This window comes from Rhodococcus sp. Leaf225 (assembly GCF_001426145.1).
GTDB lineage: Bacteria > Actinomycetota > Actinomycetes > Mycobacteriales > Mycobacteriaceae > Rhodococcoides.
In genome coordinates, this window is record NZ_LMRN01000009.1 from 1 (window position 1) to 55422 (window position 55422).

Genomic DNA, 55422 nt, shown 5'->3' on the forward strand with positions numbered 1-55422 from the left:
GGCACTGACATTCATCGACACACTGTTGAGTTCTCAAAGAACACGCACACACCACCACCACCCGCACGAAGCAGGAGGATCCGGGGCAACCGTTCCAGCCTAACCACACCGCAACACCCGAGTCAAACACCAGGCACCACGTAGATCAGGAAGTTGGACTGTACGCTCAGCCTACACGAGGTGCAGCCGAACCTTTCCTGTCCGATCGGCCATGCGACTCCGTCCCACCTCGTTCTCCCAGCCCCGTAAGGCTTTCGGTCGGTGTCCGTGTCGCTCTGACTCGAAGAAAGTTACGTGAGTGATTCGCGAGATGCAAATCGCCTGCTCACGGCGTGTCGAACAGTGCGAGAGGCCGGCACATCGCTCTCATGCACGGCCACGAATACCTCCAGAGTGCGCCCGAGCCGGCCCGATGGTCGTGTCGGCAGGCGTACCGGAACGGAGTATTTCGTGCCTATCGCAGCAGTCGACTACAACCATGTGCGACTCACTGTCAGTGACATCGCGACCTCGCGGAAGTTCTACGACGACGTCTTCGGTTTCGAGGTGGCCTTCGAGCTCCCGCCGAACCCGGACGAGGCAACGAAGGAAGCGCTGGGGTTCCTCTTCGGCGGAGTCATCTACAAGTTCGGCGGCGGGCTGCTCGGTCTGCGCCCCGTGGCTCCGGGTGACGACACGTTCGCCGAGGACCGCGCCGGCCTGGACCATCTCAGCTTCAGTGTCGCGTCGTTGCAGGATCTGCACGACGCCGCCGCACTGCTGGACACCCTGGGCATCGAGCACGAGCCGGTGAAGGATCTCGGTGACGCCGGCATGGCGATCCTCGAGTTCCGGGATCCCGACAACATCGCCCTGGAGATCGCCGGTCCCAACAGCTAGTCAGTCCGAGGCGCGCTTGCGCTCGTCTCGCGCTGCCATCCGAGCCTCGAGGTCGACGGCATCCAACTTGTCGGCTTCCTCGAGGGTCGGGGCCGTCCCCCCGAGACGGGCCGGTACCCAGTACTCGCCGGCGGGATGGTGATAGTTCTTCTGCACGTCGGCGAGCATGGTCTGCATCGTCGATCGCAGGTGGGCGGTGAGGTCACCGGCCGACATGGTCGGCGCGATCGGCTCTCCCACCGCGATGGAGATCGGGGTCTTCGTGCGTCCGAGCTTTTTCGGGAACCCCTTGGTCCACACACGCTGCGCGCCCCAGATGACCACCGGGATCACGGGGACCCCGGCCTCGATCGCCATCCGGGCCGCGCCCGACTTGAACTCCTTGATCTCGAAGCTGCGACTGATCGTGGCTTCGGGATAGACCCCCACCAGTTCGCCTCGCGACAACGCGTCGACCGCAGCCCGGTAGGACTCCGCGCCGGCGGCGCGGTCGACCGCGATGTGCTTGAGAGAGCGCATGATCGGCCCCGACTTGGGGTTGTCGAACACTTCCTTCTTCGCCATGAACCGGATGTACCGCTTGTGCTTCCGCGCAGGCAGGCCGGCGTAGGTGAAGTCCAGGTAGCCCGTGTGGTTGATGGCGATCACGGCGCCACCCCGAGCGGGGATGTTCTCCGCGCCCTCGACGTCGAACTTCAGCCCCTGCGCCGCGAAGACGGTGCGAGCGATTCCGATGACAGTGCGATAGACGGGGTCCACACGGTGCAGCGTAGCGGCTCGTCGCCGCCCCCGAGAGGGGCTCGTCCGGTAGGGCACTCCGTCAGCGGGAGTTGCCCACCGCCACGACCATCTTCCCGGTGTTCTCCCCGCGCAGCATCCCCAGGAACGCCTCCACCGTGTTCTCGATGCCGTGCACGACCGTCTCGTCGAAGGTCACGCGACCCTCGGAGAGCCACGTCCCCATGTCCTCCGCGAACTGGGGGAACCGGTGCAGGTAGTTGCCGACCGTGAATCCCTGCAGGGTGAGACCGCGGGTCACGATGTTCGACATGTTGTCCGGCCCCGGCGTCGTTCCCACAGTGTTGTAGGCGGATATCGCTCCGCACAGTGCGGTCCTGCCACCGTCGTTGAACGCGTCGAGCGCCGCTTCGAGGTGGTCGCCGCCGACGTTGTCGAAGTACACGTCGATGCCGTCCGGGGCTGCCTCACGCAGTTGGTCGCGCACAGGAGCCTGCTTGTAGTCGAAGGCCGCGTCGAACCCGTACTTGCTGGTGAGCAAGTCCACCTTCTCCGGTGATCCCGCAGAACCGACGACGCGTCCCGCGCCGAGGATCCGTGCGATCTGCCCGACCGCGCTGCCGACGGCGCCCGCTGCACCGGACACGAACAGCGTGTCGCCCTCCTGCAGGCGCGCCACGTCCTGCAGTCCGACGTAGGCGGTGAGTGCGGTCATGCCGAGGATGCCGAGGTAGGCCGAGGTGGGGACACCGTCGATCTCGCGCACCACGCGGAACTGCGACGCTTCGGCCTGCGCGACGTCGCGCCACCCGAGCTGGTGCACCACGACGCTGCCCACGGGATGCTCGTCCGAACGGCTCTCGACGACCCGGCCCACGGCGCCACCCGTCATGGTCTCGTTCAGTGCGAAGGGCGGCACGTAGGACCGCACGTCGTTCATGCGCCCTCGCATGTACGGGTCGACGGACAGGAAGTCGTTGGCGACGCGCACCTGGCCGTCGCCGAGTTCGGGCAACTCCGTCTCCACGGTGCGGAAGTTCTCCTCGGTGGGCCATCCGGTGGGACGGGAGACCAACTGGATCTGGGTGCTCTTCACGAAATACTCCTTTTGTGGATCGTTCGGTACAGTAAATACCGTACGCCTCACCGACGAAAGGTGACAGATGGGTAGGAGAGCGACGTTCGATGCGGCGCAGGTCGTCACTGATGCGCGGGATGTGTTCTGGCACAGAGGCTTCGATGGCGCTTCTCTGCCCGAACTCGAGGCGGCGACCGGGCTGTCCCGGTCCAGCATCTATCACGCGTTCACCAGCAAGCGCGGCCTGTTCGACGCAGCGGTGCAGGACTATCTCGACACGGTGGTGGCACCGCGGCTCGCCCTGTTGCGTACCGACGACGGTCTGGACGCGTACTTCGCGTCGATGGACGTCGAACTCGAGAACCTCGATGCCGAAGCACCACGTCGCGGCTGTCTTCTGGTCAACACTGCTGCGGGATCCGCCGCGCACGACGACACCCTCGCCGCCGTCGTCGACGCCTACCGTCGGCGACTCACCGATGCGGTCACCGACGCCCTGGTGAACCGGGGTGACGACGATCCCGAGAATCGGGCTCGCATTCTGGTGACGATGAGCTCGGGCGCACTTCTGCAGGCACGCGTCGACCGGGACGAGGCACGCGCAATCATCGCCTCGGCACGGAAGTTGGCGCGGTCCTGGGAATCATGAGCCGACGCGGACATCGGTACCGTCGAGGAAGTGGATATCGATCGGTGGCGTAGCCGACTCCCCGTGACCAGAGCATCGGACGGTGAGCTCGTGGGGTGGACCGTCTCCGACCTGGCTCGCGACGACGGCGAACTCGTGGACGCCGTCAACCCTGTCGGCCACGTGATCGCCGAAGACGTGCAGCTCGAGGCGGCAATCGACGTTCTCGAAGCGCGCGGGCTGAGCTCGCTGTCCGTGCCCTACTGGGCGCGTGCGCCGTTACCGCTTGTCAGCGAGCTGGATCTCCGGCGTGCGACACCGGAATGGCAGTGGCGTCGGATGGTCATGACGCAGTTGGACGACACCAAGGTCTGGATCCGCCCCGCCTACCCGTCGTATCCGGAGCGGATGGTGGAACTCGCCGTCCCGCTGCCGGCGGACGACGTCCTGGTCACCGAACCGCCGACACGGGACGAGTAGCAACCCCGCATTGCTGATTCTCGGCCTCACAGATGCACGTGAGCGCACCCGATCGATCGGAAACCTGCGACACGGCAGATCCAGTCACGATCGGGTGCGTTCACGTGCAGTACGGCTATGAGGTCGGCGGGCGCAGCACATCGGTCCCGATGAACGGGACGAGTGCCTCGGGAATGCGAACGCTGCCATCGGGCTGCTGGTGGTTCTCTAGGATCGCGGAGATCCACCGCGTCGTGGCCAGGGTCCCGTTGAGCGTCGCCGCCGTCTGCGGCTTCCCGTTCTCGTCGCGGTAACGAACACCGAGTCGACGCGCCTGGAACGTGGTGCAGTTCGAGGTGGACGTGAGTTCACGGTAGGTGTTCTGCGTGGGAAGCCATGCCTCGCAGTCGAACTTGCGCGCAGCCGACGATCCCAGGTCGCCGCCGGCGGTGTCGATGACGCGGTACGGCAACTCGACCGCGGCGAGCATCTCCTTCTCCCAGCCGAGGAGCCGCTGGTGTTCCGCGTCCGCGTCCTCGGGACGGGTGTAGACGAACATCTCCACCTTGTCGAACTGGTGGACACGGATGATGCCGCGGGTGTCCTTGCCGTAGCTGCCGGCCTCGCGGCGGAAGCACGACGACCATCCCGCATAGCGCTTCGGGCCGCCGTTCAGATCGAGGATCTCGCCCGAGTGGTAGCCGGCGAGGGGCACCTCCGACGTGCCGACGAGGTAGAGGTCGTCGTCGTCCAAGTGGTAGATCTCCGACGAGTGCGCGCCCAGGAAGCCGGTCCCGGCCATGATCTCCGGCCGCACGAGCACCGGTGGGATGACCATCGTGAACCCGTTCGACACTGCCTTCTGGGCAGCGAGCTGCAGCAGACCGAGCTGCAGCAGTGCGCCGTAACCGGTCAGGAAGTAGAACCGAGCGCCCGACACCTTGGCGCCGCGCTCCATGTCGATGATCCCGAGAGCCTCGCCGAGCTCGAGGTGGTCCTTCGGATTCTCGATGGTCGGGATCTCACCGATCGTCTCGAGGGTGACGAAGTCGTCCTCGCCGCCGGCCGGCGCGCCCTCCTGCACGATGTTGGAGATCGCACGGTGTGCGGTGTCGAGAGCCGCGTCGGCGGCATTCTGCTCGGCCTCCGCCTCCTTCACCCGTGCGGCGAGCGCGGACGCCGTCGCGAGAAGTTGCGGGCGCTCGTCGGGAGTGGCCTTACCGATCTTCTTACCGAACGCCTTGTGTTCAGCACGGAGGTTGTCGGCAGCCGACACGGCGGCCCGGCGCGCGGTGTCCGCCTCGAGCAACGCATCCACCAGGGACGGATCCTCGCCACGGGTGCGCTGCGACTGACGGACGGCGTCGGGGTCCTCGCGGACAACTCTGAGGTCGATCACGGGACGTCAGCCTACTGGGGCGATGTGGTCACCCTCGTCCGAGGACGTCCAGGTAGTCCTCTCGGCCGAACATGCGCGCGGCGTCGACCGCGGTCGGATGCCCCGCATCGGCGTCGGCTCCGGCGTCGACCAGTGCCCGGACGACCTCGTCCTCCCCCTTGAACACGGCACCGGCGAGCGGGGTCTGCCCCTTGTCGTTCGCGCGGTTCACGTCGGCTCCGCGGTGCGCGAGGGCCACGACGCTCTCGGCGTGACCGTGATAGGCCGCCAGCATCACCAGGGTGTCCCCGGATCCGTTCGTCAGATCCACGGGCACGCCCGCGTCGACGTACGCGGTGAGTGCGGCGGTGTCGCCGCTGCGTGCCATGTCGAACACGCGCGTCGCGAGGTCCTCGATCCCGGCCTCGAGCCCGGTGTCCTCGGTATCAGCACCACTCATACCGTCCGAACCTACCGGCAGGCATGATGGAGCCGATGTCTCCGAAGCCCGAAGATCCCACCCCGAGCCCGTCCGGCGAGGACGGCCCGGTGGTCGACGACGCCCCGACGTCCGAGATCGCGACACCCGACGCGTCCACATCCGACACGTCCGCGCCCGACGCGGTGGTACCCGAGGCATCGACGGCCGACGAGACCGACACCGCGACGGACGAGAAGAGTGGTCCCCGCACCGTCCAGGCCTCGAACGCCCGTCGGCTGCTCGCCCTGGTCGCGATCGGCGCCATCGGAGCCGCCGCCGTCACCATCGGTGTGTCCGGTGGGTTCGACCGGAGCGAGAAGCTCGCCACACCGTCCACGGCAGGAACCGTCGGAACCGCGTCGACGACGTCCTTCGGCTCGTCCGACGCGGGCGACTGCCTGCAGTGGACCCCCACCGACGACCCCGACACCGACCGCCAGGACCTCGCCGAGGTGAGTTGCGCGGAGCCGCACCGCTTCGAGGTCGCCGAGACGGTGGACCTCGGGGTGTACCCGGTCGCCGAGTTCGCGACGGGATCGCCGTATCCCGACGCGGCCCGCTTCGCCTCCCTGCGCGACGAACACTGTGAGACCGCGGTGCAGGACTACACCGGGGGCCGCTTCGACCCCACGGGCAAGTACTCGGTCGGCCTCATGTTCCCCAGCCAGGCCGGGTGGGCCGCGGGCGAGCGCGCGATCCGGTGCGGCATCCAACAGACCGGCGCGACCAGCGCGCTGCAGGTGATGACCGGCAGCGTCGCCGACCAGGACCAGTCGATGGTCTGGGAGACCGGTAGTTGCGTCGGCGTCGAGTCGGGCGTGCCGACAGACCCGATCGACTGCACCGCTCCGCACGCCTTCGAGGTGGTGTCGGTGGTGGATCTCGCCGCGCAGTTTCCCGGCGGACTACCGTCCGTCGAGGACCAGGACCGCTATCTCGAACCCACGTGCACCCAGGCGTCGGACGCCTACCTGGGCGGTCCGGACGTTCTCCGGGAGAAGACGTTGACGCTGTTCTGGGACAACGTCGACGCCTCGAGCTGGTTGGCGGGCAGCAAGAAGGTGAGCTGCTCCATCGGCAAGGAGGTCGAGTCGGGCGGGTTCGCGTCCATCGTCGGCTCGGCGAAGGGCGACATCACCATCGACGGCGCCGCGCCGGTTCCGCCGCCTCCCGTTCCGGACGGCCGCAGCCTGCCGATCCCGCTCCCCGGAGCGTCTCCCCTGCCCGGTGCGTGACGTGTCGGTCAGCATGTCCGAAGCGGAGTTCGAGAACGCGGTCGGCGATGCGCTGGACACTCTCCCGGACGAGCTGGCCGCATACATGAACAACGTCGTCGTGCTGGTCGAGGACGAGCACCCGACCGAGGATCTCCTGGGTCTGTACGAGGGCGTCGCTCTGACCGAACGGTTCGAGTACAGCGGGCACCTGCCGGACGTCATCACGATCTACCGACTGCCGATCCTCGACATCGCCCGTGACGAGGACGACGCGCGCCGCGAGATCGCGGTGACCGTCGCTCACGAGATCGGGCACCACTTCGGCATCGACGACGATCGCCTGCACGAACTCGGCTTCGGCTGAGCTCCGTTCTCCACCCGCGGAACCGATTCCCGCCGTCGCGCGTCCAAGTCTCGAGATCCGACCGGACGCTCGAACGGAGACCCCATGCCCGGCCACGTACTCGTCGATCCCGAGGCGCTGCTCGCGGCCGCGTCGGAACTCGATGCCGCGGCGATGCGCCTGGCATCGTCTCTCGCCTCCGCGTCCGTCGCGCTCCGTCCTCCTCCCGCGGGCAGCGACGAGGTGTCCGCGCTGGCTGCACGCTACTTCTGGTCGACCGCGCAGTCTCTCGACACCTCGACGTCCGCGGCGGTGACCGAGCTCCGCGAGACGGCGGCTGCCCTGCGAGTCCAGGCGGCGGCCTACCGCGAGGTCGACGCGTCGTTCTCCACGGCCCTGACCGCGGGCACCGCGTGACGGCCGGGCCCACCGGGGTGTTCTGGCTCCCGCGTACCGCGGCGGTGAACTCGGCCGCACTGCTCGCGGGTGCCGGCCCCGCTCCGCTGGCCGCCGCCGGCACGGCGTGGGCCGCGGTGGCCACGGCACTCGCCGCGGCCACCGCGACGGTCAGCGGTGTCGCGTCCGCACTGGCAGCCACGTGGGACGGGGATGCCGCCGACGCCGCCGGAGCGGGGATGACGGCGTTCGCGACGTGGGGCACGGGAGCGGCGCAGCACGCCGCGGCCGTGTCCGCTCGGGCCGCCGCCCAGTCCGCGACGGTGGTGACCGCGCTCGCCGTCATGCCGACACTGCCGGAGATCGCCGCGGTGAAGGCCGGACGCACCACCGCGTACGCCACCGGCGGCGCCCTCACCGGCGCGGCGCAGGCTGCCGATGCCGCCGACGCCGCGCTCGATCTCCGCGCCGCCCTGGTCATGGAGGCGTACGAAGCGGCGACGGCGCCGCTCGCGCTCGTCGACGGTCTGCAGATGCCCCCGCAGATCACCACGGCGGTCACCGCGGCCACCTCCACGGTCATCTCTGCTGTCCCCGGTCACGGGCCGGTGCCGGGCGAGGCCGGGACACCGCCGTCGGACGACAGCGGATCCGACCGGCAGAAGCATGGATTCTCGGACGGGGCGGCGCACCAGGGTCACCGGTCGCCCCTCACCACGGACAGCATCGGACACGATCCCGCCGTCACGAGGGCGGCGTCGCTGATCCAGCAGATGCCCGCGCAGGCCGGGTCGACGCTGTCCTCCGTTCTGTCGTCGGCACCGCAGGCCGGTGCGGCACCGACGATCACCCACGCTGTGCCGCAGCAGGTTCCGATGGTCGCCACCGGGTGGGGTGGCGGCGGCGGGCGAGGTGGCAGCGGGCAGGGTGGCTCCGTGCACGCCGCCGGTGGCTCGTTCGCACGGACGCCGTCACCGTTCCTCGGTGCGGGCGTCGGATCGGACACGGCGGTGTCAGCGGGACAGGACGCGTCCGCGTCCGGCGCCGCGCACGCCCGGTCGCCGTTCGGCGCGGGACTTCCCATGGGTCACAGCAGGCTCGGCTCCGACGAGGTCGTGCACGCCCGCAGGACACCTGCCGTCGTCGAGGAGGAGGCGGGAGTTCCGGTCGTGCCCGCCGTCATCGGGGCGCGGCGATGAGCGCGGCGCCGGTGCTGGGCGGGGACGTCCCGCTCGAGGGTTCGCTCACGCTCGACACGGACGAACTGACGTACCTCCTGGGGGCGATCGGGAGACATTCTCTCCCTGCCGTTCTCGGATGGCACCCGGCCGGCGCGACCGTCGCCGATCGCGCGACCGTGCTCGCGAGTGCCGCCCGACGCCTCGCCGATCGACTCCTGGTCGCGGCCGACGGCCGCCCGCACCGTGCCCTGGCCGCGATGCTCCGCGCGGCGGCGGCGCCTCGCTGGAGTGTCGACGTCCGCATCGTCGGCCACTCCACCGGAATCGAGAACCGGCGAGGATGTCTGTGCGGCAACGACATCGACGATCCGGTGTGGATGACCGCGAGCGAGGGATCGGTGACGATCACGCGGGTCGACACGGACGTGGCCGCCCTGATCGCGGCCTGGCTCGGCGACGCCGCAGGAGCGCCGATCGATCCGCTGACCGAGTACACCGACGTCCTCACGGCCGGTATCGAGGACGTCGTCCCGCACTGCACCCGCCACACCGAGATCGTCGGACTCCGACACGATCACGGTGTCACCACCACGGTCGACCCGTCGATCGCGGTGTACGACAGCGACTCCGGCCGTGTCGTCGCGACCACGGTCCAGGATCCGGCCGGACGATCGAGCACATCCGTGCGATCCGCGACACCGGTACGCACCGTCGGAGCACTCCGCTCGCTGATCACCTCGCTGGAACGGCGCTCGATACTCGACGACCACCTGGTCCGTGTGTCCGCTCAGCCCATCGGATCGTCGGGAGTGCGGCTGCCCTTCGTCTCGAACGGGGGCGTGTAGTCGCCCCAGCGCACGCAGTCCCAGGCCGAGACACCTTCGGCGGGAACCAGTTCGACGGTCCCCGTGTTGTCGAGATGGTTGTCGGCGGCGAAGTCGCGATCGATCCCGGACAGCACCGCGGCGACGAGCCGAATCGCAGCACCGTGACTCACCACGTGGACGGTGGCGGAATCGTCGCCGAGGTGGGTGGCGCGGAGCTCGTCCAGTACCGGCACGTAGCGGGCGAGCACGTCGGCGCCGGACTCGCCCCCGGGCAGGCGGGCATCGAGGTCACCGTCCAGCCAGGTGCGGTACACCGCGGTGAAGCGGGCGTGGTCCTCCTCGGCGCTGCGGTCCTCGAGGTCGCCGACGAACGTCTCCTGCAGACCGTCGCGCACCGTCAGCGGCGTACCGGTCGCGTCGGCCAGGTACTGCGCGGTCTGACGTGCGCGGACGGCGATGGACGACACCACGGCGGCCGGGGTCCGCGTCACCGTCCGGGCGTACTCCCGCGCCTGTCGGTGTCCGAGCTCGGTCAGCTCCGCGCCGGGCGGCAGAGTGTCGAGACGACGAGCGACGTTCGAGTGGGTCTGACCGTGCCGCACCAGGACGAGTCGGCCGCTCACCGATCTCCCCGTCGCAACGCGTCCAACCAGTCCCGGCCGCGGTCGTCGGTGGGGCGAGGACCGCCGGCGGCGACGTGCGCGCTGGGCCAGGAGCCGAGGAACCGCACGTCGGTGCGCGAGTGCAGGACCCGCAGGGCGTCCGCCACCGCGACGTCGTCGATGTGGCCGACGCAGTCGATGTAGAAGCGGTAGGTGCCCAGATGGGTACGGAGAGGGCGAGACTCGATGAACGTCAGATCGATGTCGCGCGTGCTGAACTCGGCCAGCGCGGACACCAACGTGCCGGGCCTGTTGGCGGGAGTGAGCACCACGGCAGTGCGATCCGCCCCCGTGGGCGCAGGCGGCGGGCACGGGCGCGTGACGTACACGAAGCGGGTCCGTGCGTTCTCCACGTCGGCCACGCCGTCGGCCAGTACGTCGAGTCCGTGCCGTCGGCCCGCCAGACCGGTGGACACCGCGGCGTCGGCGAGTCCGGCCGCGACGTCCTCGGCCGCACCGGCATTGGACGACGCGAACTCCACCTGAGCATCGGGCATGGTGGCGGCGATCCACTGCTGGACCTGGGCGGCGGCGTGGGGGTAGGCCCGGATCGTGCGGACGTCCGCCATGGCGGTGCCCGGACGAGCGACGATGGTGAAGGCCACGTCGAGTTCGGTCTCCGCGAGGATCTGCAGCCGGTCCCCGATCGCGAGCGCGTCGAGGGTGGGCGGGACCGAGCCCTGCACCGAATTCTCGATGGGCACCACGGCGCCGTCGGCCGCACCGGAGCGCACCAGTTCGAGGGTGGCGGGCGGGCTCGACGCACTGACGCGCTCGACGGGAGCGCCGAACGCCCCGTCCGCCTCGAGCTTCCCCAGGGCCATCTCGGTGAACGTTCCCGAGGGTCCGAAGTAGGCGATGCGCACCCCGGTCACGCTACGCGTCCCCCGCCGCGTCGCCGGTGATCTCGTCGATACGACGGCGAAGTTCGTGTGCGATGTTCCCGGCGTTCGGCACCAGGACACCGAGAAGGACCTCTCGGGTCGCGGCCGCGGCGTCGGGATGAAGGGCCACCAGCGCGGCCAGATCCGGGGAGCGGAGCGCGCTGCGGACGTCGTCGCCGCGCAGTGCGGCCACCGTTCCGGCGAGCACGGCGAGCACCGAGGACGTGTCGGTCGCGACGGCGAAGAACCCGTGTTCTGCGTGCGCGACGACCGCGAGGAAGTCGGCGACCCTATCCTCGGACCACCCCGCGTCCAGGCCGGGATGCCGACCGGCCCGATCGACGAGCGCCGTCGTCTCCACGACGTCGCCGTCCGGACAGAGCACGACGACGGACGAGCCCGGCGCGATCGCCACCGCGTCGCCCAGCTGCTCGGCGGTCGCCTCGACCACGTAGGCGCGCACCGAGGGCGGCTCGTCGGGCGGAGCCACGTCCAGTCGTACGAGGAACCGTTCGAGGGCGGCCGAGTCGTCCACCGCACTCAGCGGGACACAGGCCGTTCCGACGAGTGGGTGCGCTTCGAGGGCCTCCGCCGTCGCCACGTCGTCGACGGTCGCGACGAGCAGGTCGGCGAACAGGGCCTCGGGATCTCGCCGGGGGCGCACGCCCAAGGTCAGCATCGTGGGCACGCTCCGAGTCTAGTTCGACGTCTTGCGCACCGACGCGAGGGCTGGTTAGCTAACCCTTACCTAATTACTTCCACCCGAGGGGGCCGTCATGAACGGTGTCGTCACCACCACCGCGCCGTCCACCGCCGAGCGGGTGCGCAGCGTGTGTCTGCGTGCCGAGCACACCGTCCTGGCGGTGGAGGGCAGCGCACCCGTCGCCACGACCATGCACTTCCTGCGCTCGCCAGGCGAGATCGTCATGGTGGTGCCCGCGGACAGCACCGTGGGGGCCGTGTCCTTCCAGGCCGGCTCCGCGGGGATCCCCGCCGTGCTCGAACTGACCGACCACACTCCCCTGGACCTGCGCGAACCCGTGCGCTCGCTGGTCTGGCTCAGCGGTGAGCTGCGCCGCGTCCCGGACACCGCCGAGCGCGCGGTCGCCGCGGCGGTCGCCTCCCAGTACCCGCACGCCGGACTGCTCGACATCGGACACAGCGGCATCCTGCTGCGTCTGCTGCTCGAGTCCGTCGTCGTGGCCGATGCAACGGGGGCGGAGCCGGTGCCGGTGCGCGACCTCATGAACGCCGATCCCGATCCGTTCTGGGAGGTCGAGGGAGGCTGGCTGCAGCACCTCGACAGCGATCACTCGGACATGGTCGAGCAGATCGCGCGGCGACTCCCACCGTCGTTGCGCATCGGTCGCGCCCGGCCGCTGAGCATCGACCGCTACGGCGTCGGGATCCGGGTGGAGGGGCAGGGTCAGGACCACGATGTGCGGGTGCCGTTCGCGAACCCCGTGTCCGACGTGACCGAGCTCGGTCGCGCGCTGCGCGTGCTCGCCGGATGCCCGTTCATGAACGGCCTGCGGGCGCGCGACCACCACTGACCACGACCCTCGAGACGGGTCACGGGCACAATCGACCGGGTGCATCCGGAGAAGACACCCACCACCGAGTCGCCACGGTCGATCCGGATCGAGATCGTCGTCGTCCTGCTGTTCACGTTCGGGCTCAGCGGACTGTCGAGCATTCTCTCTCTCGTCGAGAGCGCGCTCGAGCAGGGCGCCCTGTCGGACCAGACCGTGGCGATCAACGTGCCGCAGTCGACTCTCGGACCGATCGACTTCCTCCGTCAACTGATCGGCGTCGTTCGGCTCTGCGCATGGGGGGCACTCGGTCTGTACCTGTTGTGGCGCAGCGGAATCGGGCCACGCGCCATCGGCTTCGCACGTCCCCGCCTGCGCCCGCACGTGCTGCACGGCGTGGGGCTCGCCGCGATCATCGGCATCCCGGGCCTGCTGTTCTACCTCGTCGCCGTCGCACTGGATCTCAACGTCACGGTGCTGCCGAGCACCTTGAACGACGTGTGGTGGCGCCCGATCACGCTGACGCTCTCCGCGGTGGCCAACTCGGTCGCCGAGGAGGTCCTGGTGGTGGCGTGGCTGATCTCGCGGCTGCGCGCCCTCGGGTGGACCGACAACCGATCGCTGCTCGCGTCGGCCGTGTTGCGCGGGAGCTACCACCTCTACCAGGGCTTCGGGGCCGGCGTCGGCAACCTCGTCATGGGTCTGATCTTCGGCCGGTACTTCCAGCGCACCGGTCGACTGTGGCCCCTCGTGATCGCCCACGCCCTCATCGACATCGTGGCGTTCGTGGGGTTCGCCGCCCTGCGGGATCACGTTTCGTGGCTGCCGGGCTGACAGGTCGGCCGGTTAGAGTCGCCGGATGAGCCAGCAACCTCCGTACGACCCGCGGCGGCGACCGCCACCCCCTCGCCGTCCGGGTCCGGAGGAACCGCCGGTGGTGCGGCGACGGGCGGGCAGCCCTCCGGGGTGGGCCGACCAGACCCGTGTGCAGCGGGGTCCTCAGCAGCCACCACCCCGGCAGGATCCGCGGGCGTGGTCGGCGGTTCCCCCGGCGCGGGACGCGCCACGGCGTGACGATCGGTACCGGGACGACCGGCGACCGTACGACGACGGGCGTGGGCCGGCCGATCGAGGCCGCGCCCCTGCTCCCGCCCCGGTTCCGCCGCGCCAGGTGCCGCCCGAGCCGACGCGTCGACGCAGGCGGCCACGATGGGGTCGCCGCATAGGCATCGCCCTGGTGGTGTTGCTCCTGCTCGTCGTCGGGGGCGCCGTCTGGGCGGACACGTCGCTGTCCCGAGTCGACGCGCTCGGGAACTACGAGGGTCGCCCGGCAGACACCCCGGGGACCAACTGGCTGCTCGTCGGATCGGACAGTCGTACCGGACTCACTCCCGAGCAGGAGGCCGAACTCGCGACCGGTGGGGACATCGGTGCCGGCCGGACCGACACGATCCTGCTGATCCACGTGCCGGCGAGCGGCCCGACCACGATGGTCAGCCTCCCGCGCGACTGGTACGTGCCGATTCCCGGCAACGGCACCGACAAACTCAACGCCTCGTTCTCCCTCGGCGGCGCGCCGCTGCTGGTGCAGACCGTGGAGGGTGTGACGGGCCTGCGCATCGATCACTACGCCGAGGTGGGCTTCGGCGGGTTCGCCGACATGGTCGACGCGATCGGCGGGGTGGACATCTGCGTGCCCTACGACATCGTCGACCCCCTGGCAGGAATCGACCTGCGTGCGGGCTGCCAGGAGCTCTCGGGTCCGCAGGCGCTCGGCTTCGTCCGCAGCCGCGCGACGGCGCTCGCCGACATCGATCGGATGAACAACCAACGACTCTTCCTGTCGTCGTTGCTCTCGAAGGCGACCAGCCCGACCACCTTCCTGAACCCGTTCCGGGCGGTGCCGCTGGTACGGGGGGTCGTGACGTCGCTGCAGGTCGACGACGGCGACCACATCTGGAATCTGGCCTCCCTCGGCTGGGCGCTGCGCGGGGAGATGGTCACCACCACCATTCCCGTCTCCGGGTTCGAGGACGTCGACGGCTCGGGCAACGTCCTGCTGTCCGACCGCGAGCGGGCGTCCCGGTTCTTCGAGCTCCTGGCCACCGATCAGCAGCTGCCCCCCGACCTCGTCGGCGGCGGATGACGCGTCCCGACGGACACGCTCGACCCAGTACCGTGTGTCGTCATGAGCCTCGACGACGTGTCCGCTGCCTCCGACGCCCGGGATTCCGGGGTGTTCCACGACAGGGAGTCCAGCGCGTTCCACCTTCTCCTCCGTGAACAGGTGCGACACGAGTTCACCGCCTCGCAGCAGTACATCGCGATCGCGGTCCACTTCGACGGGGCGGATCTGCCGCAGCTCGCCGCACGGTTCTACGCCCAGGCCGACGAGGAACGCGGCCACGCCATGATGATGATCCAGTACCTGCTGGACAACGACCTCGAGGTCCGGGTGCCCGGGGTCGACGACGTCGTGAACGCGTTCGGGTCGGTGCGCGAGCCGGTCGAGCTGGCGCTGCGGCAGGAGAAGAAGGTCACCGAGCAGATCACGACGCTGGCACGCACCGCCCGCGACACCGGCGACTACCTGGGCGAGCAGTTCATGCAGTGGTTCCTCGCCGAGCAGATCGAAGAGGTGGCGTCGATGACGACGCTGCTCACCATCGTCGACCGTGCCGGCGAGAACCTCTTCCACATCGAGGACTTCATCGCCCGCGAGATGACGAGCGAGTCCCGCGGCGGCGGCAACACGCCGAGGGCCGCCGGGGGACTCGCCTGATCGTCAGCGCAGGGTGACCTGGCGGCTGCGCAGGCCGTCACGGGCGCGCCGCTGCTCGGAGGTGAGCTCGCTGGTGTCGGCCAGCGTCTCGTCGAGCCTGCGGCCGAGAGCCGCTGTGCCCGTTGCCCATTCGTCGGGATGAACCTCGGGATCGAGGTCGAAGACGGGCACGAGCAGGCCGTGGGTACGGAACGAGCCGGCGAAGCGCGATCCCTCCCCCACATGCAGTTCACCCACCGACTGCAAGCGAGCCAGCGCGATCATCAACTGATCCTCGTCCTCGGGGCGGACCCAGCGGATGTGCGCCTTGTCGCCGGCGTCGACCCACCAGGCCGCGGACACACCGTCGGCCGTGATGCGGGCGGACGGGAGGATCGCACCGTTGGCGCGCTCGATGGTGGCGTCGACCTCCGGGTCCGCTCCCGCGCCCTCCGGGATCCACCACGAGAAGTCCTTGTGGACGGTGATGTCCAGGGGCGACGTCGCGTCCACGAGTTCCTTGAGTGCGGGCGTCTCGGCGGACGGGTTCGACGCCGCCGTCGAGGTTCCGGGCGTCGCCGAGGAGGCCCACACGACGGAGGCGGCGAGGTCGGCCGACAGATCCTCCGAGAAGGTCTGGACCTGCATCGCGACGAACGCGTTCTTCTGCTCGTCGTCACGCACGAGTGCGGCGACGGCACCGGGGAGCACGGTCGCGAGGGTGAAGGGACGGTCGCTTCCCGTCACCGGGAGGGATGCCGACGCGGAGGCGACGAACTCGCGCATCGCCACGATGTCGCACTCGAAGGCGAGGCCCTCGAACGGCCGCACCGGCGCGGACGACAGCGCCTCACGCTCGACTCTGCGCTGCTCCAGCAGCTCCGCGCGTCGACTGTCGGGCTTCGGTCCGCTGTTTCTCTTGCTCTTCTTACCCACGAGCGTCGAACCTACCGGGTGATGCTGTCGTCCAACCACGCGAGCGCCCGACCCGGATGATCGGTGGCGAGCCAGCGCACCCCGAGGTCGTGGCACAGATGCACGTCCTCCTCGGTGTTCACGGTCCAGCAGTACGTCGCTCGACCGGCCGCCGCGGCGTGATCGACCAGGTTCGGATGATCACGCAACGTCTTGATCGAGGGCCCGACCGCCGTGGCGCCCACCGTGGTCGCGGCGCCGCCGCCGATGTAGCGCGACGCGGTGCCGAGCAGCACGGTCGGCAGCATCGGAGCCGATCGCCGCACCCGCCACACCGCCGAGGGCGCGAACGACATCACGACGGCGCGGGACAGGGACGCCGACCCGGGTCGGCCGATGCCGAAGCGGTGCAGTTCCGCCAGCACGGCGTTCTCGATCAGGCCTCCGTAGCGCACCGGGTGCTTGGTCTCGATGAAGATCTTGGCGGGCTTCGCCTTCCACGCCAAGACCATGTCGATGAGGTCGCTCAGCAGCAGCACGTTCGCCGGATCGTCGGCTGTCCCGTAGTCGTGGCCGGACAGTGCCTCGTAGGTGAGGGCACTGACGATCCCGGTTCCCGACGACGTCCGGTCGATCCGTCGGTCGTGGACGCACACCACCCGGCCGTCGCGCGTGAGCCGCACGTCGCACTCGACGCCGTCGGCCCCCTCGCGCAGCGCCTGTTCGTACGCCACCAGTGTGTGTTCCGGCCGCGTTCCCGACGAGCCTCGATGCGCGACGACGAGGGGTGTGGCCTCGTGTGCGGAGTAGATCATCGGACGTCGGCGAGCTGGTCGGGTGCGGTGTCCTCCGGGGCCGGGGTCGTGTCGGACACGGGGGTGGTCGGCAGGACCGTCCATCGCGTGAGGGTGCGGGTGTCGCCGCGCACGGTGCGGCCGTCGGCTCGGCGGATCACGGTGAGCGTGAGGGCGGCCACCCCCGCGGCGACCAGGTCGGTGATCGCGGTGAGGACCACACCGTTCGCCTGCGCCTGGATGCCGTCGACGGTGCGCCACGCGACAGTTGCCGCGATCAGCAGCCAGTTGCCGACCCAGGCCGCCCACCACCACGGAACCAGGCGCTCGAGCCGGAGCCGGTGCTCGCTCGTGCGGGCCAGCTCCGTGAGGAAGACCCCGGGCAACAGCAGGGTGACGACCGGCAGCAGCGATCCGAGGTACAGGGTTCGCGTGCGCCGCGGATCGGTGAGTCCGTGACGGGCGTAGGCGCTCCGGCGCAACCGGACCACGCGGGCGACCGTCGCCACCGCGGCGACGAGACCGACTCCGAGGGACAGGAACGACAGGCACCACACGGCGGCGTCCGACAGTGCGAGGACCGCGGCGGGCATCAGTCGGTCGCGACTGACGAGCAGCACGACGTACCGGGCCAGCTCGGCGACAGCCGCCGCGACGAACAGGGCGCCGGTCGCCGTGAGCAGGGAGGTCGAGCGCCGGGCCAGCCGATCCGTGGCGCTCTCCGGCGCACTCGGGTGCGGGCGCGGCGCGATCGGCAGACCCCAGGTGGGCATGACGTCGTAACGGGGGGTGGGGGTCGGCACCCGGCGGACACGGCGCCGCGGCGCGGATCCGGGCGCGGTGGCCACCCAGCGGAAGTTACGACGGACGGCCATCGGCGACTGCCCGACCGGGGCAGTCGACTGCCCGACCGGCACCGGGGAGAGCAGGACCCCGTGGCAGACGGGACACCACTGCCGCGGCGACGGCCCCACGTCGATGCGCCGTGTGCAGCGCGCACAGATCTGGAACCAGGCCACCGGCCGAGGAGCGGTCACAGCGTCAGTACACGGTGGCCGGGCGACCGGCGTCGTCGACGACCGGGAGGCCGGCCTGCTGCCACGCCACCATGCCGCCGTCCACGTTCACCGCGTCGACTCCCGCGTGCTGCAGGTACTCGACGACGCGGGCCGAACGCCCACCCTGGCGGCACACCACGTAGAGGGTGCCGTCCACGCTGATGTCGGCCATCCGCGACGGGACGTCGCCCATCGGGACGTGCAGCGCGCCGGGAGCGTGCCCGGCGGTCCACTCGTCGTCCTCACGGACGTCGAGCAGGGAGGCGCTGGGACCGGGCTCCGGGACGTCGGAGACGGACACGGACGGTACGGATCCGAAGCTCACGCACTCGATCCTGTCACGCCCCTCGCCCCGGTGCCACCGTCGATCACCAGTCGTTCTCGAACCGCCCGCTCTCGAACCGTCGTGCGCCGCGGGCCACCACCCACGTGGTCCCCACCTTCGCCGCGGGCAGGGTGCCCGCCGCGATCTGCGCGAGCACGGCCTGTCGGGAGATCGCCCGCTCCGCCGCCACCTCGGACACCGACGACCACCCGTCGGTGGGCGGCAGTCCGGACACCGACTCGTGGTCTCGTGCCGAGCGGACGGACAGCGACACGAGGTCGCGACCACCGGCGAGATCTCGCAGCAGAGCCGAGGCGAGGGTGACGGCCTGCGGCAGGCCGTCTGCCGAGAGTGTGACCACCAGGCGCGCGCGGCCGAGATGGCTCCGGGTGAGGCGTCCGCGAAACGGCGCGACCGCCGAGGCCAGGGAGTCGATCTCCGCTGCGTGCAGGTCGTCGAGCGCGGCGGACAGTTCGGCCTCGGCGGTGAAGTCCATGGGGAGCAGTATTGTCGATCGGCATCTCCGACTTCCTACGGAGGTTGCTGATCGACAATCACCATCCCCATCATCCACAGAAACATCCACAGAAACGGGACTCGATCCCGTTTTCTCCGCGTGTGTCGCACCCACGGTCGCTCCCCGACTCCGGCACGCCCTTCTACTGTCGAACCATGGACCTCAGAATCTTCACCGAACCGCAGCAGGGCGCGACCTACGACGACCTGGTCCGCGTGGCGCGCGCCGCCGAGGACTTCGGGTACGACGCCTTCTTCCGCTCCGACCACTACCTGGCGATGAGCACGGACGGTCTCCCCGGACCCACGGACGCCTGGATCACCCTGGCCGGCATCGCCCGGGAGACCTCCACGATCCGCCTCGGCACCCTCGTCACCTCGGCCACCTTCCGGTACCCGGGTCCCCTGGCGATCTCGGTCGCGCAGGTCGACGCGATGAGCGCCGGCCGCGTCGAACTGGGGCTCGGAGCAGGCTGGTACGCAGAGGAGCACGCGGCGTACGCGATCCCGTTCCCGTCGGTGGGCACGCGCTTCGATCGCTTCGAGGAGACCCTCGCGATCGTCACCGGTCTGTGGGGCACTCCCGCGGGTGAGACGTTCTCGTACCAGGGCGACCACTTCACCGTGACCGACTCACCCGCTCTGCCGAAGCCGGTGCAGAGTCCGCCGCCCATCATCATCGGCGGCATGGGGAAGAAGCGGACGCCGGAACTCTCCGCGCGTCACGCGACGGAGTTCAATCTCGCGTTCGCGGACACCGACGCGACGGCGACACAGTTCGACCGGGTGCGCGCAGCGTGCTCCGACATCGGCCGTGATCCGTCGTCGATGACGTTCTCCAACGCGCTGGTGCTGTGCTGCGGCACCACCGAGGACGAGATCGCCCGCCGCGCCGCCGCGATCGGACGGGACGTGGAGGAGCTCCGGGCGAACGGCGCGGCAGGGACGCCTGCCGAGATCGTCGACAAGCTCGGAACGTACGCCGGGCTCGGATCGACCCGGTTCTACCTGCAGATGCTGGACCTGTCCGATCTCGACCACATCGAACTGGTCGCCGCCGAGGTGATGCGTCAGCTGGCCTGAGGGCCGGAGGTCGGGTCACTCGAGGTCGGCTCGTTCGCGGTCGGGGCAGGCGTCCGCGGATGCCCCGACCAGTGGCGGGCGATCCACCGTGCCGCCGGCGTCTCGACGTAGCGATACACCAGATCCGAGAGCACACCGGTGATCAGCGCGAAGACGAGCACCGCGACGGTCGCACCGAGATGCGGCTCGACGAGCGAGTAGATGCGGTAGAGCACCAGAGTGTGGACCAGGTAGATCGTGTAGCTCCGCGTCGCGAGCCAGTGGATCACGCGCGAGCGGCCGAACGCGGTGTCGGTGGGAGCCACCAGCACCACCGCGACGACGAGCACCAGCACCGTCCACAGGTGACCCTGCTGACCGACGTGGAAGGCGTCCACCGTCGTCGCGTACCGGATGACGGCGAACTGGGCGAGACCCGCGAGAAGAAGGGCCCGCCACGACGCGAGCCGGGCGAACGCGAGATACACGATCTGGCCCAGGAAGACGGTGGGCAACGTCGCCGCGACCTTGTCGACCATGGGGATCGTGTACTCGTACGGCACCAGATCGGTGTAGAGCAGGATCAGCCAGCACACGGCCGCACCGACGATCGGAACCAGCACGGGGCGGGACGCGAGCACCCGGCGCATGCTCACCGCGTACACGTAGAAGACCCCCTGGACCACGAGCGTCCAGGTGACCCCGAGGACCACGACCTCCGGGCGCACGAAGAAGCCGCCGAGCACGAAGCTCATGGCGGCCTCGGCGTTGCTGATGCCCACGGTCTGCGAGAACATCCCGTTCACCCCGAGGCGGACCAGCACGATCGCGGCGAGGACCGACAGCCAGAACACCGGGAGCAACCGCGCTGCCCGCCCCACGAGGAAGGCGCGCGGCGAGTTGCGGACGACGGACGCGGTCGCGACCAGTCCGGTGAGGATCATGAAGAACGCGACGCCCACGAACGAGAGATGGTGGTTCAGACCGCCGTGCTCGACGAACACGAGGGTGACGACGTCGATGAGCCACCACGGTGTTCCGAGATCATCGACCAGGAAGTACGAGATGTGCGAGTACACGACGGTCAGGACCGCCAGCGCACGCAGGATGTCGACTCCGCCGAACCGGATCCGCGGCGGATCGGCCGCCGTACGGACGGAGACCACCCCACCGTCCGAGTCGGGCGTCGAGGAGGTCATCACCCTCGATCTTAAGGTTCCGTTCACCTGTCGGTCGAGTTCGCCCACGTCATCGCTGCGCGCGGGCAAGGGGACCACGGTCCGCATCGGCGTGTCTGCGCTGCACTCCGACTGCGTCGAACTCTTGCGCGAGGTGTACGAATGACGTTGGCTGGGTAACGCCAGCAGTCAGCTACAACAGATGCAAGAGAAGGGAAACACGTGTCCGAGTACACACTGCCCGACCTCGACTACGACTATGCAGCTCTCGAGCCCCACATCTCCGGGGAGATCAACGAGCTGCATCACTCCAAGCACCACGCCACCTACGTCGCCGGCGTGAACACCGCACTGGAGAAGCTGGCCGACGCCCGTGACAAGGACGATCACGGCTCGATCTTCCTGCAGGAGAAGAACCTCGCGTTCCACCTCGGTGGCCACGTGAACCACTCCATCTGGTGGAAGAACCTCTCCCCCAACGGTGGAGACAAGCCCGAGGGCGAGCTCGCGGCCGCACTGGACGACCACTTCGGCTCGTTCGACAAGTTCCGCGCGCAGTTCACCGCCGCGGCCAACGGTCTGCAGGGCTCCGGCTGGGCAGTGCTCGGCTACGACACGCTGGGCAAGAAGCTCCTCACGTTCCAGCTGTACGACCAGCAGGCGAACGTGCCGCTCGGCATCATTCCCCTGCTGCAGGTCGACATGTGGGAGCACGCCTTCTACCTGCAGTACAAGAACGTCAAGGCCGACTACGTGAAGGCGTTCTGGAACGTCGTCAACTGGGCCGACGTGCAGCAGCGCTTCGCCGCAGCCACGTCGCAGACCTCGGGTCTCATCTTCCCGTAGTCCCGCCGCACAGTCGCACCGCGAATGCCGCGTCCCACGAGGGCGCGGCATTCGTCGTCTCACCGGCCACATCTGGCACTCGTGACCACTTGTGTGCCAGCGCGATAATGGTGTTCTCTTCCTCTACCCGACGTTGTGTGCCGATGGTCCGCGCACGTTCCGCGCAGGCCGTCCCGCTCGATGCCGGCCAGTGCGAGGAGAACGTCATGACCAGTCCCGATCGTCGCATCATCGGTGTGGCCCCGTTCCACGCCTCGGGAACCCTGCGCGGCTTCGTCATCTCCGGCCGGTGGCCCGACACGACAAAGGAATGGGCGCAGCTTCTCGCCTTCACGGTGCGGGTCGCGTCGACCCCCGGCCTGCTGGACACCAGCACCGTCTTCTGTGTCCGCGAGGAACTGCCCGACGACCCGCACGAGGGGACCGTGGGCATCGTGGTGTCCGAGGGCCCCGTCATCGGGGACCACGCGGTGACCCCCGAGCGCTTCGCGCTGCATCAGCCGGCCGCGCTGATGATGCTGCATCCGCCGTCGGAGACGATGCCGACGCTGCCGGAGTGCGCCGGGGCCGCGTCGGGGTGCGTGCTGTTGCCGGGTCTGCCGCACCTCGGGCTGGACCATCGCGCCGCCTGGGTCGAGGCCGAGGCGGACGGCACCGTGACGTCGATGATCAGCCGTGTGGGCCTCGATCCCATCAGCCATCCCGATACGGCCGTCCTCGCGATGTTGCTCGCTGCATGACACGACAAATTTCGGGTAGCCGAACAGGTTTGTCGAAGTTGCAGAAGCCTGACCAGGTCTTTAGCGTGGAGATCAGCGAAGGGGAGTAGCCCCCGATCATCCAGTCGACATACTGGCGCGCACCGGTTCGCCGGAGCGCTCCCGGCTCGGTGAACCGAGCTGCCACCCACGTGGCAGCAGGTGGGCGAGACCTTTCGTCGACCGGCCGGCCTCCGGCCTTCCCGCACCGGTCCCGATGACCGCACGGTGCGCTGCACCGAGCGTCGGCCAGGTTCTCCCCTCGTGTCGGCCGACGCGCCCTGTCCTGGAGGTTCGACGTGCTCGCCGCCCTGCTGCTCAGCTTCGGAGTCATCTTCGTCGCCGAACTCGGTGACAAATCCCAGCTGATGGCCATGACGTTCGCCCTGAAGTACCGCTGGTGGGTCGTCATCGGCGGCATCACGGTCGCCACGACGCTCGTCCACCTCGTCTCCGTCGCCGTGGGCCACTACCTCGGTGTCGCGTTGCCCACGCACCTGATCGGCATCGTCGGCGGCGTCGCGTTCCTGGTCTTCGGCCTGTGGACGCTGCGCGGCGATTCGCTCGACGACGAGGAGAAGACGAAGGCCGACCGGGTGACCAAGTCCGCCTTCATCGCCGTCGCGTCCGCCTTCTTCCTCGCCGAGCTCGGCGACAAGACGATGTTGGCCACCGTCACGCTCGCCTCCGACAATGACTGGGTCGGCGTGTGGATCGGCTCGACGCTGGGCATGGTCGCCGCCGACGCTCTGGCCATCGTCATCGGCGCGACCCTGGGCAAGCACCTGCCCGAGCGGCTCATCACCCTCGGTGCCGCGACCCTGTTCTTCGTCTTCGGCGTGTGGCTGATCCTCGAGGGGCTGCTTCCCGGCACACCCGTCGGACTGATCGCCGCGGCCGTGGTCCTCGCCCTCGGTATCGCGGCGACGAGCTGGACTCTCACTCGTCCGACGGCAGACCGGCATTCCGACGATGAAGTGCCCGCATCTCCGCGCTGACCTCCGGTACGGGCCCCCGCACCCGGATCCGCGGCGCCACGTCGCCGATGGGCAGCGCGGCGACAGGGCCCGGCTCCAGACCCCACTCCGACCGCCACGCGGTGAGCTGAGCACTCGTCACCGCGACGACGATGTCGCCGAGCCCCACCCACGCGTGCGCCGCCGAACACATCGGGCAGTGCTCCCCCGACGTGTACACCGTGGTCCGGGCGCGCTCGTCGCTCGTCAGGTTCCGCACGGACCACTCCACGATCGTGAACTCGGGATGGCGCGTCGAGTCCCCGCCGCCCACGCGATTGCGGTCCTCGAAGAGCACCCGACCGTCCGCGTCGACCAGCACCGACCCGAACGGCTCGTCACCGGCGTCGAGTGCCTCGCGCGCGAGCGCGACACAACGCCGGACATGGACCTCGTCTGCCGAACCGGGGAACGTCATGTCCCGAGTCTGCACCCACCGACTAGGGTTCGTTTCAGTGAGCGGCCGGTAACCGAGTCGGCCGTCCGACGAGAGGACACGGCAGTGGAGATCGCGGGAACAGCGGCATTGGTCACCGGCGGCGCATCGGGGCTCGGCGCGGCCACGGCGAAGCGGTTCGCCGACAACGGCGTCACCGTCTTCGGCCTCGACCTGCAGCAGTCCATCGACAAGGCCGGTGACTCCGTACCGGACGGCGTGACGCTCATCGCCGCCGACGTCACCAGCGACGAGGAGGTACGGGCCGCCCTCGCACAGATCGGCGATGCCGGCGTCCCGCTGCGCATCGTCGTGAACTGCGCCGGCGTGGGCTGGGCGGGACGCATCCTGTCCAAGAAGGGCGTGCACGATCTCGAGCTCTTCCGCACGGTCATCACCATCAACCTGCTCGGCACCTTCAACGTCATGCGTCTGGCGGCCGATCACATGCAGACGCTGCCGACCGTCGACGAGGCCGGACAGCGCGGCGTCATCATCAACACCGCGTCGGTGGCCGCGTTCGAGGGCCAGATCGGTCAGATCGCCTACTCCGCGTCCAAGGGCGGCGTGCACGGCATGACCGTCCCCGCGGCGCGCGACCTCGCCCAGGTGGGCATCCGCGTCAACACCATCGCCCCCGGCATCGTCGACACCCCGATGCTCGCCGGCGTCACCCCGGAGTACCGCGCCGGCCTCGAGGCGGGCGTCCCGTTCCCGTCCCGACTCGCTCAGCCCACCGAGTACGCGCAGCTCGCACAGATGATCGTCGAGCACGACTACCTCAACGGCGAGACCATCCGCATGGACGGCGCACTCCGGATGGCACCGCGGTAACTGCTCGAGAAAAAGTTTTTCGTCACCACCCATCCACACCGGGTACTGGGACGAATCACATCTCGAGACGCTCGTCGTCGCTGCCAACCCCCGACTGGTAGCGATGGCGAGCGTTTCACTTCGTTACAGAGGAAATCCCGCCGAGCTCGTCCGCAGTCGGAATCTCCCGCGCGGCCGCCCCGTCCATCCAGACCCGCAGCGCGCGGGTGGCCTGCACGTCGTCCTCGTTGTACTCGAGCAACCGCGTGCGTTGCGACGCGTCGACGTCTCCGTCGTATCCCACCGCGCGGCGGTACCAGGCCATCGACGCCTCGCCGCCCGCCTCGTCGTCCCGCCAGTGGAAGCCCGCGACCGGTGCGACCTTCTTGAGGCCCTTGCCCGACGGACACACGAAGTTCTGGGACACCGCGATGTAGATGTCGACCCAGTCCGGCCCGTCGATGAACTCCCGCACCTCGGCCTCGGTGGGGACACCGGGCATGCCGGCGAACCGCCGCGCGGATCCCAGCAGCCATTTGTCCTCGGCGGCGCGCGAGTAGCAGTAGGCCGCGAACGTCAGGCCCTCCGCGTGCGCGTCCGCACGCACGCCCTGCATCCAGGACCAGAACTCGCCGAACGAGCGCGCCTCGTCCATCGTGGGAACCGGTTCCCACGTCACGAAGGCGCGGTACTGCGGCTCGGCACCGTCCCGCCGGTCGAGGAGCGTTCCCCACATGTAGGCGCCGTGCTCCTGGTAGCTCTCCATGTCGACGTCCACCTCGACGTCCGCCCGCTGGACCGTCACGGTGTCGCGGCGCCGGACGAGCGGCAGGTCGGCGATCCATGCACGGGCGATGACGACCGTCTCGTCGAAGTCGCCGTGCGGCCACTCGTCGGGCACGCCGCCCGTCCAGTCCGCCAGGTCGTCGATGGTGACGATGCCCGCGGACCGCAGGGCGTCCGCTCGCGACCCCGCCGCCACCAGCGAGACGTCCCGCGTGCGCCGCAGGGTCTCCCCGCACTCGGACCACCACGGACAGGACCGACATTCCGACACCTTCGACGGCGACGTGACGACCGAGCCCGACGCGATGGCCAGTCGGTCACCGAAGCGCGTGTCGTACTCCGCCTCGACCGCCGTCAGATCGTGCACGAGCATCACCTCGGCACCGAAGCCGATGACACCGGCTCGCGCCGACACACCGGCCTGACCGATGCGGCCCAGGAGCCGATGCACGTGCACGGCCGCCAACTGGTCCCGTAACTGCGGTCGCACCTTGCGCGTGGGATCGAGAGCGGGGGCCCACGACGTGAACGGCGTGGTCACCGCGCCGCTTCCCGGATCGGTGACCTTGTGGTTGACCACCAGTACCGGGATGTACCCGCCGTCCGGATCGCGCACCAGCATGTCGCACCGGCCACGCCGACCGGCGTCCTCGTCGTCGGCGAAGGTCGCGTTCCAGATGCGCTCGACACCGGACTCGCACGCCGCGCGGGTGGCGCGGACCTGCATCGAGCGGGACATCGACGGGGAGACCACCACCCACGACTGCGGATCCGCGGCGACCAGGGTGTCCCGGATCTCGGCTCGGTACGCGGCGGCCGCCTCCCGGCGCATCTGCACCCCCGCGTCCTCCGCGGTGTCGACGAGCAGAGAGCGGTAGGCGGTGTCGAGATACACGCGGTGGCGGCACCGGGTGAGCGACGACGCGTCGATCAGCACGGAGGGGCCGGACGCCGGAGCGGGGGGCGGCACGACGTGGGACATTCTCGCAGCGTAGATCCACGGGCCGACACCTCACGCGGATGCAGCGCACCCGGAGCGGACCGATAGGCTGGCGGCAGGCATTCAGGCGCTCGTCGGTCATCCGGTCGGAGCGTTCTGGCGACGTAGTCGGACACGATAGGGGCACGTACACCATGGCTCTGCGCAAGAAGCGTTCTCGCCGTGCGACCCGGAAGGCCGAGGCCAAGGCCCTGCGCCACAAGGCGGGCCTCGAGGCGAAGTACACCGCCCGGAACGAGCGCAAGCATCTGAAAAAGCTGGCGAAGAACGACGCCAAGGCGCTGACCAGCCAACAGAAGGTGGATCAGGCGCACATCAGGACCCTGGCCGCACGGGAGAAGGCCGCGCGCGAAGGCAAGATCAACGCGGCGAAGGTGCGCAAGTACGTCGGCATCGGTCGCGTCCTGGCCCCCGTCCTCGTGCCGATCGCGTACCGCGCGGCGACCCTCCTGCGGGGTCAGCTCGACCAGTACCGGGCCGGCCGCATCGGCGTCGACGTGAAGGAGCTCGGCCAGTACACCGGACACGGCGCCAAGCTCAGCGCTCGCATCGTCGGTGCCGAGCGTTCCGTCGCCGAGGTCGCCGCGTCGCACCAGGACGCCGAGACGGGCGCCTTCGCCGATGCGATCCGGTCGCGCCTGACCGAGCTCACCACCGCGGTGCACGCCGCCGAGCAGATGCCGCCGTCGCGCCGCAAGCTGGCTCACGGCGCCATCTCCGACGAGCTCGACGGCATCGAGGCCGACATCCTCGCGCGCCTCGGCGTGCGCTGATCCCTGCCTGAGTCGACGATGGGGACCGAGCGCACGCGCGTGTGGCGTGGTGGTGCCGTGGGAGCACTCACGGCCACGCTCGCCGTCGCCGCGCACGGTGCCGGCGGTGGTGGCGTGCCCACCTCGTCCGCTCTCTCCCTGCTGCTCGCCGTCGCGATCGGTGCGGGCGTGCTCGCCGCCGGTGTCGGGACCGCCCGGACCGGCCCCCTCCCGATCCTCCTGTGGCTCGTGGGCGGACAGGTCGTTGCGCACGAAGCACTGGCCGCCGTCGCGGAACACGCCCACCCGCTCGACGCGTCGATGCTCGCGGCGCACGCCGTCGCCGTCGGTGTCGGCGCAGTCCTGGTCGCCTCGTCGGAGCGGCTGTTCGCCGCGATCACGTCGGTGCTGCGCGCACCGCGGCTCACGTTCTCGCCGCCGCGTCGCCCCCGACCCGTCACCGCCACCGCGCCGCTCGATCGGCCCGTTCCCGTACCCGTTCTGTCCGCCGTCTCCAGGAGAGGACCACCGCAGGTGCTCGTGCAGCCACTCACACCGCGGTACTCCCTCACCTGAACGGAAGACATCTGTCATGACCAGCTTCTCCACGCGTGCCCTGGGCACGAGTGTCCTCACCGCCGCCGCCCTCCTCGCCTCCGCAGGACTGGCGTCCGCCCACGTCGTCGTGTCCGCTCCGGACGCGGCACAGGGTGGATACGGCGTTCTCACCTTCCGGGTGCCGACCGAGTCGGAGGCGGCGTCCACCACCTCCGTCACCGTCCAGCTGCCCGGCCTCACCTCGGCCCGCACGCAGCCCATGCCCGGCTGGACGGCCGTCGTCGAACGCTCGGCGGACGAACTGGCCACCTCGGTCACCTGGACGGCGGATCCCGGCAACCCCGGTGTCGGGCCCGGACAGTTCGAGCAGTTCCAGCTCTCGGCCGGCCCCCTGCCGGAGGAGGAGAGCGTGTCCTTCCCGGCCCGCCAGACCTACAGTGACGGCGAGGTCGTGAACTGGGACCAGCCGACACCGGAGGACGGTACCGAGCCCGAACTGCCGGCTCCCACACTGGAACTCGCGGCGAGCAGCGGCGATCATCACAGCAGCCCCACGGTGTCGTCAGCGTCCTCGACCACCGGGGCCGCCGCGTCGTCGTCCGACACCACGGCCCGGTGGCTCGGCGGGATCGGCCTGGTTCTCGGAGCACTCGGTGCCGCACTCGGGATCGGCGCCACGGTGCGGAGTCGACGCTCGTGAGCCGGTTCCTCGCTCTGCTGCTCGCCCTCGCCGCGGCGCTGCTGCTCGGCACCTCGACGGCGTCCGCGCACTCGGTGGTGGTGTCCAGCTCCCCCGAGAACGAGAGTTCCGTCGATCAGGGTCCGGCGGAGGCGACGGTGACGTTCAACGAGGCAGTGCAGTCGCAGTTCGCCTCGCTGACCGTCGTCGGTCCCGACGGCAACCTCTGGTCCGACGGTGACCCGCGGGTGTCGGGTTCCACCGTCGCGGTGGACCTCCGAGAGCTCGGGCCGACGGGCACATACACCATCGCGTTCCGCGTCACGTCAGCCGACGGCCACCCCGTGAGCGGTACGCGGACATTCGAGCTGACGACGGCCGGCACCGGGACCCCCGGTCCCGCGGCCGACGCCGGCGCGTCCTCGACCGAGTCGGGGGGCGGTGTGCCGCTCTGGCCGTTCCTGGTCGCCGCCGCGGTGGTGTTCCTCGGCGGTCTCGCGTTCGCTCTGCGGAAGAAGAACTGAGTCGTGGCCGGAACGACGACGGCGCGGTGGTCACCGCTCGCCGTCGTTCCGGCTGCACTGCTCGGAGTGATCGCCGCCCTCGTACTGGCGCCCTCCGACCTTCCGCTCGACTCCCTCGTGCGGACCGGCGCCGACGTCGCCGGTGCCGTGGTGCTCGGGTTCGGTCTGCTGATCCTGTGGGCCCGCGATTCCCGGCACGTCGACGACCACCTCGCGTGGCGCGGCGCCCTCGTCGCGGCCGCGTGCTGGGCAGTCTCCGAGGTCACGCTGCTGGTGCTGGGGGCGGCGCGGTCCGATGCCGTCAGCGCCACCGCGGTGTCGCTCGGCACGTTCACCGACTACGTCCAGAACATCGCGAACGGCCGGATCGGCTCCGCGGTCGTGGTCGTCGCGCTCGCGATGGCCGTGCTGGCGGCCACTGCCCTCCGCACCGATCTGGAAGTCTCCGGCATCGTCGTCGTCGTACCCACCGCCGTCGCCCTCATCGCTCGCCCGATGACCGGCCACATGGCGCAGCACGCCGTCGGCGCGCTGCTCGTCGCCGTGCACGTCGTGGCGGCATCGGTGTGGCTCGGGCTGCTGGTCGCGATGGCGGTGACCCTGCGGTCACGGACCGCCTGGGCGGATCTGCTCCCGCGCTACTCGGCGGCCGCGCTGTGGTGTGTGGTCGCCGTCGCCGTCACCGGTGTCGTCAACGCCGCCGTGCGGCTCAGCTCGGTGACCGCCCTGGTCGACACCGACTACGGGCGGCTGATCCTGCTCAAGTCGGTCCTGCTGGTCGCCCTGGTGATCGGCGGGTGGTGGCGACGGCGCACGTGGGTGAGCGTCATCGGTGCCCACACCACGCACGCCACGGTCTCGACGCGGCGTGCCGTCGTCGAGACCGCGGCGATGGCCGTGGCGTTCGGCGTGGCCGCCGCACTGGCGACCACGGCCTGATCACGCGGGCAGCGGGTCCGCGCTGGGCAGCAACCGGACGAGCACGTCCGACATGGTGATGACACCGACCACCGCACCGCCGTCGCGCACCACCGCGAGATGGTTGCGGGTCTCCCGCATCTCCGCGAGCGCGACGTACACGGGCGCGGCGGCGTCGAGCTCGAAGGCCGGTCGCACGAAGTCGTCCACCGAGCGGGAGTCCTCCGCCTGCAACGTGTCCCGCACGTGGACCAGACCGATCACGTCGGCGCCGTCCCGCACGAGGATGCGCAGATGGCCCGTGCGCAGCGACGCCGCCCGCACGTCGGCGACCGTCGCCGTCGTCGCCACCGCGGTGGGCTCGGAATCGATGCGCACGAGGTCCGCCACCGTGAGCTTCTGCAGTTCCAGCGCACTCGAGATCTGATCCGAGTAGCCCTTGTCCAGCGATCCGACACTCACCGAGTGCGCGACCAGCTGCTCGAGATCGTCCGGGTTCTGGCCCGACATCACCTGATCGGCCGGCTCCACACCGGCCCGGCGCAGCAGTGCATTCGCCATCCCGTTGAGCGACACCAGGATCGGGCGGGTGAAGAACATGAAGACACGCATCGGGATCGCGAGCATCGTCGCCGACTTCTCGGGATGCGCGATGGCCCACGACTTCGGCGCCATCTCGCCGACGACCAGGTGCAGGAAGGTCACGATGATCAGGGCCAGGACGAAGCCGAGCACGTCGGATGCCCAGTAGGGCAGACCGAGTGACTCGAACAGCGGCCGGAGCCAGTAGTGCACGGCGGGCTTGGTGAACGCACCGAGTGCCAACGTGCACAACGTGATACCCAGCTGCGAGCCGGCGAGCAGCACCGTGAGCTCGGTGGAACTGCGGAGCGCGGCGCGCGCCGACCGCGAATCGGCCGCCGCGTCCTCGAGCCGGTGCCGCTTGGCGGCGAGGAGCGCGAACTCGACGGCGACGAAGAAGGCGCTGAGCGCGATCAGGCCGACGGTGACGACGAGGAACACCAGGGGGTTGCTCACAGCGCATCCTCCGTCTCACTCATGGCCGGGACGTCGTCGGAAGTGCGCTCCACGACCTCCAGCGTGACCGCCGACGGCACGTGGTTGTCGATCTCCTGAATCCTCATGACGAGGAACCGTCGGGGCGGTTCGGCGTCGGTCGCGAGGTCACCGGGGTCGATGGGCAGCTCCAGTTCGATGACGTCGCCGACCTCGGGAAGCGATCCGTGGACGCTTATGGCCAGTCCGGCGATGGTCTCGATGTCACCCTCCGGAAGTTCGCGGTCCAGAGCACGTTCCACCTCGTCGAGGTGGACGTCGCCGGCCACCGTCCACACACCGTCGTCGCCGGGCACGGGTTCCGCGCCGTCGGCGTCGTCGTGCTCGTCGGTGATCTCGCCGACGAGCTCCTCGGCCAGGTCCTCGATGGTGACGACACCGGTGAAGGAGCCGTATTCGTCGATGACGCAGGCGAGTTGGTTCTTCGACGCGCGAAGCTCCCCCATGGCGTCGGGGAGCATCTGGGTCTCGGGGAGCACCAGTGCGTCGCGGGACAGCACGGCGACCGGTGTGTCGCCGGGCAGGTCGGTGGCGAGCACGTCGCGCAGGTGCACGACGCCCTCGATCGAGTCGTCGGCATGGAGCACCGGATACCGCGAGTGCTCGACGCTCATGAGGGCGCGCACCTCGGCGATGGTGGAGTCGGAGCGCACCGTCGCCACCTTCGCGCGGGGGATCATCGCGTGACCCGTGGTCTGGGTGGGGAAGTCGAGGATGCGGTCGAGCAATGTGGACAGCTCCTCGGGCAGGTCACCGGTGCCCCGGCTCTCGGCCACGATGTGTTCGAGGTCGCGCGGGGTCGCCGAGTGCTCGACGTCGTGGACCGGCTCGATCTTCAGCGCCTTCAGCAGCGCGTTGGACGAGGCGTCGAAGATACGGATGAGCCAGCCGAACAGCTTGAGGTAGATCGTCGTCGACAGCGAGAGCCATCGCGCGACGGGTTCGGGGCGGGCGATGGCGAAGTTCTTGGGGAACAGCTCGCCGAAGAGCATCTGCACGAACGTCGACACCACCAGCGCCGTCACCGCACCGACGGCGAGTCCGACACCGCTCGGAATGCCGACGCCGCCGAGCAGAGTCCCGAGGGACTGTCCGATGAGCGGCTCGGCGAAGTTACCGACGAGCAGGCCGGTGACGGTGATGCCCAACTGAGCGCCCGAGAGCATGAAGGACGTGCGCTTCGTGACGGCCAGGGTGCGCGCGGCGACGGTGTCACCCGCTTTCGAGCGCGCTTCGAGCCTCGACCGGTCCACGGTCATGTAGGCGAATTCCTGGGCCACGAAATAGCCTGTGCCGGCGGTGATTCCGACGACGACGACGATACCGAGGAGAAGCGTCAACAACTCGCTCATGTGCCGGTCACCGCCCTGGTCGCATCGGTCGATACGAGGGGGGCCATGACCGGCCCGGGTTTGTCGCTGTCCATTCGTCCTCTAGTCGCTGCGGGTGTTTCGCCCGATTCTACGGGATGCGCGCCGCTACCGTCCCGGCACGTACTTCAGCGCCCGGATGAAGATCGGCAACGTCTTCGCCCAGAGCTTCGGAGGCAGCCGTCGTCCGCCGAGGTTGATCAGGCGCGTCGTGGAGACGGTCTGCGACTCGGTGTACTTCAGGACGCCGTCCGGTCCGTGTCGACGACCGACGCCCGAGACACCCATGCCGCCCATCGGCGCACCGGTGCTTCCCCAGGTCGGCGCGTACCCCTCGTCCACGTTCACGGTGCCGGCGTGCAGTCGCGCGGCGATGGCCTCGCCCTGCGCCTTCGTCTTCGCCCACACGCTGGCGTTCAGTCCGTACTCGGTGGCGTTGGCCCGCTCGACAGCCTCGTCGACACTGGCGACGGGGTAGATGGAGACGAGGGGACCGAACGTCTCGGCTCCCCAGCACTCCATGTCGTCGGTCACGCCGGTGAGCACGGTGGGCTCGTAGAACAGCGGGCCGATGTCGGGGCGTGCCTTGCCGCCGGCGACCACGGTCGCACCCTTCACCCTCGCATCGTCCACGTGGTTCGAGATGGCCTTGACCTGGTCCTCCGAGATGAGGCTGCCCATCTCGACCCCGAACTCGTACGTGGCGGCCAGCGTCATGCGGCGCACCCGCTCACCGAACGCGGCGGTGAACTTGTCGGCGATCGACTTCTCGACGTAGATGCGCTCGATGGAGATGCAGAGCTGACCGGAGTTGGAGAAGCAGGCACGGACGGCCGCGTCGACCACCTCGGGGATCTTGGCGCCGGCGGCGACGATCATGGCGTTCTTGCCGCCGAGCTCGGCGGAGAACCCGATGAGTCGCCGACCGGTCTGCTCGGCGAGAAGCTGGCCGGTGGCGGTGGAACCCGTGAACATCAGGTAGTCGGAGGTGTCGACGATGGCGGTGCCCACCACCGATCCGGGGCCGGGAACCACGGCGAAGAGGTCACGGGGCAGACCGGCCTGGTAGAGCAGTTCGACACATGCGAGCGCGCAGTACGGCGTCTGGCTGTCCGGCTTCAGCACGATGCCGTTGCCGGCCATCAGAGCCGGGATGGCATCGGACACCGCGAGGGTCATCGGGTAGTTCCACGGCGAGATGATGCCGACGATGCCTTTGGGCTGGTAGTTGACCTGCGTCTTGGTCAGCACGGGAAGCATGCCCTTGACGCGCTTGCTCTTCAGCAGTTCGCCGGAGACCCGCGCGTAGTGCCGCGCCGTCATCGCGATGTCGAGGACCTCCTCCTGGGCGGCGGACCGGGACTTCCCGGTCTCTGCCTGCGCCAGGTCGATGAGCGACGCCCGGTGCTTCAACACGAGGTCGCGATACTTGTGGAGGATCTTCGCTCGATCTGCGATGGACGTCGTCGCCCACCGCTTCTGGGCTGCGCGGACCTTGTCGTTCGCCGCCAGCACGTCGTCGCGGGTGCCGACGGGGATGGTCGCCATCTCGCGGCCGGTGAACACCTCGATGACGGGCTTGGTCTCCCGGCCCGGTGCGACCGAGGCGAGGGCGACGAGTCGTGTGAACGTGTCTGCGGTCGGCGCTGACATGCGTATCTCCCAGTGGCGGATGAGTGTGACGACGGTTGACGGATACACCGTCGGTATCGACACGGTACGCCAGGAGTGCGTTCGGACACAGCCCCCGACCGGACGCCTCGGCGGATCGGGCCAAGATTGTGCTTGACCCTCACGCAACGGGAGGCAGGACAGTGACCGGTGTGAACGATGCACTGACCGTGGGACAGGTCGCCGCGCTGGCAGACGTCAGCGTGCGCACCCTGCACCACTACGACGCGGTGGGGCTGGTGGTGCCCGGCGGCAGGTCTCCTGCGGGATACCGCACCTACTCCTCGCAGGACGTGGAGCGCCTGTACTCCGTGCTGACCTATCGCGAACTCGGGTTCCCGCTGACCGAGATCAAGGAGATACTCGACGATCCCGCCGCGGACGCGCTCGAGCATCTCCGACGGCAGCGCACCCTGCTCGACCGGCGCATCGCTCACCTGACAGCCATGGCGAACGCCGTGGACACCGTGATCGAGAGGAAGACGATGGGTACGAACCTGACCCCGGCCGAGCAGCGTGAGATCTGGGGCGACGACTGGGCCGGCGAGAAGTACGAGGACGAGGCCCGCGAGCGCTGGGGAACCGCCGATGCGTGGGCCCAGAGCACGGAGCGCACCGCCGCGATGTCGGCCGACGACTGGCGTGCGATCAAGGCCGACACCGAACAACTCGAGGCTGATCTCGCTGCAGCGATGCTCCGCGGCGTGGAGCCCGGTTCGGACGAGGCCGACGTCCTCGCGGAACGCCACCGAGCGTCGATCGACCGTTTCTACGACTGCGATCACGCGATGCATGTCTGCGTGGCCGGGATGTACACCGCCGACGAGCGGTTCCGCGCGCACTACGACGGGCGGGCCGCCGGGCTGGCGGAGTGGATCGTCGCCGTCGTCGGAGCGAACGCCCGCGAGAACGGGGCCTGACACACGGACGGAGCACGAGGCCGAGAGGCCACGTGCTCCGTCGTCAGTTCTGTCGGGGGCTCTAGACGAGGCCCGCGATCCTGCCCACGACACCGAGGACGATCAGCACCACGACGACGCCGACCGCGACCAGGAACACGATCGCGGGTGTCCGAGTGCGCTGGGGCGGTTCATGATTGGGACCCGCGGCCGACGTGGAGTCCGGCGGCGTGTCACCCGGCACGATGCTGCCACCGGGTTCGAGTCCTGCAGTCTCTGCGGGATCGGGGTTCTGGCCGGACATGGGGTGGTCCTCTCGGGTGGCGTCGCGCGCAGTCTCGTCACCGGTGTGACCGTCGTTGCCGTCGTGACTTGTACTCATGACGTGCGGGTTCCCCCGACCTGCACCGTCCAATCGACCTCGAGGGACCGAACCGCCGACGCACCAACCGCCGCCCCGGCGGGTGTCCCCGACAGCGTGACCCGACGTGCCGCAGGACTGCCGCTAGCCTGTGACGCCATGAGCACCTTCATCGCGACCGCCGATCTCGCCGACACCATCGGGCCGGACATCCGGAGCTGCGACACGCAGTTCCGTCAGCTCGGGGCCGTGCGGGAGTTCTGCGGACCCATCACCACCATTCGCTGCTTTCAGGACAACTTGCTGGTCAAGCAGACATTGTCGGAGCCCGGCAACGGCGGAGTCCTGGTGGTCGACGGCGACGCGAGTGTCCACACCGCCCTCGTCGGCGACATCATCGCCGGGCGCGGTGTGGACAACGGGTGGGCGGGCGTCATCGTCAACGGTGCCGTGCGCGACTCGGCCATCCTGACGACTCTCGCCATCGGGGTGAAGGCGCTGGGAACCAACCCGCGCAAGAGCACGCAGACAGGGTCGGGTGAGAAGAACGTCACAGTCGAGTTCGGCGGAGTCACCTTCATCCCCGGCGAGTTCGTCTACAGCGACGACGACGGTGTCGTCGTCGCGGCGCAACCCCTCCCGCCTCAGGGCTGACCGGCAGCTCAGGCCTGAGCGACGCGGGCGGACACCCCGCCGACGGTGACGGTGTCGCCCGCACGGAGCTGACGTCCTCGGCGCAGTTCGGTCTCACCGTTGACTTCGACGAGACCGTCCGCGATGACGGCCTTCGCCTCGGACCCCGACTCGATGAGGTCGGCCAGCTTGAGGAACTGCCCCAGCCTGATCACCTCGTCGCGGATCTCGACCGTTCGATCGCTGCTGTGATCCCGGCCGTCCTCCGGCCTTCCCGCATGATCCCGGCCGTCCTCCGGCCTTCCCGCATGATCCCGGCCGGCCTCCGGCCTTCCCGCAGTCACAGGAACGTCACCCCCTGGGCGAGCGGCAGCTCCGAGCTGTAGTTGACCGTGTTGGTGGTGCGTCGCATGTAGGACTTCCAGGCGTCACTGCCCGATTCGCGCCCGCCACCGGTCTCCTTCTCGCCGCCGAACGCGCCGCCGATCTCCGCGCCCGACGGGCCGATGTTCACGTTCGCGATGCCGCAGTCCGACCCTGCCGCCGACAGGAAGCGTTCCGCCTCGCGCAGGTCGGTCGTGAAGATCGACGACGACAGCCCCTGCGGTACGTCGTTGTGGAGGGCGATGGCCTCGTCCAGATCGCTGTAGGTCATGACGTACAGAATGGGCGCGAACGTCTCACGGCGCACCACGTCGGTCTGCGCGGGCATCCGCACGATGGCCGGCTGGACGTAGACACCGTCCTCGGCGCCCGCCACTCGCACCCGCTCACCACCCGCGACGACGGTGCCGCCGTCCTTCCGCGCGAGCTCCAACGCGTCGGCGTACCCGTCGTGCGCGGCCTCGTCGATCAGCGGTCCGACCAGCGTCGACGAGTCGAGCGGTGACCCGACGGGCAACGACGAGTACGCGGTACCCAGTCGGTCGACGAGGGTGTCGGCGACGGACTCGTGCACGATGACGCGGCGCAGGGACGTGCACCGTTGACCGGCCGTGCCGGCCGCGGAGAACACCAGGCCGCGGACGGTGAGGTCGAGATCGGCGCTCGGACAGACGATCGCGGCGTTGTTGCCGCCGAGTTCGAGGAGCACGCGGCCGAACCGTGCCGCGACGCGGGGGCCCACCTCGCGGCCCATGCGGGTCGATCCGGTGGCGGAGACCAGGGCGATGCGCGGATCGTCGACGAGGGTCTCACCGACGGCACGGTCACCGACAACGAGTTGCGCCACCGCCGGCGACACCCCGGCACGGCGTGCGGCTTCCTCGAACAGCGCCTGCACGGCCACCGCGGTGACGGGCGTCTTCTCCGACGGCTTCCACACCACCGTGTCGCCGGCGACGAGGGCGAGCACGGTGTTCCACGACCACACCGCGACCGGGAAGTTGAAGGCCGTGATCACGGCGACGACTCCGAGTGGGTGCCACTGCTCCATCATCCGGTGGCCGGGCCGCTCGGTGGCGATGGTGTTGCCGTAGAGCTGGCGGGACAGTCCGACGCCGAAGTCGCAGATGTCGATCATCTCCTGGACCTCGCCGAGGCCCTCGCTGACGATCTTGCCGGCCTCGATGGACACCAGCTCACCGAGTGCGTCCTTGTGTTCGCGGAGCAGTTCACCCAGCTCACGCACCAGACCGCCGCGTACCGGCGCGGGAACGAGAGACCACGACCGGTAGGCTTCCGCGGCTGCGGCGATCACCGAGTCCACGTCGCTCGTGAGCGGCACGTGGCCCAGCACCGCACCGGTGATCGGGCTGGTCGCGGCCAGGCCGGAGTCGTGGTCGAGCGGCGCGGCCCCGACTGCGGCGAGCAGCTCGGACGTACGGGCGGACAGGTCGACGGTCGATGTCATGGATTCATTGTCTCCGATGGTCGTGACAGGATTTATTCCGGCCCAGATGTTGTTTGACAGTATTTTATCGCGTACTTTCGCCTTCATGACGCAGGTACTGCCATCGCGGCCCACCACCCCCGTTCCCGCCGGTGCGCCGGAGTCGGTCCACGACGTGCTGTCGCGCCACATCCTGGCCGACGGCTTCGACATGGTTCTCGACCTCGAGCGGTCGCACGGCTCCACACTCGTCGATGCGCGGACCGGTGCGTCCTATCTCGACATGTTCACGTTCTTCGCCTCGAACGCGCTCGGGATGAACCATCCGTCTCTCGCCCGCGACGACGAGTTCCGGGCGGATCTGCTGACGGCCGCGCTGCACAAGCCGAGCAACTCCGACCTCTACTCCGAGCCGATGGCCCGCTTCGTCGCGACCTTCGCGCGCGTGCTCGGCATCCCCGAACTACCCCACCTCTTCTTCGTCGAGGGCGGTGCGCTCGCCGTCGAGAACGCCCTGAAGGTGGCCTTCGACTGGAAGAGCAGGTTGAACGAGTCCCGCGGTCTCGATCCGGCACTGGGCGGACGGATCCTGCACCTCGAGCACGCCTTCCACGGCCGGTCGGGCTACACCATGTCGCTCACCAACACGGATCCGATCAAGGTCGCGCGTTTCCCGAAGTTCGACTGGCCCCGCATCCCGTCGCCGTACCTGCGCGAGGGCGCGGACATGGACGCTCTCGAGGCGCGCTCACTGGCCGCTGCGCGGGCCGCGTTCGAGTCGTTCCCCGACGACATCGCCGCCGCCATCGTCGAGCCGATCCAGGGCGAGGGCGGCGACCATCACTTCCGACCGTCGTTCCTCCTCGGGCTGCAGGCTCTGTGCCACGAGTTCGACGCATTGTTCGTCGTCGACGAGGTCCAGTCCGGGGCGGGCATCACCGGCACCGCGTGGGCGCACCAGCAGCTGGGCGTCGAACCCGACGTCCTCGCCTTCGGCAAGAAGACCCAGGTGTGCGGCATCATGGCGGGCCGCCGCGTGGACATGGTGCGCGACAACGTCTTCGAGGTCGGATCCCGGATCAACTCGACGTGGGGCGGCGGCCTGGCCGACATGGTGCGGGCACGGCGGATCCTCGAGGTGATCGAACGCGACGGCCTCATCGCCCGCGCCGCGGAGAGGGGCGCGATACTCGGCGCCGCTCTCGACGCACTCGCGGTGCGTCACCCGTCGATCTCCGACGTGCGGGGACGCGGCCTGTTCCGGGCGTTCTCACTGCCGGACACCGCGACTCGCGATCGACTGATCACGCGGCTCCTCGTCGACGAGCGGGTGATCATGCTGGGGTGCGGCTCGCGCAGCGTCCGGTTCCGTCCCGCGCTGACCGTGACGGAGGAGGCGTTGGCCGACGCCGTCGCGGCGATCGACCGGGTTCTCAGCTCATGACCGGATTGTCTGTGTACGCCGAGTGACAGGCACTGCGCCGGGCTCCGCTACCATCCGCCCATGACACTGCGCTACGACGTCGACGGTCACGGTCCCACCCTCGTACTGGTGCACGGAGTCGTTCACCGCCGCCAGGCGTGGGACGCGGTGCTGGACCTGCTCACGCCCTATCGGCGGGTCGTGACCGTGGACCTGCCCGGGCACGGGGAGTCGGAGCCGCTGCACGAGTCCGGTGAGAACGTGCTGCTCACGCTCCAGAACGAGGTCACCGAGTTCGTCCGCGAGATCGAGGAGCCGGACCACCAGGTGCACATCGCCGGCAACTCGCTCGGCGGCTACGTCGCGCTGTGTCTCGCCGCGCAGGGTGAGGTGGCGTCGGCCACCGCGCTGTCCCCCGCCGGCTTCTTCCTCAACCACACCGACCAGGCTCGAACCATGGTGACGTTCCGCGCGATGCGGACCGTCGCGCGCACGTTCGGCAAGGCCACACCGACGGCGCTCAAGATGCGGGCGGTGCGGTACCCCACGCTGCTGCCGTTCTTCGCGCATCCGAGCAGGGTGTCGTACGAGGCCGCCGTCGTCGACGCCTCGTCACTCACCACCAACGCGATGATCGACGCGGGCATCGACGCGCCGTTCGAGTTCCCGCCACTCACCGAACCGCTGGTGCCGGTGACGGTGGCGTGGGGCACGCGAGACCTGATCCTGCCGCACTACCAGGTGCGGGGCGTCCGTCGCCGCTTCCCGCACGCCCGCGTCATCTCGGTCCCCGGGGTCGGCCACGTGCCGATGACGGACAACCCCGAGCTGATCGCGTCGATCCTCCTCGCGGGAAGTCAGGACCGGTCCCCGACCGCAGACCCGTCCTGAGGTTCTAGGCGGTCTCCATCTCGGCGACGATCCGCGCGACGATGTCCGCGGCCGGCGCGGCGATCACCGAACGCCACCCGGTACCGGCCCACAGGTTGGGCACGTCCGCTCGGCCGGCAGCCGTCGCCGCGGTGCGGATCGGGCCCGTGATCGCGTTGACATCGGGATAGCCGGCCGGTGCGGAGGCCGTGAACTGCGCCGCGAACTCGTTCTCGAGTCCCCGAGCCGGTCGTCCCGAGAACGCACGCGTCACCACGGTGCGCCGGTAGCGACGGTCCAGCAGTGCGGCGCGGTGCACCGCCGAGGTACCGGCCTCGTCGGAGCACAGGAACGCGGTGCCCATCTGCGCAGCGACGGCGCCGAGTCCGAGAGCGGCCACCACGCCGGACCCGTCCATGATCCCGCCGGCCGCGATCAAGGGCACGTCGACCGACAGTCCGACGGCGAGCAGCAGGGACGGCAGCGACATCGCGTCACCGCCTCGAGGAGACGACGCATCGTCCGTGAAGACGCCCCGGTGTCCGCCGGCCTCGCTGCCCTGGACGACGAGCATGTCGGCCCCGTCCTCGACGGCCTCGCGGGCCTCGTCGACGGAGGTGACCGTCCCGATCATCAGGGCGCCGATCTCGTGCACGCGGGCGGTGAGCTCGGCGCCGGGTCGACCGAACGTGACCGACACGGCCGCCGGGCGGTGGGCGAGCACCACGTCGATCACCGCGTCGATGTCGTCGGGGCCGGGTGTCGCTGGGCCGGGTTCGACCCCGAACTCGGCGGCGATCGGGGCCAGCGCGGCGCGGTACGACTCCATCTCGTCGGCGACCGCGATGTGCGCTGACGGGAGGAAGAGATTGACGCCGTACGGCGCCGACGTGAGGGACTCGATCTCGGAGAGCCGGCCGTCGAGCGCCTCCGGGCTCAGCAGCGCTCCGGCCAGGAACCCCAGGCCACCGGCATCGCTCACGGCGGCGGTCAGGGCGGGGGTGGACGGGCCTCCGGCCATCGGCGCGCACACGACGGGAAGCCTGGCAGGGAACACAGCGGTCATGCGGCCGATCGTACGTCGAGGGATGATCTCGGCTACCTATCACGAATACCCGATGTTTCACCGGTTTCGGGCCGACCAAACCGACTACACGTACACTTCACTGGTCACCAGCAGGGACACACGCCGCGTCGGGGGTCGCATCGAGTTCGAAGGGATTCTCCACGCATGCCGCACCCGACCCGTCCGCCGGTCACGCAGCGCGTCCGCGCGTCCCGCGATCGCGCTCGCCCGGGTCGACACAGCGGATCCCGGCGCATCCGCAACGCGCAACGCAGACCCCTCACCCACCGGCCTCGGGACAGCGCACTCGACGTCGTGCGTCGGTGGCTGACCACGCCGCACGATTTCGACTGGATCTTCGTCCATCACTCCACCCGGTCCATACACGGCATCATCCGGCTGGTCTTCGCCGGCGCGGTGCTGCTCAACGCGACCGTGTCCATGTTGATGCTCGCCTCGCCCAACGGCCCCTCCGGCACGCCGGCGATCGTCTACGTCTTCCTCGTGCTGGCACTGCAGATCGCCGCGATGATCTGGGTGCTCACGGGACCGACGCCGGACACGAAGGCGCAGTTCCTCGGGTTCCTGATCTTCGGCGACGTCGGCATCACGTCCGTGATCCTGCTGGACACCCCGACGTCGGCACTGATCGGCACCTTCCTGTTCGCGATCAACGGCGCTCTCTGCACGTTCTTCCTCAGCCCACGAGTGCTGCTCGCCCATCTTGCGTTCACCAATGCCGTCATCGTCCTCATCGGCACCCTGGCGTACGTCCAGAACCTGTGGGGGCCGTGGGACGCGATCGCCGCGGTGCTGGTGGCCAGCGGCGCGAGCAGTGGGGTGCCGGTCTTCGCGTCCATCGCGTGGTCACTCGTCTCGACGGACGCGAAAGCCTCGGACCTCGATTCGCTGACCGGCGTCAGGAACCGCCGCGGTCTGCAGAACTCGGTCGAGGATCTGTGGGAGACGGCACTCGCGACCACATCGCCCGTGGTGGTCGTGATGATCGACATCGATCGTTTCAAGAGCGTCAACGATCGCTTCGGACACGATCAGGGCGACACCGTGATCGTCCTGGTCGCGACCCGGCTCGCCGAGCTCTTCGACGGCCACGGGGTGCTCGCGCGTACCGGCGGCGAGGAGTTCGTGGCGGTCCTCACCGATGTGGACGGAGACGTCGAGTCGGTGGTCGCCCGTGTCACCGAGACGGTCCACGATCGACAGGACACCATTCCCGTGACCGCCAGCGTCGGCGTCGCCGTGTTGACTCCCGACTCGTCGCTGTGGAGTTCCGGACCCGGGGCGATCGACCGCGCGACGCGGGGTGCGGACTCGATGATGTACCGAGCCAAGGCCGCCGGCGGGCATCGGCTGCTCTCGACCTTCCTGTGACACCCGCCCTGCATCGGACCCAGACGAGGAAACCCACCCCGTGATCGACATCTTCCACGCACTCGTGGTCATGAACTCGCTGTTCGCCGCGTCGGCGTGGTGCCTGGCGCGGCCGAACGCCTGGTCGATCTCCGCGGTGGTGCTCGCGTCGATCGGCTGGCTGCTCTTCAACGCGCCGCTCGAGGGCCGTGTGCTGGTGGTGTTCTCACTCCAGCACGGATTCACCGAGTCGGACGTGCTGTCCATCGTGGGCATGATCATCGCGGCGGTCGGCGTCGTGCGCGCGAGGCGACGAGCCGACCGCCCCGAGATCAGGCGTCGAGACTGATCAGACGCTGATGCCGAAGTCGCGGGCGATGCCGGCGAGTCCGGAGGCGTAGCCCTGGCCGACGGCGCGGAACTTCCACTCCGCACCGTTGCGGTAGAGCTCGCCGAACACCATGGCGGTCTCCGTCGAGGCGTCCTCGGTGAGGTCGTAACGGGCGAGCTCGGTGCCGTTCGACTTGTCGATCACGCGGATGTAGGCGCCGCGGACCTGGCCGAACGACTGCGAGCGCGCGTCGGCCTCGTAGATCGAGACGGGGAACGTGACGATGTCGACGGTGGACGGGACCGCTGCGAGATCGACGTCGATGACCTCGTCGTCACCGTCGCCCTCACCGGTCTTGTTGTCACCCGTGTGCTGGATCGAGCCGTCCGGAGTCTTCAGATTGTTGAAGAAGACGAAGTACTCGTTGCCGGGCGCCTTCTTGTCCGGGCCGAGCGCGATGGCGCTGGCGTCGAGATCGAAATCCGTTCCGGTCGTCGTGCGCAGATCCCATCCGAGTCCGACGGACACCGCGGTCAGATTCGGTGCGGCCTTCGTGAGAGACACGTTGCCACCCTTGGTCAGGCTGACGCCCATGTGAGAGATCCCTTCTCGTTTCGCCCGATTCATCCGTATTCGGATCGGTGCTGCCCGGCCAACGAACCCGACGTCGTTCCGGTTCCCGGCCCTTCGTGACGACCCGCCGCGCAGCACAGGGCGCGCGGCGGCATCGAACGCTGCATAGTTGTCTGTCACAGCCTGTGTCCTGCGGAGCACGGGCTCGTCCCGTCATCCACGGTCCCGGCAGGAGGCGCTCGATCATGGCCACACAGGCGACCCCGGCGGCATCCGCCGCGGGCACTGCATCACCGTCCCCGTCAGGCTTGTCCGACGCGTCCCGCGTCGCCCGCGCCGATCGCCGGTCGCGCCACAAGGGGCGCCTGCGGCAGGTGCCGCACCACGTCGGCCTCGTGCTCGGTGTCTACGCGACGCTGGTCCTCCTGTGGAGCCTGTCACCCGCGCTCCGAGCCCTCGTCCACGTACCCCGCGAGTGGCTCGACTCGTACGTCATCGACGCTCCCGACACGAGCCTGTCCTACGGCTTCGTGGTCGCGCTGGTCGCCGCGGCGCTGTCGACGCGCAAACGCGTCGCGTGGTGGATCGCTCTTCTCTACACGGCCGGATCCGCGGTGGTGAACGTATCGACCCTGGTGGACGATCCCGGCAGCGTCGGGTCCTGGATCGGCCTCGTCCTGCAGGTCGCGGTGCTCGCACTGCTGCTCGCCTCCCGCACCGAGTTCGACACCAAGGTTCGACGCGGCGCCGGATGGAAGGCACTCGGTGTTCTCGTCACCGGTCTGATCGTCGGCATCCTCGCCGGCTGGGCGCTGCTCGAGGCCTTCCCGGGTTCGCTGCCGCGGAACGAGACCTTCCTGTGGTCACTCAACCGAGTGGCCGGCCTGGCACTGGTGGACAACGAGCAGTTCAGCGGCCGACCACACGGATTCCTCAACTTTCTTCTGGGACTGCTCGCCTTCGTCGCCCTCGCCGCGGCGGTGGTGACACTGTTCCGCTCGCAGCGTGCGAGCAACGCCCTCACCGGCACGGACGAGTCGGCGCTACGCGGACTCATCGCCCGCTCCGGCCACGACGACTCGTTGGCCTACTTCGCCACCCGCCGCGACAAGGCGGTGGTCTTCGCACCGAACGGCAAGGCCGCCATCACCTATCGCGTCGAGGTCGGAGTGTGCCTCGCCAGCGGCGATCCCATCGGCCTCGAGGAGTCCTGGCCTCACGCGATCGAGGCGTGGCTCGAGATGTCGTCTCGGTACGGGTGGGCCCCGGCGGTGATGGGAGCGAGCGAGACCGGTGCCGCCGCGTTCCGGCGGGCGGGACTCGCCGTGCTCGAACTCGGCGACGAGGCGATCCTGCAGACCCGCTCGTTCAGCCTGAACGGACCCGACATGCGCCCGGTGCGCCAGGCGGTCAATCGGGCGCGCGGCAAGGGCGTGACGGTGCGCATCCGACGGCATCGCGACATCCCCGAGGACGAGTGGCCGGGCATCGTCGAGCGTGCCGACCGCTGGCGTGACACCGAGACCGAACGCGGGTTCTCCATGGCACTCGGGCGCCTCGGCGACCCTCTCGACGGCGACTGCCTGCTCGTCGAGGCCGTGCTCGATGCGGACGACCGCGTCGTCGGCACCCTCTCCCTCGTGCCCTGGGGCGCGAGCGGAGCATCGCTCGACCTCATGCGCCGTGATCCCGCCTCACCCAACGGCACCGTCGAGCTCATGGTCTCCGAGCTCGCGTCCCGCTCGGACACCGTGGGCATCACCAAGGTGTCCCTGAACTTCGCCGTCTTCCGCTCCGTGTTCGAGGAGGGCGGCCGCATCGGTGCGGGACCTGTTCTGCGCCTGTGGCGTTCGACGCTCGTGTTCTTCTCGCGATGGTGGCAGCTCGAGGCGCTGTACCGATCGAACCTCAAGTACCAGCCCGAGTGGGTACCGCGGTATCTGTGCTTCGAGGACAACCGCGATCTGCCGAAGGTGGGTACCGCATCGGCCATCGCGGAGGGCTTCCTCACGCTGCCGGGCCTCGGTGCACGCACTCACACCGGCACCCGACAGGCTGTTCCCGCCGCACTGCTGGCCGACGGCACGCTGCACGCCGACGGGAGCGAGCCCGACGACACACCCGTCGACACGCTGCCCGGCCGGCGACGGCCGGAACAGGTCCGGGTTCGGATGTCCAAGCTGGACAGGCTCTCCGCGGACGGCGTCGACGCCTACCCCGTCGCGCATCCGCCCACCCACACCGTGGACGCCGCGGCGAACGCCCCGGAGGGCACCACCGTGCGCGTGTCCGGTCGCCTGTTGCGCATCCGCGACTACGGCGGCGTCGTCTTCGGCCTCGTGCGCGACTGGAGCGGGGACCTGCAGATCCTCCTCGACAGCGAGCGCATCGATCGAGATCGGTTGCGACGCTTCACCTCCGATTTCGACCTGGGCGACCTGATCTCCTGCACGGGAGTTGTCGGTCGCAGTCGCACCGGAGCGCTCGCGCTGCTGGTGAGCGACTGGCGCATGAACGCGAAATCGCTGCACCCGCTGCCCGACAAGTTCCGCGGGCTCACCGACCCCGAGGCGCGGGTGCGTCAGCGCTACGTCGACATGGAGATCAATCCGCAGGCGCGCGCCCTCATGCGTGCCCGCAGCGCGGTGGTGAAGTCGCTGCGCGACACGTTGGGCGACCGCGGATACATGGAGGTGGAAACGCCGATCCTGCAACAGATTCACGGCGGCGCGAACGCGGCACCCTTCCTCACGCACATCAATGCCTACAACCTCGATCTCTACCTCCGTATCGCGCCGGAGCTGTACCTCAAGCGGCTGTGCGTCGGCGGCATGGAGCGGGTCTTCGAGATCGGTCGCGTGTTCCGCAACGAGGGCGCCGACTTCAAGCACAATCCGGAGTTCACGATCCTCGAGGCCTACGAGGCGCACAGCGACTACGAGCGCGCGATGGTGTTGTGCCGGGAGCTGATCCAGCGCGCCGCCGTGGCCGCGCACGGCCGCGAGGTGATCTACCGGCCGGCCGAGGACGGCACCATGACGGAGATCGACATCTCCGGCGAGTGGCCGGTGAAGACCATGCACGGCGCCGTCGCGGAGAAGATCGGTGCCGACGTCCGGCCCGACACACCGCTCGCGGAGCTGCAGCGTCTGTGCGATCTGCACGACGTCCCGTATCAGTCGACCTGGGACGAGGGCGCCGTGGCGCAGGAGATGTACGAGCACCTCGTCGAGGACTTCACCGAGTTCCCGACGTTCTACACCAACTTCCCCACGTCGATGTCCCCGCTGACTCGGCCCCACCGCAGCATCGCGGGCGTCGCCGAGAAGTGGGATCTGGTGGCGTGGGGGGTCGAGTTGGGCACCGCGTACAGCGAGTTGACCGACCCCGTCGACCAACGCGCTCGTCTCACCGCGCAGTCGATGCTCGCCGCGGGCGGCGATCCCGAGGCGATGGAACTGGACGAGGACTTCCTCCAGGCGCTCGAGCACGGCATGCCGCCGACCGGTGGCCTCGGAATGGGTGTCGACCGGGTGGTCATGCTCATCACGGGCGGGTCGATCCGCGAGACCCTCGCGTTCCCGTTGGCCAAGCCGCGGAGCTGAATGTTTCACATGAAACCGAACGGCGAGGTGGTCGTCGACGTACTGGGGACCGCCGTGCACGTGGTGGTCTCCCGTCCTGACGCGGCGGCGGCGCCCGCCCCGGTCGTCGTGCTGTGCGGGGGGCTCGCCTCGACGTGGCACGACTGGATCGACGTGTCCGCGCTGCTGGTGGCGGCCGGCCACACGACGGTGGCCATCGATCGACCAGGCTTCGGCGACAGCGAACCTCTGCCTCCGGACCGGGTGCCGACGGTGCACGAGGAGGCCGATCGCATCCTCGCCGTCCTGGACGCCCTCGCGATGACGGACCCCGTGGTCCTGGTGGGGCACTCGATGGCCGGCTTCTACGTCGAGGGCTTCGCGCGGTCGTACCCCGCGCGCACGGCGGGGCTCGTGCTGCTCGACTCGAGCGTCGAGAAGTCGCCGTCGGCCCTGGTGCCGCCGCGCATCCGCATTCCGGTGACTCGCGTGATCGCCCGCATCGTCTCGGCCGCCGGTCTGCAACGGTTGCTCGCCGATCCGGTGCGCCACGTCCTGACGCAGGCCATTCCCCCGGACGGGTACGCGCCCGACCGAATCGACGATCTCCGCCGCATCTACCGCGATCCCTCCTATCTGGAGGCCGCCGCGATCGAGTACGCGGTGTACGCCGACATGGCCCTCGAGTTGAACCGCCTGCGCCGCGCGACGCCCGTTCCGTCCGTCCCCGTCATCGTGGCCGCCGCGCACACGGGACGACGGACCCCGTGGGGAGCGCAGTGGTTGCGGCGCCAGCAGCGTCTGGCCCGCTACCTCGGCGGCCGCTTCGCCGTGGTGTCCCCGTCGCACCACCACGCCATGATCGATCAGCCCCGGCGAGTCGCGGCGCTGGTGAGAACTGTCTCCACCGGCTGAACGCCGCGCGAGCGCACACTGGAGAGATGAATCCTCTGCGCACGGTCCAGACCCGAGTGGGCGAGACCATCTTCGCGCGGGTCGCGGGCGACGAGGGCCCCGCTCGACGCGACCGGATCCACCTGGCCGAGGGGCCGCGTCGGTACGGCCCCGATTCGGCGATCCAGCGTGTCCACGCCGATGCGTCGATGTTCGTCGGCGGAATGCGCGCCCTGCTCCTGCAGTCGTTGCACCCGCTGGCGATGGCTGCCGTGGACGAGCACTCCGGCTACCGCGGCGACCCGTGGGGCCGTCTGCAACGCACCAGCACGTTCCTCGCCGAGACCACGTTCGGCACCATCGAGGACGCGGAGCGCGCCGTGCGGATCGTGCGCGCCGTGCACAAGCGCATCACGGGTGTCGCGCCGGACGGGCGGCCGTACGCCGCGTCGGATCCGCACCTGCTGCGGTGGGTCCACGTCGCGGAGATCGACAGCTTCCTGCGCGCGCACGATCGTTACGGTGCCCGACCTCTCGATGCCGGCGGCCGCGACGCCTACGTCCGGGAGTCGGCCTGGGTCGCTCGCGGGCTCGGCGCCGAGGACGTGCCCGAGACGGTCGACGAGCTGAACGAGATGCTGGCGATGTACCGGCCCGAACTGCGCGGCACTCCCGCAGCACGTCGCACCGCCCGCTTCATCCTGCTCAACCCACCGATTCCGTTGGCAGTACGCCCCGCCTACGGGTTGCTGTCGTCGGTGGCGGTGTCGATGATGCCGCGCTGGACCCGTTTCCCGCTCCGGCTCCCCTACCTCCCGATCACCGAGGCCACCGCCGTGCGCGCGAGCGGCATCGCCGTCACCACCGCCATCCGGTGGGCTCTGGGTGCGGGCCCGACGGTGCAGGATGGGCGCGAAGCGGGCTGAGGAGGGCGGTGGGCCTCCCGGGCATCGGATCACAGGTGCGGCCGTGCCGGAGTCGGGGGCCGATCTGTCACGCTCCACGATGATCGTGCACGGTCGCCCGGCCGGTGAGGATCAGGACAACCGCTTTCGCCGGCAAGATCAAGGTGTCGCCGTCTCCGATGCGGAAGTCGATGTCGGACGCCTGAAGTGCACACCCGTCGAGGTCGGCGCCGAAATAGGCCATCCGATTCCTGGACTCGATCGTGCGAAGCACCACCTCCAGTTGCGGCGTCGTGGCGGTCGCGGGCAGTCCCAGTCCCTCCGTCAGATCGAGTCCGTGAACGACGTCGTGGCACAACGAATCGACGAGGTCACCTCCCGGTGGACTCCACTCGGTGGTGATGTTGTCTCGGAGCGCGGCAATCAGTTCGACTCGGCCCATCGTCGCGGCGTCACGGCGGGCAAGACGGTCGGCCGCGCGGTCGAAGCTGCCGCGTTCTCGAATCATCGTCACCAACAACTTGGGCAAGCTCACCCGAAAAGACATCGACAGATGCGCCGCCAGGTCGGCAACGGTCCAACCCTCGCACAGAGTCGGTTGTTGCCACTCGGTGTTCGACAGTCCTTCGAGTACCGCGACCGTTGCCTGCCTCTGCGTCGCGGTCAGTGCCGCGACGCGCTCTCTGTCCAACTCGTTCGACATGCGACTCCACATCCTCCGTCGTGTTCGAGACCTGCCACTGGACAGGCCTGCCACTGGACAGACATGGCGGCGGATCGAAAGTCATCGAAGCGCGGGGCTTCCGGACCACACGCGGTCCGGGCGATCTTCCGCCCGTGACCGGTGGCATCATGCGGTAGTGACGCGTGACGTATCTGCCCACCTCGACGTGACCGTCGTCGACCCCACCAACCTCGAGTTTCAGATCGCGGTCGCGCAGCTACCGGGGACGACGGTCACCGAATCGTTGTCGTTCCGGCTCGACGGCGAGGAGATCACACCCACGGAGATCCGCGCGGAGACCGGGGGGCGCATCCACCGATTCGATTGTGGGCGTGGTCAACTCGTCGTCGACTACCGCGCCCGCGTGGAGGGCGAGGCGGATCCCGCCCCGGTGGTCGAGCGGGACCTGTCGGTCTACCTGCGGCCGAGCCGCTACAGCGAGTCGGACAAGTTCCTGGGCTTCGCCGAGACCGAGTTCGGGCGCTACACCTCGGATGCCGACGTGCTCGAGCGCGTGTCCGCCTGGGTCGGCCGCCGTCTCCATTACGTACCCGGCAGCAGCGACCCCATCGACGGCGCCACCGACACGCTCCTCGCGGGCAGCGGAGTCTGCCGCGACTACACGCATCTCGTCGTCGCACTGCTGCGCGCCATGACCGTGCCGGCCCGACTCGTCGCGGTCTACGCACCCGGCTGCGACCCGATGGACTTCCACGCCGTCGCGGAGGCCTACGTCGACGGTGTCTGGCGTGTGGTCGACGCGACGCGGCTGGCCCCGAGGCAGAGCCTGGTGCGGATCGCGACCGGGCGGGACGCGTCCGACACCGCGTTCCTCGACAACCACGACGGCTACATCGTTCTGGACCGCATGCAGGTCATGGCCACGGTGGACGGGATGCTCCCGTACGACGACGTGCACGAACTCGTGTCCATGCGCTGATCATGATCACCTTCCGGCGGGTCACCGAGAACGACTTTCCGCTGCTCGCGCGCTGGTTGTCGCACCCCCACGTGGCGCGGTGGTGGAACCACGAGGTCACCGCCGAGGCCGTCGCCCGCGACTTCGGGGCGTCCGCCCGCGGCGAGGAGCCGTCCGAGGACGTGCTGGCTCTCGACGACGGAACCCCCGTCGGCCTGCTCCAGCGCGCCCGGTGGCACGACTACCCGGAGTACGTCGACGAGCTGGCGCCGTTCTGGGCGGTGCCCGCGGAGGCCGTCACCATCGACTACCTCATCGGCGAGGCGCACCTCGTCGGGCACGGCCTCGGCACCCGCGTGCTGATCGAGTTCACGGCCGACACGTGGCGGCGGTACCCGAGCGCGACGTGCGTCGTCGTGCCGGTGGCCACGGGCAACGTGGCGTCGTGGCGGGCGCTCGAGAAGGCCGGGTACCGACGTGTCGCCGAGGCCCACCTCACCCCGGACAATCCGATCGACCCCACCGACCACGTGGTGATGGCGATCGACCGCCCGGCTCGATGACGAGGGCCTAGTCTCCTCGGTCATGGAGCATCCTGTGCGATTCCGCGACGACGATCCGTTGTTGGCCACGGTGCGGGAGCGAGCCCTGCGCCTGCCGGGCGCCACCGAGAAGGTCTCCCACGGCCGCCCCAACTTCCGCACCACGAAGGTCTTCGCGATCTACGGCGCCACGGTGAAGGGGGATCACCCCTCCACCCGCTGGGATCGGTCGCTGCAGGTCCTGCCCGACACCGACGAGCGAGCGGCGCTGCTGGACGACGAGCGATTCTTCGAGCCCGCGTACACCGCGGCGAGCGGCTGGGTGGGACTCGACCTGACGATCGGGACCCCCGACTGGAGCGAGGTCGACGAACTGCTCGACATGTCGTTCCGGCGGACGGCGCCGGCACGGTTGGTGGCAGAACTCGGAACGCTCTCGTGACCGTGAGACAGTGGCCGCTGTGCAACTGCTGCTGATCCGCCACGCTCTCCCGCTGCGTTCCGACGCGGATGCCGATCCCGCCCTCGCACCGCTGGGACTCGAGCAGGCCGCGCGCGTGCCCGACGGGCTGCGCGCCCATCGGCTCGCGCGCATCGTCAGCAGTCCACAACTGCGCGCCCGGCAGACCGCGGAACCGCTCGCCGCGGACACCGGACTCCCGGTGGACGTGCTCGACGGTCTGGCTGAGTACGACCGCGACTTCCCGGGTTACCTCCCCATCGAGGAGGCGCGCGAGAAGTTCCCCGCCGAGTTCGAGCGCATCAAGGCCGGGCATCTGCCGAGCGCGGTGGACGCCGACGCCTTCCGCCGACGGGTGTTCGACGACATCGCCTCGGTGGTGCGGGACGCGGAGCCGGAGGACACGGTCGCGATCTTCGCCCACGGCGGGGTGATCAACGTCCACCTGCAGGATCTGCTCGGCACCGCCATGCCTCTGACCTTCCCGATCGACTACGTCTCGGTCACGCGAATACTGTTCTCGCGCAGCGGCAGACGTACGGTAGCGTCGGTGAACGAGACGCAGCACGTGTGGGATCTGCTCCCCCGGAACCGCGCACGATCCTCACCGACTTCTTAATCGCGCAGGTCACCGGGCATTACGGGCACGATCGGTGCTCGGCACGGTCCGTCGAGCGCGTCGGCACCGGTTAGCCTGAGCAGTATCATGACTTCTCCCTCAGCACACGGTGCCCCGCGTTCGGGTCTCGTCGCCACGTTGTCGCGGCCCGTGATCGTCGTTCTCGTGATCGCCCTCCCCCTGCTCCTGGCCGGCCTCTACGCGTCGTTCAGCGGGAACGACGTCGTTCCCCTGGCCTCGCAGAGCAGTTCCGAGACCACCACCTCGGCAGACGGTTCCGAGGGCACGGACGGCGGCACCTCCGCCGCGGGAGACCCGCTGGCGAAGACGCGCTCGGCTCTCACCCAGACGCAGTTGCCCCTGAGCCTGCTCAGCGGTGGACTCACTCAGCTGACCGACGCGGCGCCGCAGCTCACCGACGGAGTCACCCAGCTCTCCGACGGCCTCGGGCAGGCGCGCTCCGGGTCCCAGCAGCTCGCGGACGGCAACTCTCAGCTGGCCGGCGGACTCGTGCAGCTGCAGGGCGGAGTGGGCCAGCTCGGTGACGGCGCCGTGCAGATCAGCGGCGGCGTGAACCAGCTGACGACGCCCCTGCTGGCGCTCGGCGAGAAGCAGGCCCAGGTCACCTCGTCCATCGCGGACGTCGCGAACCGCATCGAGGTGCTGAACAACCCGATCACCACCGACGCGGCACGGCAGCTGCGTGAGCTCATCGACACGCTGAACGCGCAAGGCATCGGCCCCGACACCGTCTCCCAGATCAACCAGCTGCGCGACGGCGCCGCCCTGCTCGCGTTCCAGCTCGACGATCCGTCCAGTGAGTTCGTCACCGGCGTGAACACCGCCGTCGACGGCAGCGCGCTGCTCTCCACGGGCGCCGGCCAGCTGAACGACGGCATCATCCAGCTCGACGACGGTGGCAAGCAGCTGAAGGCGGGCACCGACCAGATCACGACCGGCATCGAGCCGATCGGCGGCGTCGTCAGCAGCCTGCAGACCAACGTGAAGACCGCGCAGACCTCGCTGCCCGCGGCCAACGCAGTAGCGGCGACCACGACCACCGACGAGAACGGTCAGACGCAGACCACCCTCGTCGTGCAGGGAAGCACCCCGTCGAACTACTACCTGATCGCGGCACTGGTGGCCGTGGCCGCGGCTGCCGCGGTGAGTCTGATGCGCCTGCTGACGCGTCGGGACCGCGTGGCGCGCATCGCACCCGTCCTCGGGGCCCTCGCGGTCACCGCAGCTGCGGGTATCGCCTACTGGTTCGTCGGTGACGGTCTCAGCTTCGGCTCGCTCCTCGGCGGCATCGTCTTCCTGTTCCTGGGTTCCGCGGCGTTCCTCGCCGCGGCGGGCGCCGTGCAGATGGCGTTCGGCCGTGCCGTCGGCCAGTCGATCAACCTTGTGCTGCTGCTCGTCCAGCTCGTCCTGGCAGGCGGAGCCCTGGTCGGGTCGCCCGACAGCTCCGTCTTCGGCAAGGCCGCGGCCTTCACGCCCGTCGGGTGGCTCGCCGCCGGACTCGAGCGCATCGCGGCGGACGCCATGGACTCGACCGGCTGGCTCGCCGTCCTCGTGATGGTCGCCCTGCTCGCGGTGTCCGGTCTCGTCTACTCGCTCGTCGCCCGGTCCGACCCGGAGGACGACCGCGCGGCCTACCTGGACGAACCGCGCCTCGCCTGACTCAGGCGGGCGTCAACGGATGGATCGCCAGGGCGCCCAGCTTGGCGCCGTGGCGACCCATGACGTCGGCCATGTGCGGTGACGCCATGTGCCCGTCGAGGGCCGCCTGGTCCCGCCACACCTCGACGGTGACGATGGTGTCGGGCGCCGCGTTCGAGGTGTAGACGTCGTACTCCAGGCAGCCGTCCTCCTCGCGCGTGAGAACGGCGAACTGCCGCATCGCCTCCAGCACCTCGTCGAAGCCGTCCGTCACCGGAATGGTGGCCACCACGTGCAGATCACTCATCGTCGTTCTCGTCTCGCTCGTTCGTCATCGGTCCACCCGAACGTACGGCGAGGAGCGGCGGCGGGCGTCGGTTATCGCCCGACTGCCCGCTGACGACTCAGCCCTGGAACCCCTCGTCGTTCTCGAAGGCCGTGACGACGGCCGCCAGATCGTCGGCGCCGTGCCCCGCGACGCTCGCGTCCACGTACGCACTGCGCACGGCCTGCAGCAGGCGGGAGGTGCGCGGATCCACCGCATCGATCATCAGGTCGACGTCCTTGACCACGCCGTCGATCCCGAACGACGGGGTGAAGTCGCGCTCGATCATCGAGCGGCCCTTCATCTGTGTGTACGGCGCGTTGATCGGACCACCGTCGAGCGCTTCGAGGACGAGCGAGGGCTCCAGGCCCAGTTCCGACGCCATCGCGAGTGACTGCGCCGTGGCCGCCGTGAGCGTGGACACCATCGCGTTGCACGCCAGTTTGAGCGCACTCGCCCGGCCGGGCGCCGTCCCCGCGTTCACGATCGTCACCGTCAACGACTCGAGCACCGGGCGCACCGACTCGAGCGCCTCGGCGGGTCCGGAGGCCAGCGCCGTCAGCTTGCCCGACTCCGCCGGCTCCTTGGTCCCCAGCATCGGGCAGTCGAGAAAGGCGACCCCGTGGTGCTGCGCCAGATCGGCCAGCCGTCGGGCGCCGGCCGGACCGACGGTCGCGGACTGGACCCACACGGCGCCGTCCTTCACCGCGGACAGGAAGGTGGTGGCCGTGTCCGCGGTGGCCGACTCGTCGTAGAGCATCGTGACGATCACGTCGGCGGCGGCGACGCAGGCCGCCGGATCGTCCGCGACGGTCGCCCCCTGGTCCTTCAGCGGCGCCGCGCGATCGGCGTTGCGGTTCCACACCGTCACCTCGTGGTCGCCGCGGAGCAGAGACCCCGCCATGCCCGCGCCCATCGTTCCGGTTCCCAGTACTGC

Annotated in this window: 62 protein-coding genes (1 of these 62 only partly in view); 36 read left to right on the forward strand and 26 right to left on the reverse strand. The window is 69.4% G+C overall.

Translation table 11 applies throughout. The annotated features are described in order from the left end of the window. Positions 1–450: 450 nt before the first annotated feature. On the forward strand, positions 451–879 hold the full coding sequence (locus ASG69_RS04340) for a VOC family protein (RefSeq protein WP_027507307.1): 429 nt from the start codon (positions 451–453) through the stop codon (positions 877–879). Here ASG69_RS04340 and ASG69_RS04345 read toward each other — a convergent pair whose 3' ends face one another. Then, the gene (locus tag ASG69_RS04345) at positions 880–1638 is read right to left on the reverse strand and encodes a lysophospholipid acyltransferase family protein (protein WP_027507308.1); all 759 of its coding nucleotides are present in this window, start codon (positions 1636–1638) and stop codon (positions 880–882) included. A gap of 61 nt (positions 1639–1699) precedes the next feature. Continuing rightward, positions 1700–2713, reverse strand: coding sequence for an NADP-dependent oxidoreductase (locus ASG69_RS04350; protein ID WP_056440714.1), 1014 nt, complete (start codon positions 2711–2713; stop codon positions 1700–1702). A gap of 67 nt (positions 2714–2780) precedes the next feature. On the opposite strand from ASG69_RS04350, the gene ASG69_RS04355 reads away from it, so the two are divergent. Beyond that, complete coding sequence (locus tag ASG69_RS04355) at positions 2781–3344, forward strand: TetR/AcrR family transcriptional regulator (RefSeq protein ID WP_056440719.1); 564 nt, start codon at positions 2781–2783, stop codon at positions 3342–3344. Between the two features lie 63 nt (positions 3345–3407). After that, positions 3408–3803 carry a hypothetical protein gene (locus tag ASG69_RS04360; RefSeq protein WP_235578851.1) on the forward strand — a complete coding sequence of 132 codons (396 nt, stop codon included), beginning with the start codon at positions 3408–3410 and terminating at the stop codon, positions 3801–3803. A 115-nt stretch (positions 3804–3918) separates the two neighbouring features. On the opposite strand, the gene serS is transcribed toward ASG69_RS04360, so the two are convergent. After that, entirely contained in the window at positions 3919–5181 is a 1263-nt protein-coding gene (gene serS / locus ASG69_RS04365; protein ID WP_056440724.1) for a serine--tRNA ligase, read from the reverse strand. Positions 5182–5209: 28 nt separating this feature from the next. Further along, on the reverse strand, positions 5210–5620 hold the full coding sequence (locus ASG69_RS04370) for an ankyrin repeat domain-containing protein (RefSeq protein ID WP_027507313.1): 411 nt from the start codon (positions 5618–5620) through the stop codon (positions 5210–5212). Positions 5621–5655: 35 nt separating this feature from the next. Here ASG69_RS04370 and ASG69_RS04375 point away from each other — a divergent pair, with 35 nt between their 5' ends. The 5 genes from ASG69_RS04375 (at position 5656) to ASG69_RS04395 (ending at position 9623) form a co-directional block, all read left to right on the forward strand. Further along, positions 5656–6876, forward strand: a complete 1221-nt coding sequence (locus tag ASG69_RS04375) for a septum formation family protein (protein ID WP_081821501.1) — start codon at positions 5656–5658, stop codon at positions 6874–6876. Between the two features lie 13 nt (positions 6877–6889). Further along, positions 6890–7222, forward strand: a complete 333-nt coding sequence (locus ASG69_RS04380) for a metallopeptidase family protein (protein ID WP_081821502.1) — start codon at positions 6890–6892, stop codon at positions 7220–7222. An 84-nt stretch (positions 7223–7306) separates the two neighbouring features. Continuing rightward, positions 7307–7618 (forward strand): PE domain-containing protein, encoded by a 312-nt coding sequence (locus ASG69_RS04385; RefSeq protein ID WP_027507316.1) that lies wholly within the window; start codon positions 7307–7309, stop codon positions 7616–7618. After that, a complete protein-coding gene (locus tag ASG69_RS04390) occupies positions 7615–8796 on the forward strand; it encodes a PPE domain-containing protein (RefSeq protein WP_056440729.1) in 1182 nt (393 codons plus the stop codon). Before ASG69_RS04385 ends, ASG69_RS04390 begins: the two co-directional genes overlap by 4 nt. Continuing rightward, a complete protein-coding gene (locus tag ASG69_RS04395; RefSeq protein WP_056440731.1) occupies positions 8793–9623 on the forward strand; it encodes an ESX secretion-associated protein EspG in 831 nt (276 codons plus the stop codon). Before ASG69_RS04390 ends, ASG69_RS04395 begins: the two co-directional genes overlap by 4 nt. Here ASG69_RS04395 and ASG69_RS04400 read toward each other — a convergent pair. From ASG69_RS04400 to ASG69_RS04410, 3 genes are read right to left on the reverse strand one after another with little or no spacing between them, the layout of a single operon-like run. After that, entirely contained in the window at positions 9566–10228 is a 663-nt protein-coding gene (locus tag ASG69_RS04400) for a histidine phosphatase family protein (RefSeq protein WP_056440734.1), read from the reverse strand. The genes ASG69_RS04395 and ASG69_RS04400 overlap by 58 nt on opposite strands. Beyond that, positions 10225–11142, reverse strand: coding sequence for a prephenate dehydratase (gene pheA, locus ASG69_RS04405; protein WP_268788538.1), 918 nt, complete (start codon positions 11140–11142; stop codon positions 10225–10227). The genes ASG69_RS04400 and pheA overlap by 4 nt, the downstream gene beginning before the upstream one ends. A 1-nt stretch (position 11143) precedes the next feature. Beyond that, a complete protein-coding gene (locus ASG69_RS04410) occupies positions 11144–11839 on the reverse strand; it encodes a hypothetical protein (RefSeq protein ID WP_056440738.1) in 696 nt (231 codons plus the stop codon). Between the two features lie 88 nt (positions 11840–11927). Here ASG69_RS04410 and ASG69_RS04415 point away from each other — a divergent pair, with 88 nt between their 5' ends. From ASG69_RS04415 to ASG69_RS04430, 4 genes are all read left to right on the forward strand, one after another. Next, positions 11928–12704: a DUF2470 domain-containing protein gene (locus ASG69_RS04415; protein WP_027507320.1), complete on the forward strand. Its 777-nt coding sequence runs from the start codon at positions 11928–11930 to the stop codon at positions 12702–12704. A gap of 30 nt (positions 12705–12734) precedes the next feature. Further along, on the forward strand, positions 12735–13517 hold the full coding sequence (locus ASG69_RS04420; protein WP_051613717.1) for a CPBP family intramembrane glutamic endopeptidase: 783 nt from the start codon (positions 12735–12737) through the stop codon (positions 13515–13517). Positions 13518–13920: 403 nt separating this feature from the next. Further along, on the forward strand, positions 13921–14829 hold the full coding sequence (locus ASG69_RS04425) for an LCP family protein (protein WP_442971092.1): 909 nt from the start codon (positions 13921–13923) through the stop codon (positions 14827–14829). Between the two features lie 42 nt (positions 14830–14871). Continuing rightward, positions 14872–15465, forward strand: coding sequence for a ferritin (locus ASG69_RS04430; protein ID WP_082544257.1), 594 nt, complete (start codon positions 14872–14874; stop codon positions 15463–15465). A gap of 3 nt (positions 15466–15468) precedes the next feature. Here ASG69_RS04430 and ASG69_RS04435 read toward each other — a convergent pair whose 3' ends face one another. Genes ASG69_RS04435 through ASG69_RS04455 form a run of 5 tightly spaced genes read right to left on the reverse strand, consistent with a single transcriptional unit; the run spans position 15469 to position 19032 of the window. Beyond that, the gene (locus ASG69_RS04435) at positions 15469–16380 is read right to left on the reverse strand and encodes a DUF5926 family protein (protein ID WP_056440741.1); all 912 of its coding nucleotides are present in this window, start codon (positions 16378–16380) and stop codon (positions 15469–15471) included. 11 nt (positions 16381–16391) lie between these two features. Then, positions 16392–17174: a glycerophosphodiester phosphodiesterase family protein gene (locus tag ASG69_RS04440; RefSeq protein ID WP_056440745.1), complete on the reverse strand. Its 783-nt coding sequence runs from the start codon at positions 17172–17174 to the stop codon at positions 16392–16394. Next, entirely contained in the window at positions 17171–18190 is a 1020-nt protein-coding gene (locus tag ASG69_RS04445; protein WP_056440747.1) for a DUF4328 domain-containing protein, read from the reverse strand. Before ASG69_RS04445 ends, ASG69_RS04440 begins: the two co-directional genes overlap by 4 nt. Before the next feature lie 4 nt (positions 18191–18194). Then, a complete protein-coding gene (locus tag ASG69_RS04450; protein ID WP_056440750.1) occupies positions 18195–18536 on the reverse strand; it encodes a rhodanese-like domain-containing protein in 342 nt (113 codons plus the stop codon). Positions 18537–18579: 43 nt separating this feature from the next. Beyond that, positions 18580–19032, reverse strand: a complete 453-nt coding sequence (locus ASG69_RS04455; RefSeq protein ID WP_056440753.1) for a hypothetical protein — start codon at positions 19030–19032, stop codon at positions 18580–18582. A 176-nt stretch (positions 19033–19208) separates the two neighbouring features. Here ASG69_RS04455 and ASG69_RS04460 point away from each other — a divergent pair, with 176 nt between their 5' ends. After that, a complete protein-coding gene (locus tag ASG69_RS04460) occupies positions 19209–20135 on the forward strand; it encodes an LLM class F420-dependent oxidoreductase (protein ID WP_056440756.1) in 927 nt (308 codons plus the stop codon). On the opposite strand, the gene ASG69_RS04465 is transcribed toward ASG69_RS04460, so the two are convergent. Further along, positions 20123–21313: an acyltransferase family protein gene (locus ASG69_RS04465; RefSeq protein WP_082544258.1), complete on the reverse strand. Its 1191-nt coding sequence runs from the start codon at positions 21311–21313 to the stop codon at positions 20123–20125. The genes ASG69_RS04460 and ASG69_RS04465 overlap by 13 nt on opposite strands. A gap of 201 nt (positions 21314–21514) precedes the next feature. Between ASG69_RS04465 and ASG69_RS04470 the strand changes: the two genes are divergently transcribed. The 3 genes from ASG69_RS04470 (at position 21515) to ASG69_RS04480 (ending at position 23894) form a co-directional block, all read left to right on the forward strand. Next, positions 21515–22138 carry a superoxide dismutase gene (locus ASG69_RS04470; RefSeq protein WP_027507329.1) on the forward strand — a complete coding sequence of 208 codons (624 nt, stop codon included), beginning with the start codon at positions 21515–21517 and terminating at the stop codon, positions 22136–22138. 206 nt (positions 22139–22344) lie between these two features. Continuing rightward, positions 22345–22878 carry a hypothetical protein gene (locus tag ASG69_RS04475; RefSeq protein WP_027507330.1) on the forward strand — a complete coding sequence of 178 codons (534 nt, stop codon included), beginning with the start codon at positions 22345–22347 and terminating at the stop codon, positions 22876–22878. Positions 22879–23195: 317 nt separating this feature from the next. Further along, on the forward strand, positions 23196–23894 hold the full coding sequence (locus ASG69_RS04480) for a TMEM165/GDT1 family protein (protein WP_056440761.1): 699 nt from the start codon (positions 23196–23198) through the stop codon (positions 23892–23894). Here the strand turns inward: ASG69_RS04480 and ASG69_RS04485 are convergent. Then, complete coding sequence (locus ASG69_RS04485; RefSeq protein WP_056440770.1) at positions 23836–24330, reverse strand: nucleoside deaminase; 495 nt, start codon at positions 24328–24330, stop codon at positions 23836–23838. The two genes, ASG69_RS04480 and ASG69_RS04485, sit on opposite strands and share 59 nt — an antisense overlap. Positions 24331–24414: 84 nt before the next feature. On the opposite strand from ASG69_RS04485, the gene ASG69_RS04490 reads away from it, so the two are divergent. Continuing rightward, positions 24415–25182 carry an SDR family NAD(P)-dependent oxidoreductase gene (locus ASG69_RS04490; RefSeq protein WP_056440773.1) on the forward strand — a complete coding sequence of 256 codons (768 nt, stop codon included), beginning with the start codon at positions 24415–24417 and terminating at the stop codon, positions 25180–25182. A 115-nt stretch (positions 25183–25297) separates the two neighbouring features. On the opposite strand, the gene ASG69_RS04495 is transcribed toward ASG69_RS04490, so the two are convergent. Then, positions 25298–26929 (reverse strand): TM0106 family RecB-like putative nuclease, encoded by a 1632-nt coding sequence (locus tag ASG69_RS04495; protein ID WP_197027802.1) that lies wholly within the window; start codon positions 26927–26929, stop codon positions 25298–25300. Positions 26930–27081: 152 nt separating this feature from the next. Here ASG69_RS04495 and ASG69_RS04500 point away from each other — a divergent pair, with 152 nt between their 5' ends. The 5 genes from ASG69_RS04500 to ASG69_RS04520 are packed head-to-tail and all read left to right on the forward strand — an operon-like array spanning position 27082 to position 30399. Then, the gene (locus tag ASG69_RS04500; protein WP_027505892.1) at positions 27082–27720 is read left to right on the forward strand and encodes a DUF6474 family protein; all 639 of its coding nucleotides are present in this window, start codon (positions 27082–27084) and stop codon (positions 27718–27720) included. A 57-nt stretch (positions 27721–27777) separates the two neighbouring features. Beyond that, complete coding sequence (locus tag ASG69_RS04505) at positions 27778–28275, forward strand: hypothetical protein (RefSeq protein ID WP_156380435.1); 498 nt, start codon at positions 27778–27780, stop codon at positions 28273–28275. Positions 28276–28291: 16 nt separating this feature from the next. Beyond that, positions 28292–28957, forward strand: coding sequence for a YcnI family copper-binding membrane protein (locus ASG69_RS04510; protein ID WP_056440776.1), 666 nt, complete (start codon positions 28292–28294; stop codon positions 28955–28957). Continuing rightward, positions 28954–29460, forward strand: coding sequence for a copper resistance CopC family protein (locus ASG69_RS04515; protein WP_056440779.1), 507 nt, complete (start codon positions 28954–28956; stop codon positions 29458–29460). The genes ASG69_RS04510 and ASG69_RS04515 overlap by 4 nt, the downstream gene beginning before the upstream one ends. 3 nt (positions 29461–29463) lie before the next feature. Next, positions 29464–30399 (forward strand): CopD family protein, encoded by a 936-nt coding sequence (locus ASG69_RS04520; RefSeq protein ID WP_056440782.1) that lies wholly within the window; start codon positions 29464–29466, stop codon positions 30397–30399. On the opposite strand, the gene ASG69_RS04525 is transcribed toward ASG69_RS04520, so the two are convergent. From ASG69_RS04525 to ASG69_RS04535, 3 genes are all read right to left on the reverse strand, one after another. Continuing rightward, entirely contained in the window at positions 30400–31416 is a 1017-nt protein-coding gene (locus ASG69_RS04525) for a CNNM domain-containing protein (protein ID WP_200933782.1), read from the reverse strand. After that, positions 31413–32807, reverse strand: a complete 1395-nt coding sequence (locus ASG69_RS04530; RefSeq protein WP_056440785.1) for a hemolysin family protein — start codon at positions 32805–32807, stop codon at positions 31413–31415. The genes ASG69_RS04525 and ASG69_RS04530 overlap by 4 nt, the downstream gene beginning before the upstream one ends. Positions 32808–32933: 126 nt before the next feature. Continuing rightward, on the reverse strand, positions 32934–34478 hold the full coding sequence (locus tag ASG69_RS04535) for a succinic semialdehyde dehydrogenase (RefSeq protein WP_056442105.1): 1545 nt from the start codon (positions 34476–34478) through the stop codon (positions 32934–32936). A gap of 170 nt (positions 34479–34648) precedes the next feature. Between ASG69_RS04535 and ASG69_RS04540 the strand changes: the two genes are divergently transcribed. Then, positions 34649–35416, forward strand: a complete 768-nt coding sequence (locus ASG69_RS04540) for a MerR family transcriptional regulator (protein ID WP_056442107.1) — start codon at positions 34649–34651, stop codon at positions 35414–35416. A gap of 61 nt (positions 35417–35477) precedes the next feature. Here the strand turns inward: ASG69_RS04540 and ASG69_RS04545 are convergent, their stop codons facing one another. After that, a complete protein-coding gene (locus ASG69_RS04545) occupies positions 35478–35777 on the reverse strand; it encodes a DUF6480 family protein (RefSeq protein WP_231476342.1) in 300 nt (99 codons plus the stop codon). 138 nt (positions 35778–35915) lie between these two features. Here ASG69_RS04545 and rraA point away from each other — a divergent pair, with 138 nt between their 5' ends. Further along, complete coding sequence (gene rraA / locus ASG69_RS04550) at positions 35916–36410, forward strand: ribonuclease E activity regulator RraA (protein WP_056440786.1); 495 nt, start codon at positions 35916–35918, stop codon at positions 36408–36410. 8 nt (positions 36411–36418) lie between these two features. Here rraA and ASG69_RS22430 read toward each other — a convergent pair whose 3' ends face one another. Further along, on the reverse strand, positions 36419–36616 hold the full coding sequence (locus ASG69_RS22430) for an RNA-binding S4 domain-containing protein (RefSeq protein WP_027505902.1): 198 nt from the start codon (positions 36614–36616) through the stop codon (positions 36419–36421). 113 nt (positions 36617–36729) lie between these two features. Continuing rightward, positions 36730–38241 (reverse strand): L-piperidine-6-carboxylate dehydrogenase, encoded by a 1512-nt coding sequence (gene amaB / locus ASG69_RS04560; protein ID WP_056440789.1) that lies wholly within the window; start codon positions 38239–38241, stop codon positions 36730–36732. A gap of 85 nt (positions 38242–38326) precedes the next feature. Here amaB and lat point away from each other — a divergent pair, with 85 nt between their 5' ends. Together lat and ASG69_RS04570 are read left to right on the forward strand one after the other, a co-directional pair. Further along, positions 38327–39664: an L-lysine 6-transaminase gene (gene lat, locus ASG69_RS04565; protein ID WP_056440791.1), complete on the forward strand. Its 1338-nt coding sequence runs from the start codon at positions 38327–38329 to the stop codon at positions 39662–39664. A gap of 60 nt (positions 39665–39724) precedes the next feature. Beyond that, positions 39725–40534 carry an alpha/beta fold hydrolase gene (locus ASG69_RS04570; protein ID WP_027505905.1) on the forward strand — a complete coding sequence of 270 codons (810 nt, stop codon included), beginning with the start codon at positions 39725–39727 and terminating at the stop codon, positions 40532–40534. Positions 40535–40538: 4 nt separating this feature from the next. Here the strand turns inward: ASG69_RS04570 and ASG69_RS04575 are convergent, their stop codons facing one another. Continuing rightward, positions 40539–41579, reverse strand: coding sequence for an NAD(P)H-dependent flavin oxidoreductase (locus ASG69_RS04575; protein WP_156380436.1), 1041 nt, complete (start codon positions 41577–41579; stop codon positions 40539–40541). Between the two features lie 165 nt (positions 41580–41744). Between ASG69_RS04575 and ASG69_RS04580 the strand changes: the two genes are divergently transcribed. Both ASG69_RS04580 and ASG69_RS04585 read left to right on the forward strand, forming a co-directional pair. Then, positions 41745–42971 (forward strand): GGDEF domain-containing protein, encoded by a 1227-nt coding sequence (locus ASG69_RS04580; protein WP_056440794.1) that lies wholly within the window; start codon positions 41745–41747, stop codon positions 42969–42971. 40 nt (positions 42972–43011) lie between these two features. Further along, positions 43012–43299, forward strand: a complete 288-nt coding sequence (locus ASG69_RS04585) for a hypothetical protein (protein WP_235578852.1) — start codon at positions 43012–43014, stop codon at positions 43297–43299. Here the strand turns inward: ASG69_RS04585 and ASG69_RS04590 are convergent, their stop codons facing one another. Further along, entirely contained in the window at positions 43300–43875 is a 576-nt protein-coding gene (locus ASG69_RS04590) for a TerD family protein (RefSeq protein WP_027505908.1), read from the reverse strand. Between the two features lie 224 nt (positions 43876–44099). Between ASG69_RS04590 and lysX the strand changes: the two genes are divergently transcribed. Genes lysX through ASG69_RS04605 form a run of 3 tightly spaced genes read left to right on the forward strand, consistent with a single transcriptional unit; the run spans position 44100 to position 49258 of the window. Next, positions 44100–47459 (forward strand): bifunctional lysylphosphatidylglycerol synthetase/lysine--tRNA ligase LysX, encoded by a 3360-nt coding sequence (gene lysX / locus ASG69_RS04595; RefSeq protein WP_082544260.1) that lies wholly within the window; start codon positions 44100–44102, stop codon positions 47457–47459. Beyond that, positions 47460–48353: an alpha/beta fold hydrolase gene (locus ASG69_RS04600; protein WP_056440799.1), complete on the forward strand. Its 894-nt coding sequence runs from the start codon at positions 47460–47462 to the stop codon at positions 48351–48353. A 26-nt stretch (positions 48354–48379) separates the two neighbouring features. After that, positions 48380–49258, forward strand: coding sequence for an oxygenase MpaB family protein (locus ASG69_RS04605; protein WP_027505911.1), 879 nt, complete (start codon positions 48380–48382; stop codon positions 49256–49258). A 67-nt stretch (positions 49259–49325) separates the two neighbouring features. Here ASG69_RS04605 and ASG69_RS04610 read toward each other — a convergent pair whose 3' ends face one another. Continuing rightward, positions 49326–49940, reverse strand: coding sequence for a maleylpyruvate isomerase family mycothiol-dependent enzyme (locus tag ASG69_RS04610; RefSeq protein ID WP_051613396.1), 615 nt, complete (start codon positions 49938–49940; stop codon positions 49326–49328). A 157-nt stretch (positions 49941–50097) separates the two neighbouring features. On the opposite strand from ASG69_RS04610, the gene ASG69_RS04615 reads away from it, so the two are divergent. From ASG69_RS04615 to ASG69_RS04635, 5 genes are all read left to right on the forward strand, one after another. Further along, positions 50098–50901, forward strand: coding sequence for a transglutaminase-like domain-containing protein (locus ASG69_RS04615; RefSeq protein ID WP_056440802.1), 804 nt, complete (start codon positions 50098–50100; stop codon positions 50899–50901). 2 nt (positions 50902–50903) lie between these two features. Further along, positions 50904–51443 (forward strand): GNAT family N-acetyltransferase, encoded by a 540-nt coding sequence (locus ASG69_RS04620; protein WP_056440806.1) that lies wholly within the window; start codon positions 50904–50906, stop codon positions 51441–51443. 22 nt (positions 51444–51465) lie between these two features. Then, the gene (locus ASG69_RS04625; protein WP_056440808.1) at positions 51466–51864 is read left to right on the forward strand and encodes an MmcQ/YjbR family DNA-binding protein; all 399 of its coding nucleotides are present in this window, start codon (positions 51466–51468) and stop codon (positions 51862–51864) included. A 19-nt stretch (positions 51865–51883) separates the two neighbouring features. Continuing rightward, positions 51884–52501 (forward strand): histidine phosphatase family protein, encoded by a 618-nt coding sequence (locus ASG69_RS04630; protein ID WP_027505916.1) that lies wholly within the window; start codon positions 51884–51886, stop codon positions 52499–52501. An 87-nt stretch (positions 52502–52588) separates the two neighbouring features. Further along, positions 52589–54181 (forward strand): hypothetical protein, encoded by a 1593-nt coding sequence (locus tag ASG69_RS04635; RefSeq protein WP_082544261.1) that lies wholly within the window; start codon positions 52589–52591, stop codon positions 54179–54181. Position 54182: 1 nt separating this feature from the next. Here the strand turns inward: ASG69_RS04635 and ASG69_RS04640 are convergent, their stop codons facing one another. Together ASG69_RS04640 and ASG69_RS04645 are read right to left on the reverse strand one after the other, a co-directional pair. Beyond that, positions 54183–54467: a putative quinol monooxygenase gene (locus ASG69_RS04640; RefSeq protein WP_027505918.1), complete on the reverse strand. Its 285-nt coding sequence runs from the start codon at positions 54465–54467 to the stop codon at positions 54183–54185. Positions 54468–54564: 97 nt separating this feature from the next. Continuing rightward, positions 54565–55422, reverse strand: partial view of an NAD(P)-dependent oxidoreductase gene (locus ASG69_RS04645; RefSeq protein ID WP_056440816.1) — the 3' portion only. It continues 9 nt past the right edge of the window; only the last 858 of its 867 coding nucleotides appear in the window; its start codon lies off the right edge, out of view; it ends in the stop codon at positions 54565–54567.

Excerpts from the sequence above, each read along its gene's own strand:
- lysX (WP_082544260.1), top strand. The coding sequence starts at position 44,100 with ATGGCCACACAGGCGACCCCGGCGGCATCCGCCGCGGGCACTGCATCA.
- ASG69_RS04385 (WP_027507316.1), top strand. The coding sequence starts at position 7,307 with ATGCCCGGCCACGTACTCGTCGATCCCGAGGCGCTGCTCGCGGCCGCG.
- lat (WP_056440791.1), top strand. The coding sequence starts at position 38,327 with ATGACGCAGGTACTGCCATCGCGGCCCACCACCCCCGTTCCCGCCGGT.
- ASG69_RS04620 (WP_056440806.1), top strand. The coding sequence starts at position 50,904 with ATGATCACCTTCCGGCGGGTCACCGAGAACGACTTTCCGCTGCTCGCG.
- ASG69_RS04535 (WP_056442105.1), bottom strand. The coding sequence starts at position 34,478 with ATGTCAGCGCCGACCGCAGACACGTTCACACGACTCGTCGCCCTCGCC.
- ASG69_RS04640 (WP_027505918.1), bottom strand. The coding sequence starts at position 54,467 with ATGAGTGATCTGCACGTGGTGGCCACCATTCCGGTGACGGACGGCTTC.
- ASG69_RS04575 (WP_156380436.1), bottom strand. The coding sequence starts at position 41,579 with ATGACCGCTGTGTTCCCTGCCAGGCTTCCCGTCGTGTGCGCGCCGATG.
- ASG69_RS04395 (WP_056440731.1), top strand. The coding sequence starts at position 8,793 with ATGAGCGCGGCGCCGGTGCTGGGCGGGGACGTCCCGCTCGAGGGTTCG.
- ASG69_RS04415 (WP_027507320.1), top strand. The coding sequence starts at position 11,928 with ATGAACGGTGTCGTCACCACCACCGCGCCGTCCACCGCCGAGCGGGTG.
- ASG69_RS04495 (WP_197027802.1), bottom strand. The coding sequence starts at position 26,929 with ATGTCCCACGTCGTGCCGCCCCCCGCTCCGGCGTCCGGCCCCTCCGTG.
- ASG69_RS04430 (WP_082544257.1), top strand. The coding sequence starts at position 14,872 with ATGAGCCTCGACGACGTGTCCGCTGCCTCCGACGCCCGGGATTCCGGG.
- ASG69_RS04460 (WP_056440756.1), top strand. The coding sequence starts at position 19,209 with ATGGACCTCAGAATCTTCACCGAACCGCAGCAGGGCGCGACCTACGAC.
- amaB (WP_056440789.1), bottom strand. The coding sequence starts at position 38,241 with ATGACATCGACCGTCGACCTGTCCGCCCGTACGTCCGAGCTGCTCGCC.
- ASG69_RS04510 (WP_056440776.1), top strand. The coding sequence starts at position 28,292 with ATGACCAGCTTCTCCACGCGTGCCCTGGGCACGAGTGTCCTCACCGCC.
- ASG69_RS04530 (WP_056440785.1), bottom strand. The coding sequence starts at position 32,807 with ATGAGCGAGTTGTTGACGCTTCTCCTCGGTATCGTCGTCGTCGTCGGA.
- ASG69_RS04580 (WP_056440794.1), top strand. The coding sequence starts at position 41,745 with ATGCCGCACCCGACCCGTCCGCCGGTCACGCAGCGCGTCCGCGCGTCC.
- rraA (WP_056440786.1), top strand. The coding sequence starts at position 35,916 with ATGAGCACCTTCATCGCGACCGCCGATCTCGCCGACACCATCGGGCCG.
- ASG69_RS04590 (WP_027505908.1), bottom strand. The coding sequence starts at position 43,875 with ATGGGCGTCAGCCTGACCAAGGGTGGCAACGTGTCTCTCACGAAGGCC.
- ASG69_RS04500 (WP_027505892.1), top strand. The coding sequence starts at position 27,082 with ATGGCTCTGCGCAAGAAGCGTTCTCGCCGTGCGACCCGGAAGGCCGAG.
- ASG69_RS04605 (WP_027505911.1), top strand. The coding sequence starts at position 48,380 with ATGAATCCTCTGCGCACGGTCCAGACCCGAGTGGGCGAGACCATCTTC.
- ASG69_RS04545 (WP_231476342.1), bottom strand. The coding sequence starts at position 35,777 with ATGAGTACAAGTCACGACGGCAACGACGGTCACACCGGTGACGAGACT.
- ASG69_RS04380 (WP_081821502.1), top strand. The coding sequence starts at position 6,890 with ATGTCCGAAGCGGAGTTCGAGAACGCGGTCGGCGATGCGCTGGACACT.
- ASG69_RS04475 (WP_027507330.1), top strand. The coding sequence starts at position 22,345 with ATGACCAGTCCCGATCGTCGCATCATCGGTGTGGCCCCGTTCCACGCC.
- ASG69_RS04370 (WP_027507313.1), bottom strand. The coding sequence starts at position 5,620 with ATGAGTGGTGCTGATACCGAGGACACCGGGCTCGAGGCCGGGATCGAG.
- ASG69_RS04485 (WP_056440770.1), bottom strand. The coding sequence starts at position 24,330 with ATGACGTTCCCCGGTTCGGCAGACGAGGTCCATGTCCGGCGTTGTGTC.
- ASG69_RS04625 (WP_056440808.1), top strand. The coding sequence starts at position 51,466 with ATGGAGCATCCTGTGCGATTCCGCGACGACGATCCGTTGTTGGCCACG.
- ASG69_RS04465 (WP_082544258.1), bottom strand. The coding sequence starts at position 21,313 with ATGACCTCCTCGACGCCCGACTCGGACGGTGGGGTGGTCTCCGTCCGT.
- ASG69_RS04440 (WP_056440745.1), bottom strand. The coding sequence starts at position 17,174 with ATGATCTACTCCGCACACGAGGCCACACCCCTCGTCGTCGCGCATCGA.
- ASG69_RS04600 (WP_056440799.1), top strand. The coding sequence starts at position 47,460 with ATGTTTCACATGAAACCGAACGGCGAGGTGGTCGTCGACGTACTGGGG.
- ASG69_RS04375 (WP_081821501.1), top strand. The coding sequence starts at position 5,656 with ATGTCTCCGAAGCCCGAAGATCCCACCCCGAGCCCGTCCGGCGAGGAC.
- ASG69_RS04455 (WP_056440753.1), bottom strand. The coding sequence starts at position 19,032 with ATGGACTTCACCGCCGAGGCCGAACTGTCCGCCGCGCTCGACGACCTG.
- ASG69_RS04635 (WP_082544261.1), top strand. The coding sequence starts at position 52,589 with ATGACTTCTCCCTCAGCACACGGTGCCCCGCGTTCGGGTCTCGTCGCC.
- ASG69_RS04610 (WP_051613396.1), bottom strand. The coding sequence starts at position 49,940 with ATGTCGAACGAGTTGGACAGAGAGCGCGTCGCGGCACTGACCGCGACG.
- ASG69_RS04570 (WP_027505905.1), top strand. The coding sequence starts at position 39,725 with ATGACACTGCGCTACGACGTCGACGGTCACGGTCCCACCCTCGTACTG.
- ASG69_RS04355 (WP_056440719.1), top strand. The coding sequence starts at position 2,781 with ATGGGTAGGAGAGCGACGTTCGATGCGGCGCAGGTCGTCACTGATGCG.